This window comes from Tessaracoccus sp. ZS01, from assembly GCF_022342445.1.
Taxonomy (GTDB): domain Bacteria; phylum Actinomycetota; class Actinomycetes; order Propionibacteriales; family Propionibacteriaceae; genus Arachnia.
Map to the genome: position 1 here is coordinate 685,816 of NZ_PQFE01000001.1, position 56,307 is coordinate 742,122.

Here is a 56,307-nt window from a genome sequence, read left to right on the forward strand (position 1 = left end):
GGTTGCCATGCTCCGATCGTATACCCCCACTGGTATCCGAGGCGAATCTGTCCGCTGACGACGAAACCTCGCCCCGAGAACGCCCAAGGCGAAGACTGGAGACAATGAGGTATGCCTGAATGGTTGGCCGCCGGCACCGCCGGTCTTGTCTCGGGGGGCGCGCTCCTTCTCGATAGCGTCATCGCGTGGTTCATATCCGTCCCCTCCCGCGTCATGGCGGTGGTGATGTCGTTCGGCGCCGGGGCGCTGATTTCCGCGCTCTCGTCCGAACTCGTCCAGGAAGCGATGGACCAAGTGGAGTGGTCGCCACCATCCTCGGCTTCTTGAGTGGCGCGTTGGCCTTCGTCGGCTTGAACGTTCTGCTCGCGCGCCATGGCGCACGCCACCGCAAACGTTCGGGCAATCAACAACCAGCGGCCGATGAAGACAGCGGTGCGGGCATTGCCATCGGTGCGCTCGTCGCCGGGGTTCCTGAATCGATGGTCCTTGGGCTGAGCTTTCTCACGGGCGGTGGGCTCAGTGTCCCGATCCTCGCGGCCGTCTTCATCTCTCCGACATCCCCGAGGGACTCTCCAGCACGGCAGTGATGAAGAACGCTGGTCGGTCTCCCCGCTACGTCTTCGGAATCTGGACCGGCATCGCCTTCGCCTCAGGCCTTGCAGCCTTGGCCGGATACGTCCCCCTTGATGGCGCCAGCCCGATCACAATCGCGTTCGTCAACGCCCTGGCTGCGGGAGCGATCCTCGCGATGATCACCGACACCATGATCCCAGAAGCCTTCGAGGAAGCTTCCCTGTATTCGGGCTTGGTGGCCAGCTTGGGCTTCCTCGCCGCGTTCACGCTCCACTCCCTCGGCGGCTGAATCAGAACGTGCCTCGGACACCATGGCGCGCGGTTTCCGTGGCTGCGGTCGGGGCCACGCCCACGAACTCGGCCCTTCGCCATCACCTTCGCAGACCGCGTGCCCGCGGCCGGCACCCACCACTAGAAACGCCACTTACACCGAGAATCGGACAGTCCCCTCTCAAGGGAGCCTCCGACCGACTCCGAGACCGAGGAATCGACACCCTCCCCAGCATCAAAGCCGAACAACAGAACTAGACTCGAAACTGTCCACTCTTCGACCGCCGGAACTGACCAGAGTTCCAGTGCCGTCGACATGGCTGCCTCTTGCGTGTCCGCCGAAGCTCCAGATCTACCCGCGCGGTTCAACCAATTGCCCATGACAGCCGCCCAGCCTCGATCAAGCTTCGGCTTTCACATCCAACGGTTGCGGTCATTTGACGTCCGAGCGTTCTTGGGACAGCCGGAACACCCATCCAGACGAGCGCGGCGAAGGCAATGGCGCGAATCGATAAGCCTACGGTCCGAAACCGTTCTCTCAATCACGCTCGTCATCAAGTTCCAGCGCGACGGTGACGTATGAATGCGGAGGCAACTCAACACTCAGCCCACCTTGGCACGGCTGGATGCCGTCGAAACTGCGAGGGGATACGGCCGCAGGGGCCTCCGGCGTGTTGTGCCCGTTGAGGCTCTCCGCAGTCAGGATGCGCGCGGACCATCCTCGGACCGCGCGTCCACGAAGGTCGAGTGACAAGGATTGGGAGTCGACGTGGCTGAGGTTGGAGAGCGATAGCAGTGCCTCAGCACCGCGGATCGATGCAGATGCTGAGATGAGGGGCAACTCGGTGCCATCGCTCCGCACCGTCGGAAGCTTCGTGGGGAAGTGAACATCAAGGGCTGCGGCATCGTGGTGTCCCACGCCCATCTCGAAGACGTGGTAGGTCGGAGTCAGGACGAGGGCGCCCGACTCGGCATCTGTCAGCAGCATCGCTTGGAGGACGTTGACAGTCTGCGCGATGTTAGCCATCACCACGCGGTCCGCATGCTGATGGAAGATATCGAGATGCACACTCGCGACCAGCGCATCCCTCAAGGTGTTCTGCTGATACAGGAACCCCGGGTGTGTGCCTTCCTCAACTTCCCACCACGTGCCCCATTCATCGACCACAAGCCCAACCTGCTGACCCGGGTCATAACGGTCCATGACGGTGCTGTGTCGCTTTATCAGAACATCCATGTGCCTCGCCCTTGCCAGAGCGAGATACCACTCGTCCTCACCGAATTGCGTCGCGTGGCCAGGAGCCGACCTATCTCCGGTGCGTGTGTAGTTGTGCAGCGATATGGCTTGGAACGGCAGGTTCGAACCGTTCGAGCACGAGACGCACCCCAGCGCCTTCATCAGTTCCTCAGTCCAGGCGTAATCATCTTCGTTGGCGCCGGCGGCGATGCGATACAGATGGTTGTCACCGTGGTTGCGCAAGAATGTGGAATACTGACGCGCCAAATCGGCATAGGCTTGGGCCCTCATGTTCCCGCCACAGCCCCAAGCCTCGTTTCCGATACCCCAAAAAGGCACATCCCACGCTTCTTCTCGGCCGTTCTGTCGCCGGAGCTTGGCCATCGGGGAGTCATCGTCGCGGGTCAGGTACTCAACCCAATCGCTCATCTCCTGGACCGTTCCGGAACCGACATTGCCATTGATGTACGCATCGGATCCGAGCATCTCGCAGAGATCCATGAACTCATGTGTACCGAAGGAGTTGTCCTCGACAACGTCTCCCCAGTGCGCATTCACCATCCGCGGCCGTTCGTGCCTGACTCCGATCCCGTCGCGCCAATGATAATAATCTGCGAAGCATCCTCCCGGCCAACGAAGATTTGGAATCTTTAGGGCCCGCAGTGCATCGACCACGTCCTGGCGGATGCCGCGCGTGTTCGGGATGCTGGAATCCTCTCCTACCCAGAAACCACCGTAGATGCACCTCCCGAGGTGCTCGGCAAAGTGGCCATAGATGTGCCTCGAAATGACGGGGCCGGGAAGGTCGAGGTTGATGACGGCCTTGATCGTAGACATGATTTCCTTGAATTGTTCAATCAAACAGCATTTTGGGGAGGTTTTGTACGGATGGGATCGGGTGTGTTGCGGGAAACAGGGGGATCTAGCCCTTCACCGCCCCGCCAAGCATCCCTGAGACGACGTACTTCTGAGCGAAGAGGTAAAACGCGACTGCTGGAAGCGTGAACATGAAGCCCACCGCCATGATCGTCTGGATCGCCGTCCCCTGCTCGCCGACGAAGCCGGCCAAACCCACCGATGCCGGTTGCAGCGACTTGTCAAAGATGAACGTGACGGCGAAGACGTACTCGTTCCATGCGTGGAAGAAGGAGATCACAGCGGCTGCAGCAATCGAGGGGGCCATGATCGGGACGTTGATGCGCAACAGCGTCTGGAACGGGCTGCACCCGTCGACTCGTGCAGATTCCTCCAATTCTCGGGGCACTCCGTCAATGGCTCCTTTGAGCACCAGCGCGACGATCGGCAACACGAACGCGGTGTTCGCCAGAACCAGTCCGGTCAACGAGTCCAGCAGGTCGAAGCGGCGATACAGGGAGAACAGCGGGACCACCATGAGTGCCTCCGGCAGCATCTGCGTCATCAGCAGCAGAAGGCCCAGCAGCAGCTTCCCTCGGAACGTAAAGCGGGACAGCGCATAAGCCAGTGGAATTCCCAGCACGATCGACAGCGTTGTGGTGCCAGCCGCAACCACCGCGCTGTTGCGCAGCCACATGAGGGTCGGGCCCTCCTGGAGGGCGCGCACGAAGACGCCGAATCGGGAGAGGTCCGGCACCATGTTAGGCCGTGCGGCGAAGAGACCCGCATCGCTGGTCAATGCGGTCGTGAACATCCAGTACAGGGGGAAGACCGCCACTCCCATCACCACGATGACACCTACGATGCGTGCGTACAGACCAAGCTTGGAAGTCCTCATGAGCTGGCACCTCGTTCCGCGGCTCGGCTGACGGCACGACTTCCGACGACGACGATTAATGCCATCGCAATTCCTACCATTCCGATCGCGGCGGCGTCTCCCAGCCGCTGGGCGTCGAACGCCTTTGAGTACAGGTCAATCACCAGGGTGCGCGTGCTGCCCAATGGGCCGCCACGCGTCATCAGCCAGATCAGCTCGAAACGACGCAGAGACCATATCGTCATCAGAAGCGCGACGAGGCCGACTGTCGGTTTAACGACCTGCCAGGTGACTACACGAAACACCCACCACCGGTTGGCACGATCGAGTTGCGCCGCCTCCTTCAACTCAACAGGGACCGCCTGAAGAGCTGACAGGATGACGACGGCAACGAAGGGGAACAACTGCCACATGGTGGTGGCCAGGATCGCAGGCAGAGCAAGTTGGGGATTGTCGAGTACGCCGCTCGGCCCGACGTCCACGCCCACAGCCCTGAGGGCCCGAGTCACGATCCCGTACTGGGGATTCATCATCCAAGTGGCGATGAGGGCCGTGGCGATGCCCGGGGCTGCCCACGGGATAGTCACCACTGCTCTAGCAATTCCACGTCCTGGGAGTTTGGCGTTCAGCAGTAGGGCCACGGCAAAACCGAGACCGACCGTCCCAACGACGCAGGCCACGACATAGACCAGCGTGGTCCACAGCGTCTTCTGGAAGTCAGGGCTGCCGAAAATCCTGGCGTAGTTGTCCAGACCAACCCATGTGCCACCCGAAGGATTGAGCAAGCTCGTGCGGGTGAAACTCAGATACACCTGTTGTGCGAGTGGAATGGCTTGGAAGATGAAGATGTAGGCGGCGGCGGGCAACAAGAAGAAATACGGAGTCCACTTGCTGCCCATCGCCGCCCCTCTCCGCCTCGGTCGGATATCGGCCATCTCAGCCCACGAGCTCCTCGGCCTGCGTCTGGGCCCTGTCCATGGCTTCGGCCATGGTCTGCTCACCTTGGAGGGAGGCGATGACCTCGGTCACAACGATCTTCCGGATCTCAGCAGTGTCTGGGCCGAAACCGACCACGATGTGCGGCGCGCTCGAGTTCGTCAACTCATCGAATACGGTGAGGAACGGAGTCTCCTTGAGTTGCTCTTCGCTGCGCTCGGTGACCGTCGCCATGCTCGCCGCCCCAAGGGCCTCCTGCAGTGCGACCTGGTTCTCGTCCTGCAACATCCAGTTGACGAAGTCCATCGCCGCGTCCTTGTTCTCACTATTCGCGTTGATGACGATGGGCGCCATGATCGCGCCCTGAGCACGGACGGGGAAGGGAATCGGGGCCACGCTGAATTCCCGATCGGGATTCATGCCACGCATCGCGACCGTGTAGCCGCCGTTATTGAGCTCCATGCCCACTTTGCCCTGGGCAAACATCTTGCGGAAGGTCGCCGCGTCAGCTCCCTTCGGGATCACGTTCGCGTCGTAGAGCGCCTGATAGGCCTCCAAGCCTTCGACATTCTTGGGATTGTTGAGCGTCAAGTTCTCGCCATCAGACCACTGCCCACCAAAGCCGTAGACGTAGTTGAAGATGTCCTGCCAGACCCCAGCTTCCTCGGCCTGGGTCTGGCGGAAGGCGAGCCCGTAGACATCACCCTGCGTCAGTTCCTGCGCGAGCGTGAAGAACTCCTCGTAGGTTGTCGGCGGCTCGGGGATGAGGTCCGTGTTGTAGTAGAGGACGTAGTTGGATGTGTCATGGATCACTCCATAGCGGGTCCCGTCGACGAACATGTACTGATCCGGGCCGGGCTGCAAGCCCAATTCGTCGGCGTCGATCTTCTCATCAAGCGGCTCGAGTAGCCCTGCAGCTGCCGCTGAGGTGAACTCCGGCATGTCGAAACGGATCAGGTCGGGCCCCTCCCCGCCACCCATCTGGGTCAGCACCGTTTGGCCAAATGTTGGGAAAGGCACCGCCGCCGGCTCGATGGTGACCCAGTCCTGACTCTCGTTGTAGGCGTCAATTCGCTCTTGGAGCCGAGGTCCCAGCCCAGGATCGCCGAACGTCGATGCGGCATAGGTGATCGTGACCGGGGCCTTCTCCTCGCCAGCAGCTGAATTCCCGTCGTCCGCGGCCTCGGTGGACGAACAGGCTGTCAGCGCCAGCCCCGAAACCAGCAGAGTGGCCAACCCGCTGAGGGCGCCTCGTCGTGTAGCAATGCGAACCATCAATACTCCCTTGTAGATGGATGGTGAGAGCGTGCGCTCATGCATAAGATACTAAATAATTACTAATGTGCAAACTCATGATCGTTGGCACTACGCTGATCGCATGAGGATCTATCCCGGGCGCGGGTTGCATGGCGAAGTCGTCAGACGACTCGGCCTGAGCATCATTCGAGGCGCCTACGTGCCCGGCGATATCATCAACATCGAAGCGCTCGAGCCCGAGTTCGGTGTGAGCAAGACGGCGATCCGGGAGGCTGTGCGCGTCCTCGGGGCCAAGGGGCTCGTCGACTCCCGCCCGAGGCGCGGAACCTTCGTCCGTGAGCGGGCCGCATGGGATCTGCTAGACAGCGACATTATGCAGTGGCGCCGCGAGGCGCAGACAGATGCCGACCAACTCTTGAGTGATCTGTCCGAGCTGCGGGACACCATTGAGCCCGCCGCCGCCAAGCTAGCGGCCACACGCCACACTCCGGAAGACTTGGCTGCGCTCTGGTCAGCCTTCGAAGCCTTCGCCTCAGCAGGGGACGATGTAGCTCAACTCATCGCTGCCGATCTGGATTTCCACCGCTTGCTACTCCAGGCCACTCATAACGAACTGTTCGTACGTCTCGATGTCGTGGTGACGCACGCTCTGGAGGCCCGTAACCGTATCCAGCACCACCCTGAGGCACGCTGGATGGATCCGGTACCCGATCATCTAGCTGTACTCGAAGCTGTGGCGGCCAGAGATCCCCAGGGGGCGGAACGAGCCATGCAATACGCATTGAGGGAGTCCGACGAAGATCTGCGCTCCGGCGAGCCTCCGTTCGGCGACGCCGACCACGGGAAGGGAATGACCATTTTCCGTAATCCCGCGTGACCCCGCGCAGTCGCGCCTGTCAAGGACGACTGCGGCCTCTATGGGACGAAGAGCCGGTGGATTGGACTGAACTGTTGGCATCGCAGGGGCCAACCCTCATCACTGCACTCGTGGGCGTCGCGGGCATCATCGGCACGACCCGGAGCGCACGGCATCAAGCCAAGAGCCAGAGCGTCGAGGCACTTCGCGCCGAGCAGCGCACGACCTACGCCGAGGGGTTGGTCACCGCCTACGCCGCCGCTGACCTCCTGCCTCAGTGGGACTACGACATCATGTTGGACTGGACAACGTCCTTCGACAATGAAGCGTTGGCGGCCCACCAGCAAGAGGCCGCTAGGATCGCTGGCCGATGTGCCCTCCTGGGCGACGACGACGTCAGGTTCACATCAGCGCACCTGTTGCTTACCATGGCAGGGACGCGCCGGATCATGGCCCTGCCATTCATCGCCAACGAAGCAGGCAGCAAGGAACGCCAACTCATCACAGAAGCTGCGGACGGCTTCCGCGAGGCTGCGCAGGCCGACATCAACCGAACAGACCGCAAGCTAGCTGCGCGCTGGCGTCGGTTCCGCCACTGGTGGGCCGACAGGCACGAGCGACGCGCTCACAAGAACCTCGACCCCGGACCGACCGCCGAAGACGCCGATATCCTCGAAGCTCCCGACCGGGGCGACCCACCGTTCTAGCGCCACAACGTACCCCCGACGTACCCCGCGAAACACGAAACCCGCGTCTGGCCTAGCCAAACGCAGGTTCATTTGTGGAGCTAAGGGGATTCGAACCCCTGGCCTCTTCCATGCCATGGAAGCGCGCTACCAACTGCGCCATAGCCCCGGTGTCACTTTCGCGACTGCCGCCCTTCGGCGACTCGAAAAACTCTAGCGCATGCGCCGAGAGAACTACAAATCAGCGAGTTGACTCACGTTAGAAGCCCGCGTGGGGTGATTCGTTGACTCATCTCAAGATGCCCGCGTAGCGGCACCCTGAGAGGATGGAGTTGACGATGGCGCAGCGCAAGGCGATCACAGCGACCCAAGCGAAGGCGTGGCCGAAGGCCACCAAGGCTGAGAAGGCTGCGATCCTGGACGCGGTGGTCCAGGTCACCGGCTGGCACCGCGATCATGCCCGCAAGATGCTGCGACGCGCTGCGAGCGGCCACTTGCCCGAGCCCCGCAAGCCACGAGAGACGACACGACGCTACGACACTCAGGTCACCGAGGCGTTGGTGCGGTGCTGGGCCATGCTCGACGGGATCGCCTCGAAACGTCTCGCCGCTGCCTTGCCACGGTTGCTGACCGCGTTGGAGCGTCTCGACCGACTCGACATGACCACCCAGGTCCGCGACCAATAACTGCAGATGTCACCGGCCAAGATGGGTCGTCACCTGAAGCCGTATCGTCAAGGCCTCATCGCCGGCAAAGGCATCGCTCACACCAAACCCGGTTCCCTGTTGAAGTCCTCGATCCCGCTGAAGACATGGGCCGAGTGGAACAACACCACCCCGGGTTCATCGAGATCGACCACGTCGGCCACGAAGGCGGCGACAACAACGGCGCCTTCCACTACAGCCTCAACGGGGACTGTACGTTTTCCGGCGTAACTCCGATGTAGGAGCTACCCGATGAGGATGCAGGTTGAGCCGATCGCTGAGGCGGTCGTGATGGAGGCGGTGACGGCGACGGGAACGCCCCCGCTGGTGGACAAGGATTTGGTGGCGCAACTCGTGGGCGACGCGCAGCGGCTGGGGCTGTCGGTGGAGGGCGAGGGCGGGCTGCTGGCTCAGCTGACGAAGCTGGTCCTGGAGTCGGCCCTGGAGGGCGAGATGACCGCGCATCTTGGCTATGACAAGCACGAGCGGGTCGAGGGCAGCGAGAACGCCCGCAACGGCACCCGGTCGAAGACGGTGCTGACGAAGGCCGGCCCGGTCGAGATCGCTGCGCCTCGGGATCGGGCCGGGTCGTTTGAGCCGGTCGTGGTGGCGAAGCGGCAACGCGGCTCAGGGCGATCGAGGATGTCGTGTTGTCGCTATCGGCGCGCGGGCTGACCCATGGCGATATCGCGGCGCATCTGGCCGATGTGTATGGCTCGGAGGTGACGAAGACCACGATCTCGACGATCACCAACAAGGTCCTGGACTCGATGGGCGAGTGGCAGAACCGGCCGTTGGATCCGGTGTATCCGGTGGTGTTCATCGACGCGGTCCAGGTGAAGGTCCGCGACGGGCAGGTCGCGAACCGGCCGATCTACGTCGCGTTGGCGGTCACCGTCGAGGGGAACCGCGACATCCTCGGGTTGTGGGCCGGTGACGGCGGCGAGGGCGCGAAGTACTGCCAACAGGTGCTGACCGAGATCAAGAACCGCGGCGTCGCCGACGTCCTGATGCTGGTCTGCGACGGCCTGAAAGGGCTCCCCGAATCGGTGGGCAACGTGTGGCCGCAAACGATCGTGCAGACCTGCGTGGTCCACCTGATCCGCGGGTCGTTCCGCCACGCGCAAGGAAGGACTGGGACAAACTCGCCCGCGCGCTACGGCCATCTACACCGCCGACACCGTCGCCGCGGCCGAGGACCGGTTCCTGGAGTTCACCGAAGCATGGGGCGCCAAGTACCCGGCGATCGTGCGCTTGTGGGGGAACGCGTCGAGTTCGTCCCGTTCCTGCAGTTCGACAAAGAGATCCGCCGGATCGTGTGCACCACCAACGCAATCGAGTCGGTCAACGCCAGGATCCGCAAAGCCGTCAAGGCCCGCGGGCACTTCCCCAACGAGCAGGCCGCGCTCAAATGCGTCTACCTCACTGTGATGGCACTGGACCCCACCGGCAAGGGAAGAGCCCGTCGGACACAGCGTTGGAAGGGCGCACTCAACGCGTTCGAGATCACCTTCGACGGTCGGCTCTCAGCCGGCCGCCGACACTGAAAGTCAAACAACCATGAGTGACACCGAAAACTTGACAGACCCGGATCACGAGTTCGGTGCTGAAGCGGCCTCCACCCCCGGCGCAGAGGCCCTCTGTACGTCAACCCTCTGGCGTACCCCGAGCCTCCACATCGACACCCGTGCTAGTGGCGGGCCTTGTGGAGCTGACGCGCCAGATCAGCGATCCCGAAGGTGTCCTTGGACTTGGCGACGGCGAAGACGTCCACGCCCTCCTCACGGACAGCAGCCGCAGTGGCCTCGTCCCAGGCGAGCACCCGGACATCATCGCGGTGACCGAGCGTCTTGGCGTACACATGGGCCAGCGACGGCTGGCTGAGGAAGACCGCGTCCCACGCCCCGTCGTCCCAGCGGGTGCGCAGGGCCGGGTCGATCTCCGCGACGTCCGCCATGGTGTAGATCTCGCTGCGATCGACGGTGTAGCCCTTCGCGCGGAGCCCGGTCTCCAGCTTGGTGGAGAGCTGGTCCGCGCACAGGATGACGACGCGCTGCTCACCGTCGGCCGGCGGGAACAGCTCGACGAGCTTCTGGGAGCTGGCGGTGCCTTCGGGGCTCAGATCAACCTGGCGCCCCGAATCCTCGACGGTGCGCTGGGTGGTGGAGCCCATCGTCGCGACCTTCGTGTGCGCCGGGATGTCCCAGCCTCGTTCGCGCAACGCCCACACCGTCTGCCCTGACGGGATGACGACCCAGTCGGCGTCGCCGATGATGTTGTCTGCCGAGAGCAGGCGTGCCTCCTGGAGCTGCACGCAGTCCACGCGCAACTCGTTCTCGCGCATGGCCTGGCTGATCCGCCCCTCTTGGCGGGGCAACAGCACCCTGACGCGGTCGTCGTCCTCCGAGCTCTCGATGAAGGTGGAGTCGTCGGCGTGGTCAGCCGTCATCTTGACGGTCTCCAGCGCCTCGGCGGTGATGAACCGGTCTGCCCGGCGCGCCTTCAAGGCCTCGGCCACGTTGTGACCGGTGCGCTGCGCGTGGTACTCGGAGGTGGGCAACCCGATTTCCAGGACGGTGCGCTTGGTGCCGTCGATCGAGAAGATGCCCGCCTTCAGGCCGAGGATGCCGCGGCGGGTGGCCAGGGCTCCCACAGGGGCCAGGTAGGTGGTGTTGAGACCCGTCAGCACTGCGCGCTCGGCCTCGATGCAGATGCGGGTCTCGACGTCGTCGAGTTCGCGTACCGCCTCCAGCGTCTCCTCGTCGCTCCGGCGACACTCGAGCGCCAGCGCGCCCTGGCCGGGTGCGGTGAGGATGGGCAGGTATTCGGCCACCCGGTCCTCCACCTTGAGGGCATGCACCCCGGCGGCCGACACGACCACGGCGTCGAGGTCGCCCGGCTCGAGCCGGCGCAGGCGGTCCTGGAGGGTGCCGCCGACATCGACGAACGTGAGATCCGGGCGGAGCGCGCGCAGCTGGGCGAGGCGCCGCAACGACGTGATGCCGATGCGGGAGCGGCGCGGCAACGCAGCCAGCGGCATGCCCCTGAGCGAACACAGCGCATCGCGATGGTCGCCACGCTTCAGCACTGCGGCGAACGTGAGGTCCTCAGGGCGGTCGGACAGTGGGACGTCCTTGACGGAATGCACGACGACGTCGACCGCGCCGCTGCGCAGCGACGTGCGCAGTTCCTGGGCGAACACGCCGAGGGAGTAGCCGTCGGCCATGTGAATGGTGTCCACGTGCTCCGTGGCCACCCGTACGATGTCGACTTCATGGCCCTGCGCCCTGAGGAGCTCAGCAACCATCTCGGAGCGTGCCAGCGCCAATGCTGAACCACGCGTACCCAACCGAAGCTTCACGAAAGATCCTTCCGATGTGATTGCTGCTTAGCCTCTCATGAATCAGCAGCAGCCCGCGCCGCCAGCGGCAAGGCGTCCGTGATGCGGGCCATGGCCGCGTCGTCGTGGGCGGCCGAGAGGAACCAGGCCTCGAAAGCCGACGGCGGGAGCGCCACCCCGGCGTCCAACATGGCGTGGAAGAAGCGGGCGAAGGCCTGGGTGTCCTGGTCCTTGGCGTCTTCATAGTCGGCGACGGAACCGTCGCGGAAGAAGACGGAGAACAGGCTCCCGGCCGCCTGGATGGTGTGCGGCACCGAGGCTGCGGTGAGCGCTTCTGTCACGGCCGCCTGCAATTCCAGGGAGCGGCGGTCGACGTGGGCGTAGACGGCCTCGTCGGCGAGGCGCAGCGTGGCGAGACCCGCCGCAGTGGCCAGCGGGTTCCCGGACAGGGTGCCCGCCTGGTATACCGGACCGACGGGGGCCAGGAACTGCATGACTTCCGCGCGCCCGGCGAGCGCGGCCAGCGGCATGCCGCCACCAACGACCTTGCCGAACGTCACGATGTCCGGGGCGTAGCCCCCCTCGAGACCGAGCCAGCCACCCGGACCCACCCGGAAACCGGTCAGCACCTCGTCGACGATCAGCAGCGCACCGTGGCGGGCGGTGATCTCGCGGAGGCCCGCGTTGAAGCCCGGAGCGGGCGGAACCACGCCCATGTTGGCGGGGGCGGCCTCCGTGATGACGGCCGCGATGCGCTCCCCCGCCGTGTCGAACACCCTGGCGAGCGCCTCGAGGTCGTTGTACTCGACCACGATGGTGTCGCCTGCAGCCGCAGCCGTCACGCCGGCGGAACCAGGCAGGCCCTGGGTGGCGACGCCGGAACCGGCAGCGGCGAGGAGCGCGTCGGAGTGCCCGTGGTAGCAGCCGGCGAACTTGACGATGACGTCGCGGCCGGTGGCGCCGCGCGCCAGCCTGATGGCGGTCATGGTGGCCTCGGTGCCGGTGGAGACGAAGCGCACCTGTTCCGCCACCGGGACGCGCGCGTGGATGGCCTCAGCCAGTTCCACCTCCGCCAGTGTGGGCGCGCCGAAGGACAGGCCACGGCCGGCCGCTTCCCTGACGGCCTCGATCACCTGCGGGTGGGCATGGCCGAGCAGCGCAGGCCCCCAGGAGCAGACGAGGTCCACGTATTCACGCCCGGCGACATCGACGACATGCGGGCCGCGGGCCTCGCGGATGAAGACCGGGTCACCGCCGACTGAGCCGAACGCCCGCACGGGCGACGACACGCCGCCCGGGATGATCTCCTTCGCCCGCGCAAACAGGTTCACTTCAGCCACGTCGCCAACTCCTCCGCCCAGTAGGTGAGTACGATATCTGCACCGGCCCGCGCGATCGCGGTCACCGATTCCGTCACTGCGGCGCGGCGGTCGATCCAACCCTGCGCCGCGGCCGCCTCGATCATGGCGTACTCGCCGGACACCTGGTAGGCGGCCACGGGAACGTCCGACGCGGCGGCCACGTCGCTGAGCACGTCGAGGTAGTAGCCGGCGGGCTTCACCATCACGATGTCGGCGCCCTCGGCCAGGTCCAGCTCGGCCTCACGCAGCCCCTCGCGCCTGTTGGCCGGGTCCTGCTGGTAGGTGCGCCGGTCCCCCTGCAGGGACGAGCCGACCGCCTCGCGGAAGGGTCCGTAGAACGCCGAGGAGTACTTCGCGGCGTACGCGAGGATGGCGGTGTCCTGGAACCCCTGCCCGTCGAGGCCGGCCCGGATGTGTTCCACCTGGGCGTCCATCATCCCCGACGGCGACACCACGTGGGCCCCCGCCTCGGCCTGGGCGATGGCCATCGAGACGTAGGCCGCGAGCGTCGCGTCGTTGTCGACGGCGCCGTCCGCGGTCAGGAAACCGCAGTGCCCGTGGGTGGTGAACTCGTCGAGGCAGGTGTCGGCCATGATGACCGTGTCAGACCCGACGGCGTCGCGTACGGCCCGCAGGCCCCGCTGCAGGATGCCGTCCTCGGCCCAGCCCTGCGAGCCCTGCTCATCCTTGGCCGCGTCCTCAGGCACGCCGAACAGCATCAGCCCGCCCACTCCGGCGGCTACTGCACCCTCGGCGGCGCGCGCGATCTGGTCGATGCCGTGGCGACGCACGCCGGGCATGGAGGAGATCTGCCCGGGCACGTCCGAGACGAACATGGGCAGCACGAGCTGCGAGGGACGCACCTCGATCTCGCGTACGAGCCGGCGCATGGCTGCCGTGGTGCGGAGGCGGCGTGGTCGGAACTGGATCATCGATGTCCCTTCGGGAGGTTGGCTATGGCGTGGATGAGCCCTTCGGCGTCCTGGGTGCGGGCTTCAGCGGCCACTTCGACGCCGAGCTGGCGCAGCGCCGCGGCCGACGGCGGCCCGAATGCCACCACCTGCAGACCCTGCGGCCACCCCAGGAGTTGGTCCACGGCGCGACCCATCGAGCCCGCGAGGATCACCACGACGTCGAACAGGCACCGTTCGTACTCGCCCCGCAGCTTGCCCGGCACGTCGTCCAGGGGCTCCATGGTGTAGACCGCGAACTGGTCCACCGCGTAGCCCTTGCGTCTCACTTCCTCTGCCAGCACCGTCGACGACAGCGCGGACCCGGGGATGACGACCCGTCCGCTGCCCGCGGGCCAGGCCTCACCGAGGGCCGCGGCGCTGGAGGCACCCTGCGGTACCAGGTCCACGTCGATGCCGCGTTCGCGCGCCGCCCGCGCCGTCGCCGCACCGACAGCTGCCACGCGGGCCTGCTCGGGGATGGTCATCCCCAACTCGTCGAGCACCTCCAGCGTGGCGGGCGACGTCAGCGCCACCCAGTCGGCGTCGGTGAAGCTGCCCTCTGGGCGCAGTGTCACGCGGCGTTGGACGGGCTCGGCCACCACTTCGGCGCCCGCGGCGCGGAGGGCGCCCACCAGGTCTCCGGTGTCCGCGCGCGGCACGAAGATGCGCAGGCCGGCCAGCACGTCCTCGCCGCCCCAGAGCGACGAGTCGTCATGGAGTTCAGCCAGCCGCGACGGACGCGAGGCGGTCAGCTCCGCCACCGTCTCAGCGCCGAGCTGCATCAGTTCCTCGGCGGCGATGGCCCCGGCGTGGTCGCTCAGGGTGACCCTGGCGGTCACCGACCTGCGGCCGTCGAGCGCGAAGACGGCGGCCTCGAGTTCGCCGTCGTGCCCGTGGGCCGCGATGGGCGCGGCGCAGCCGCCTCCGAGGTTCTCCAGCACCACGCGCTCGGCCTCGACGGCGAGTCTGGTGTCAGGGTCTTCGAGGGCGGCGAGCTCTGCGGCCAACACCTCGTCGTCGGTCCGGCATTCCAGGGCCAACGCACCCTGGCCCGGGGCGGGGAGGATGGTCAGGTAGTCGGTGATGTGCTGCGTCATGCCCAGTCGCTCGAGGCCGGCGGCGGCGAGCACCACGGCGTCGAGGTCGTCTGTGTTGACGCGGGCCAACCGCGTACCCACGTTGCCGCGGATGTCGACGTAGAGCAGGTCCGGCCGCTGGGCGCGCAGCTGGGCGACGCGGCGGGGCGACCCGGTTCCCACGGAGGCCCCGGTGGGCAGCTGAGCGAACGTGAGCCCGTCCCGGGCGCACAGCGCGTCGCGGGCGTCGGCGCGCAACGGGATGGCGGCGACCCTCAGGCCCGGCACCGGCGCGGTGGGCAGGTCCTTCAGTGAGTGGACGGCGAAGTCGCAGACCCCGTCCAGCAGGGCGGTACGCAGTTCCGCCGCGAAGACCCCCAACCCACCGAGTTGGGTGAGGGAGCCGCGTTCCACGTCGCCGCCGGTGCGGATCCGCACCAGTTCAACCTCGTGCCCCCGGTCGCGCAGCGCGTCGGCGATCAATTCCGACTGCGCCACGGCGAGGGCTGATCCCCTGGTGCCCAGCTTCAGCTTCATCTCACCACTCTTGTCGTTCCCGCCACCACGGCGGCGATCCCATTGCCGTCCAGCCAGGCACCGACCAGATCGACGCCGGCCTCGAGGGCCGTCTCCACGATGAAGTCGCGGTTCGAGGCGTCGATGCGGGTGGGCATTGAGTCCCAGCCTACCGACGCGAAGCCGAGCACTTCGTGCTCCTGGATCTCCACGCCCACGAACCGAGAGGCGTCCCGGAGGGCGTCCGCACGGGTGGCCAGGATGTGTTCGGGATAGCTGAGGCGCAGCACGTGCTGCCCGGTCTCAGCCCACGGCCACTTGGCCGAGTAGTGGGTCAGCGCGCGGGCGTGGAGCGTGTCGTCGCGCTCCGCCAACAGGACGCCCGAACCGACGGGATGGGCATCGAGCGCAGGCGTGGTCACGGCGAGCAACGCCGAGCGGGCGGTGCGGACAGGAGGCACCTGGATCTCGACCCCGAGATTGCCCAGCAGCACTCCGGCGGGCGCGGCGGGGGTGGCGATGACGACGCGCTCGACGTCCAGCACCTCACCGTCATGCAGCGTCAGCAGGAAGCCCGATCCCCCGCGGCGCAGCGACGACACCGAGGCCGAGGTGCGCACGCTCCCACCGGCCGTGACGAAACGCTCCGCGATGGCGGTGATGAGGCGGAACATCCCGCCGATGGGTTGTTCGACGGCGGCGCTGCCCGGGCCGCGCACCAGCGCGACCGCCGCGAGCAGCGAACCCTCCGTGGCGAGCGCCTCCAGCAGCGTCGGGGCGAACGCCGACAGTGGCATCTTGTCCGGCGACAAGGAGTACACGCCCTGAGCGACGGGGGCCACCAGCTTGGCGAGGGCCGCCTCACCCAGGCGGGCCCGCACCAGGTCGCCCACCGTCATGGCCGTGGCTCCGACCTCGGGCCCGAGTTGCGCTTCGGCCGCGACGACGGCGAACTCAGCCGGCTCGAGGACCGCGAGCGCGGGGTCGTCGAGCGAACTGGGGATCCCCAGCACGCCCTCAGCCATGGGGAAGGTGCCACGCCGCCACCAGATGTGCGGCGTGCCCTGCGGCGCCGCCACCTCCAGACCGAGGTCCTCGCAGAGGGCCCGCACGACACCACCACGCGTGGCGTAGGCCTCCGCGCCCGCGTCGACCTCGACGGAGCCGAGCCGCAGCGGCGAGATCATGCCGCCCAGCCGTGGCGCCGCCTCGCGCAGTTCGACGGTGTGCCCGGCCTCCTGCAGCCGGAGGGCGGACAGCACTCCGGCGAGACCGCCGCCGATGACGGCGACGCGCGAGCCGCTCACAGTTCGTGGATGAGGGCCACCAGGTCGGTGAGCACCTCGGGATCAGTGGTGGGCGGCACCCCGTGGCCCAGGTTCACGACGTGCGCGGGTGCCTGGCGACCGCGCTCCACGACATCACGGGTGTGGGCCTCCAGGGCGTCCCAGCCGGCGGCGAGCATCGCGGGATCGATGTTGCCCTGCAGCGGGACCCCCGGCACGAGCCAGGCGGCCTCGTCGAGGGGCGTTCGGTAGTCGACACCCAGGGTCTCGACGCCGATCTCGGCCATGTCGGTGAGCAGGTGGCGGGTGCCGACGCCGAAGTGGATGCGGGGCACGCGACCCTCCACCGCGGCCATCACCTGGGCCGAGTGCTGCTGCACCTTCCCGGTGTAATCCGCGCGGCTGAGGGAGCCCGCCCACGAATCGAACAGCTGCACGGCACGGGCGCCGGCGTCGATCTGTACGTTCAGGAACTGGCCCGAGAGTTCCGCCGCCCAGTCGAGCAGCCTGTGCCACGCCGCCGGATCCGCGTGCATCATGGCGCGGGCCTGCAGGTGGTCACGCGAACCGCGGCCCTCCACGAGATACGCAGCCAGCGTAAAGGGGGCGCCGGCGAAGCCGATGAGCGGAGTGCCCTCACCCAGCTCTGCGACGACCAGCCGCACGGCCTCCGAGATGGCCGAGGCGTCCTCGATCCGGTGGCCGACGACCCTGTCGACGTCTGCGGCGGTGCGGATGGGGTTCTCGATCACGGGCCCGATGCCCGGCTCGATGTCGACATCGACCCCTGCCAGCACGAGGGGCGTCATGATGTCGGAGAAGAAGATGGCCGCGTCCACCTTGTGGCGGCGCACCGGCTGCAGCGTGATCTCCGCCGCCAACTCGGGTTTCAGGCAGGCCTCGAGGATGGTGGTGCCCACGCGGGCGGCCTTGTATTCGGGGAGGGAGCGGCCGGCCTGGCGCATGAACCAGACGGGGAGCTTCTCGGGACGCTGCCCGATGAGGGCTGAAAGCAGTGAACTCATGGTGAGTTCGATTCTGCCCTATCGGGCAAAGGTGGTTGAATGAGGCTCACTGTGACATTGCGTGTCTTCTCCATTCAGCACAACCGGCAGGGCCTGTCCGAGGTCGAGCGGATAGCCGCCGACATCGAGGGGATGGTCGACCGGCTCCGCAACGTGCCGGAAGTGACCGGCGCCGTGGTGCTCAGCACCTGCAACCGCGTCGAGATCATCCTCGACACCAACGGCGAGGCCACGCCGGGGCAGCTGCGAGCCGCTCTGAACGACCACTTCTCCACCCCTCCGGCCTGGGACCTGTACCTGGGTGAGGCGGCCCTCGGGCACGTCTTCCGCGTCGCCGCGGGGCTCGACTCCATGGTGGTGGGCGAGCGCGAGATCGCAGGCCAGCTGCGCCGCGCTCTCATGGATGCCCAGGACCTCGGCCACACGTCGCTGCCGCTCAACATCGCCGTCGAGGAGGCGCTGAAGACCTCCCGCCGCGTCGCTCGCGAAACCAGCCTCGAGGGTGCCGGGCGCTCCGTCGTGAGCGCCGGCCTTGACCTCGTCGATGTCGCCGACTGGCACTCCGCCCGGGTGCTGGTGGTGGGCACCGGTTCCTACGCGGGCGCCGTGGTCGCTGCTGCACGCACCCGCGGCGTCACCAACCTCATGGTCCACTCCGCCAGCGGCCGCGGGGCCCACTTCGCCGAGAGCCACGGCATCGGCCACATCGAATCGCTGCCCGACGCCCTGCCCTCCGCAGACGTCGTGGTGACGTGCCGGGGCCGCGGCGGTCACGTCGTCACCCCCGCGGACGTCACCGGCCCCGCACGGTTCCTGGACCTGTCACTCAACCGCGACGTCCATCCCGCCGTCGCCACGCTGCCCGGCGTGCACGTCGTGGACCTGGCCACCATCCAGCAGTCCGTCGGCTCCGGCATCGCGGAGGACACCCGCCGCGCCCAGTCGATCGTCAACGAAGGCCTCGCCGAGGCGCGCACCAAGCTCCGCGCCCGCGTCGTCGACCCCGCCGTGGTGGGCCTGCGCGAGGCCGTCATGGGCCTCGTGGACGACGAGGTCACCCGCCTGCCCAACCGCCCGTTGTCGCACGACGACGCGGCGCTCGCGCTGCGCCGGCTGGCCACCCGCCTGCTCCACATCCCCTCCACCCGTGCCAAGCTGGCCGCCCAACGCGGCCGCACGGATGAATACCTCAACGCCATGGCGGAGCTCTACGGCATCGGGGAAACCCCCGGTATCGACGCCGACGCCCTGGAGACAGATTCCTGCCCGGCGACCAGCCTGAGCGTGACTGATCTGGATTCAACCCTCGACAGGGAGGCCATGTGACCCTCGAGCCCTACAGCGCAGTGCTGTTCGCTTCCTACGGAGGACCGAACAAACCTGACGACGTGCTGCCGTTCATGCGCAACGCGACCGCCGGCAAGAACATCCCGGATGAACGCCTCCTGGAGGTCTCCGAGCACTACATGCTGTTCGGCGGGAAGTCCCCGATCAACGAGCTCAACGCCGCCCTCATGGAGGCGGTGCGCGCCGAACTGGCCCGCCGTGGCGTCGAGGTGCCCGTCGTCATCGGCAACCGTAACTGGACGCCCTACCTCGGCGACACCGTCGACGAGCTGATCGGCGACGGCCACACCCGCGTCCTCGCGCTGGCCACCTCCGCGTACCGCTCCTACTCCAGCTGCCGCCAGTACTGCGAGGACCTCCTGGGCGCCCGCGACGGCAAGGACATCCAGATCGACAAGATCGACCCGTTCGCTGAGACCCCCGAGTTCGTCTCCGCCAACGCCCGCGCGGTCGTCGACGGGGTGCGCACCATGCGGGCCCGCATCGGCGACGGCGAGTTGCGGGTGCTGTTCGTGACCCACTCCATCCCGCTCACGATGAACCAGGCCTCCGCCACCGGCGAGCCCGAGAGCCGCTATGACGCCCAGCACCTGAGGGTCGCCGAGGCCGTGGCCCGCGAGGCGTCCGAGTCGCTCGGCGAGACCCTCACCTGGGAGCTCACCTACTGCTCGCGCTCCGGCGCCCCGCACATCCCGTGGCTGGAGCCCGACATCAACGACCGGCTCGAAGAGGTCGCGGAAGAGGGCGTGGCCGGCGTCGTCGCGGTGCCGTTCGGCTTCATCAAGGACCACATGGAGGTGGCCTACGACCTCGACACCGAGGCCAAGCAGACCGCCGAGCGCCTCGGCCTCCCCTACGAGAGGGCCGCCACCGTCGGCACCGATGAGGGTTTCGTCGCGATGCTCGTGGACAAGTTGCTGCTCCGCGCGGCTGTGGCCAGGGGCGAAGCGGAAGACACCACCATCTGTCAGTTCTCGACGGGACGGTGCTGCCTGCCCCGTCCAGCAACCACCTGAGGAAGGCACCTGAGATGAGCAAGCACCCCGGTCGCGACGAACGCGACCAGACCGATGTCGACCTCGAGGCCATCAACCAGCAGTCGCTCTACGCCATGTATTCGGTGTTCGAGCTGGCCGCTCCCCTGCCTCTCGATGTGGACCTCACGTCGGTCGAGCAGAAGATGGCAGACCTGGGCGTCACCGTGCGCGGGTTCTACGACGTCGCCGGCTTCCGCGCCGACGCCGACCTGATGGTCTGGACCCTCTCCGAGGACCCCCAGAAGCTGCAGGCCGCCTACCACGCGCTGCGCCGCAGCGCGCTGGGCGACTACCTCTCCCCCGTGTGGTCCGTGGTGGCGGTGCACCGCCCGTCCGAGTTCAACCGCGCCCACGTGCCCAGCTGCTTCGCCGGCTTCGCCCCGCGCCCCTGGCTGACCGTCTACCCCTTCGTGCGCAGCTTCGACTGGTACTACCTCGACGAAGAGCACCGCTCCAAGATGCTCATGGAGCACGGCATCGCCGGCCGTGAATACCCCGACGTCGTCGCCTCGACGTTGTCGGCCTTCGCGCTGGGCGACTACGAGTGGATCCTCGCCTTCGAGGCGGACGAACTGCACCGGCTCACCGACGCGATGCGCCACCAGCGCGGCGTCGAGGCCCGCCTCCACGTGCGGGAGGAGACCCCGTTCTTCACCGGGCCGCGCGTCGAGTTGGCCCAGTGGATCGAGCGCCAACCGCGCGTCTGACCCGCAACTGCAGAGCACCCACGCCCACTCGGGCGTGGGTGCTCTGCTGTTCGGTCAGCCGACGTTGTGGGCCAGCAGGCGCCAGGCGCCGTGCGCGTGGCCCACTTCGGAGTGGTGCGCGTTGGTGAGGCTGCCGAGCACCCGTCCCTCGAGGCCCAGCAGCGAGTGCAGCACGCGGTTGAGGAACAGCCCGTGGGAGACGATCAGCACGGTGCCGCCGTCGTGTCGCTCCGCGATCTCCAGCAGCGCCGGTCTGCCGCGCTCCACCACCTCTGCGAGCGTCTCACCCTCGGGCGAGCGCCGGAAGTCGACGCCGTCGGCGTACTTGGCCTCATAATCCGGCATCAGCGCGTGTACCTCGGCCCAGGTGAGGCCTGCCCACGAGCCCACGTTGATCTCCATCAACCGTGGGTCGACGACGAGCTCAGCCTCGGGCCGCACGATGCGGGCCGTCTCCGCCGCACGCACGAGCGGCGAGGTGTACACAGCATCGAAGTGGAAAGGCGCCAGACGGTCCCGGGCGGCCTCGGCCTGCCGTCGACCCTTGTCGTTGACGGGGATGTCCGCATGGCCCTGGAACCGGCCCTGGGCGTTGTGGTCCGTCTCACCGTGCCGGAGCAGCACCAGACGGGTGGCGTGAGCGATCCTCACAGCTCCTCGTCTGTCTCCTCAGGCAGGTGGATGTCGAGCGGGATCTGGGGGCAGTCCTTCCAGAGCCGCTCCAGGTTGTACAGCAGCCGCTCCTCGGTGTGTTGGGCGTGCACGACGAAGTCGATGTAGTCGAGCAGCACCCAGCGGTTCTCGCGGTCACCCTCGCGGCGCACAGGCTTGCGGCCCACCTTGAGCAGGGCCTCCTCCACGCCGTCGACGATGGCGCCCACCTGGCGCTCGTTGCCTGCCGAGGCGATGAGGAACACGTCCGTGATGGACAGCTGCTCCGACACGTCGAAGGCGACGATGCTGTGGCCCTTCTTGTCGGCCGCGGCCTGGGCGGCGATCCGGACGGGCTCGAGCACGTCGTCAGCAATGGTCATCAGGAACTCCTGTCATGGGGGCCGGGTACAGCCCCCGCTTGGCGATGTACTGCACGATACCGTCCGGGACGAGGTACCAGATGGGCTGGTGGCCCCGGACGCGGTCGCGGCAGTCTGTGGACGAGATGGCCAGCGCGGGGACCTCGAGGAGCGTGACCGCACTCTCCGGGAGGTGGCTCAGGTCGTCCTTCGTCATGGGGACGCCGGGCCGGGTCACCCCGACGAAGTGGGCCAGGTCGAAGAGTTGCTCGGCGCCGCGCCACGTCAGGATCTGGCGCAACGCGTCTGCACCGGTGATGAAGAACAGGTCCGTGTTGTCGCCACGCTCAGCCCGGAGGTCGCGGAGCGTGTCGACGGTGTAGGTGTCGCCTTCGCGGTCGATGTCGACGCGCGAGACGGAGAAGCGGGGGTTCGAGGCCGTCGCGATGACCGTCATCAGGTAGCGGTCCTCGGCCAGCGAGACCCGACGGTGCCGTTTCTGCCAGGGCACACCCGTCGGCACGAATACGACCTCGTCGAGGCCGAACTGGGCGGCCACTTCCGAGGCGGCCACGAGGTGACCGTGGTGGATGGGGTCGAAGGTGCCACCCATGACGCCCAGGCGCCAGCGGCCCGGGCGCTGCAGCCGCGCCTCCCCCAGTTCGGTCGACGTCACCGGCTGTTGGGCCGACCGGATCCGAAGCCGATGAGCCAGACGACCACGCCCAGGAGGATCACGAGCACGATTGCGCCCATGACCCAACTCGGCACGAGTGGGGCTTCGGTGGCAGTCTCCAGAAGAAGGTTCATGGCAGGGGATCCTAGCAATCAGTGGTGGTGGTCAGGGGGGTTTGCTCAGGCGCGGACCTGGCCGGCGCCTTCGATGACGTACTTGGAGCTGGTCATCTCGGGCAGGCCCATGGGGCCGCGGGCGTGCAGTTTCTGGGTGGAGATGCCGATCTCGGCACCGAAGCCGAACTCCCCGCCGTCGACGAACCGGCTGGACGCGTTGACCAGGACGGCCGCTGCGTCGACCTCTGCGGCGAAGCGGTCCGCGGAGGCGCGGGAACGGGTCACGATGGTCTCGGAGTGGCCGGTGGTGTGGGCCCGGATGTGGGCCAGGGCCTCGTCGAGGGAGTCCACCACCTTCGTCGCCAGGTCCAGCGTGAGGTACTCGGCGTCGTACTCGTCAGCGGCGGCAGGCACCACGGCGTCGGAGTAGGCGCGGGTGGCGTCGTCTCCGTGCACGGTCACGCTGGCGCCGGAGAGGGCCTCCAGCGCGCGGGGCAGGAACGCGTCCGCGATGTCGCGGTGCACGAGCAGCGTCTCGGCGGCGTTGCACACACTGGGCCGTTGGGTCTTGGCGTTCAAGAGGATGCTGATCGCCTGGTCGATATCGGCGTCAGCGTCGACGAAAATGTGGCAGTTGCCGGTGCCGGTCTCGATCACGGGCACCGTGGAGCCGTCCACCACGGCCTGAATCAGGCCGGCGCCGCCGCGCGGGATGAGCACGTCCACCAGGCCGCGGGCCCGCATCAGCTCACCGGTGACCTCGCGGCCCCCCTCGATCAGATGCACCGCATCCGCAGTGACCCCGGCGTCGGTGAGGCCCTTGCGCAGCGCGGCGATGGTGACGCGGTTGGTGTTGAGGGCCGACGACGAGCCGCGCAGCAGGGCGGCGTTGCCGGACTTCAGGCAGATGCCCGCAGCGTCGGCAGTGACGTTGGGCCGCGCCTCGTAGATGATGCCCACCACCCCGAAGGGGACCCGCACCTGGCGGACGGAGACGCCGTTGGGGAGCTTCCAGCCGCGGACCACGTCGCCGACGGGGTCCGGCAGTGCCGCGAGGTCTCGGAGGCCCTGCACCATGCCGTCGATGCGCGCGGGGGTCAGCTTCAGCCGGTCGACGATGGACTCCTCGGTGCCGGTGCTGCGGGCGTTGGCGACGTCGACCTCGTTGGCCTCGAGCAGGTCCTGCTCAGCGGCCGCCAGCGCGTCAGCCATGGCCTGGAGGGCCTTGTCCTTCTGGGCGCGGTTCAGCGTGGCGAGCTCGACGGACGCCTGGCGGGCAGCGATGGCCTGATCACGAAAGTCCATGCCCGAGAGTCTAGGCCAGCCCTCCGGGGTCAGGAGGCGGCGACCACGTCCGCGGTGCGGCCTGCGCGCGCCCGCCGCACCAGGTAGACGGCCAGGTTCGCGACGCAGGAAAGCGTCATGGCCCCGGCGCAGATGATCAGCGCCCAGTCCGGCTTGAACATCCCGAAGCCGAACCACATGGCCTGCACGAGCAGCATCAGGACGAGGTAGCTGCCGGAGACGCCCTCGACATGGGGTGCGGTGAGCAGTTCGCGCAACTGCGCGAACTGACCCACCAGTTGCGGCACCAGGACGGCGAAGCCGAAGAAGACGGGCCCCAGCCACAGGTTCAGGCCGGAGAGGGCCAGGGCTGCGACGACGGGGAGCACGAGGTGGCGGGCGACGGGCTCGCCGCGGTCGCGCAGCACGAAGACCACGATGGCCAGCGAAGCCACGGTGAGGAGCACGTTCGGCACCTGCATCTGCGGCGACTGTGAGAGGAAGCCGTGGACGGCCCAGGCGGCGGTGCTACCGGTGACCAGCTGCCACAGCGTCAACGAGACGCCGGCGCTCGTGCCCGACCTGAGGATGCGGACCAGTTGCGGGATGCTGGACGACACGCCCAATGCAGCTGCGAACCAGCCGAAGACCTCAATCACGTCTGCCAGCTTAAGTCGCGCCGCCGGACTAGACCAATCGGCCTGACGGGCCCAGGGGTTCAGTCGTTCAGAATCATCACGTCGCGGTGGACCGCGGGGCGCTGCCGGGTGTGCCCGGCCTCGGTGCTGGAGTGCCCGGCCTCGGCCTGCAACTGCGCGCTCGAATAGCCGGCAAAACCTCTGCCGAGCGGCTCGTTGTCCGGGCCGATGATCTCCACCGGCTCGCCTTCTGCGAACGTGCCCTTCACCTCACGGATGCCCGCGGGCAGGAGCGACGCCTTCGAGGCGAGCAGTGCCCGCCTGGCCCCGGCGTCGATGTGCAGCCAGCCCCTGGGCTCCGCGGCGAACGCCAGCCACAGCAGTCGGCGCGGACGGCGCTTCCTGCGGGCCGGGAAGTAGGTGCCCACCTCGGCGCCGGCGAGCGCCTCCTCCAGGTCGTCGGCGTGGCCCAGCACGACGCTGACCCCGGCCTGCGTCGCGATGTCCGCCGCTTGGAGCTTCGTCTGCATGCCGCCGGTGCCCACCCGCGAGCCGAGTCGGGAGGTGTCCACCTTCAACTCCGCGATGTCCTCGACCACCGTGATCTTCTCCGCCCCGGGAGTGTCCGGGTGCGCGGTGTACAGGCCGTCGACGTCACTCAGCAGGACCAACGCGTCGGCGCGCACGAGGTGGGCGACGAGGGCGGCGAGCCTGTCGTTGTCGCCGAAGCGGATCTCGTGGGTGGCGACGGTGTCGTTTTCGTTGATGATCGGCACCACGTCGAGGCGGAAGAGCCGCGAGATGGTGTTGAGCGCGTTGCGGTAGGTCTTGGGGCGCAGCACGTCCTCGACCGTCAGCAGCAGCTGCGCCACGTTGACGCCGTGCTCCGCGAACGCATCGGAATAGTGCCGGATGAGCAGCCCCATCCCGACGGCGGCGGCAGCCTGCTGGGTTTCGAGATCCCGCGGCCGGCGGCGCAGCCCCAGGGGCGCGAGGGCGGCCGCGATGGCCCCGGAGGTGACCAGAACCACCCGGACGCCCCGGTGGTGCAGTGCGGAGAGCGAGTCCGCGAGCCGCGCGATGCGGCGGTGGTCGAGATGGCCGTCAGGCAGGGTCAGTGATGACGACCCGACCTTGACGACAACACGTTTCGCCTGGGAGACCGCTGTCCTACTCGTCATCCTCGCCCTCGGGGTCCATGCCGGTGACGGCGTAATCCACGCTCGCCTTCGCGGCATGGTACTCCGCATCGAGACGCCGACGCTTCATGACCGAGGGCCGTTCCGAATCCAGGCGGATGTCCTCGCCACGACGGCCGAGGTTCTCCGCGCCGATGTCGATCTGCGGCGCGAAGTCGAACACGACGGGGTTGTCGCCGCTGCCGATCGCCACGGCGTCGCCGGCCTCGGCGCCCATCTCCAGCAGCTTGTTCTCCACGCCGATGCGGTTGAGCCTGTCGGCGAGGTAGCCCACCGCTTCCGCATTGTTGAAGTCCGTCTGTCGGATCCAGCGCTCGGGCTTCTCGCCGCGCACGCGCCAGACGAAGCCGCCCTCGCCGTCGCCCTTCTTGGCGATGGTGAACTCCTCGATGGAGCCACGCTTGCGCGCCACCGGCTCGGGACGCAGAACCGTCTTCGGCGCGGCGGCCTCCGGCAGCGAGGCCCGGCGTGCCGCGACGATCTCCGCCATGCGGTACTTCAGTTCGTTGAGGCCCTCGCCCGTCTTGGTGGAGATCTCGAAGATGGGCATGCCGAGCTTCTCGAGCTCCGGGCGGGAGATCTCCGCCAGATCCGGGGCGTCCGGGAGGTCCATCTTGTTCAGCGCGATGAGCCGCACGCGGTCCTCGAGCCCGCCGTGGGCGGCGAGCTCGCCCTCGATGACCTCAAGGTCGGAGATCGGGTCGCGGCCCGGCTCATAGGTGCCCAGGTCGATGACGTGGACGATGGCCTGGCACCGCTCGATGTGGCGCAGGAAGTCGAAGCCGAGGCCCCGGCCCTCAGAGGCGCCTTCGATAAGGCCGGGCACGTCGGCGACGGTGTAGGTCACGTCGCCGGCCACGACGACGCCGAGGTTGGGCACCAGGGTCGTGAACGGGTAGTCGGCGATCTTGGGCCGCGCGCGCGAGATGGCGGCGATCAGCGACGACTTGCCGGCCGAGGGGAACCCGACCAGGCCGACGTCGGCCACCACCTTGAGCTCGAGCTGGACCTGGCGGTCTTCGCCCTCCTCGCCCAGCAGCGCGAAGCCGGGCGCCTTGCGCGTGGCGGTGGCGAGCGCGGCGTTGCCGAGCCCTCCCCTGCCGCCCTGGGCGACGACGAACTCGGCACCGGGCTCCGTCAGGTCTGCGAGGACCTCGCCGGTCTCCGCGTCGGTGACGATGGTCCCGCTGGGCACGTCGAGAATGATGTCGCCGGCCTTCGCGCCGTGCTGGTTGTCCCCCCTGCCCGGCTCACCGTTGTTCGCCTTGCGCAGCGACTGCCGGTGGTAGTCCACCAGCGTCGACATGGAGTCGTCCACCCGGAAGATGACAGAGCCGCCATCGCCGCCGTTGCCACCGTCGGGGCCACCGAGGGGCTTGAACTTCTCACGGTGCACAGAGGCGCAACCGTGTCCGCCGTTGCCGGCCTGCACGGTGAACTTGACGCGGTCGACGAATGAGGGAATAGCCACGATGGGCTCCAATCTGCCGGAACTGAATACCGGTTCTTCCGAAAATAGCAAGAACGGCCCCGGAGGGCCGTTCTCGAAGTGTTTTACCTGATCAGACGGTGACGATGTTGACGACGCGGCGACCGCGCTTCACACCGAACTCCACCTGGCCCTCGACAAGGGCGAACAGGGTGTCGTCGCCACCGCGGCCGACGCCGTCGCCCGGGTGGAAGTGGGTGCCGCGCTGGCGGACGATGATCTCGCCGGCTCCGACGAGCTGACCGCCGTAGCGCTTCACGCCGAGACGCTGAGCGTTCGAGTCGCGGCCGTTGTGCGTCGAGGACGCGCCCTTCTTATGTGCCATCTCTAGTCTCCTCAGGCCTTGATATCGGTGACTTTGACCTGGGTGTACCGCTGACGGTGCCCCTGGCGCTTCTTGTAACCGGTCTTGTTCTTGTACTTCATGATCCGGATCTTCGGACCCTTGGTCATACCGAGAACCTCGGCGGTGACGGACACCTTGCCGAGCTTCTTGGCGTCAGAGGTGATCTTGTCGCCGTCAACCAGCAGCAGCGGCTGCAGGGTGACGGTACCGCCGACCTCTTCGGACACCAGGTCGATGTCCAGGACGTCGCCAACAGCAACCTTGTGCTGACGTCCACCGTTGCGCACGATCGCGTACACGACTGACCTACCTTCTTGGATTTCAAATGAGTTTCTCGGGTGCCCAACCCGGAATGAACCAGGGGGCAAAGCACCGATGGACCACTCTACGCGGTCCATCCGATCCGGGTCAAACCGGCGTCGGGGGCTGCTACGTGGTGACGATCACCGGCACGATCATGGGGCGGCGACGCAGGCGTCGCGAGACCCACTGGCCCAGCGCCCGACGCGTCACCTGCTGGAGGCGCTGCGTGTCGTTGACTCCGTCGCGCATCGCGTCGCGAAGTGCCTCCTCGACCCGCGTCCTGGCCTCGTCGAACGCGCTGGCGTCCTCAGCGAGGCCCCGGAACTGGATCTCAGGGCCGGAGACGACGGTGCCGTTGTGCAGGTCCACCACGGCGATGACGGACACGAAGCCCTCCTCGCCGAGGATGCGACGGTCCATGATCGATTCCGAGATGTCGCCCACGGTGGCTCCGTCGACGAAGATGTAGCTGGCGTCGACCGAGCCGACCTTCTTCGCCACGCCGTTCTTCAGGTCGACGACGTCGCCGTCGCCGATGACGAGCACGTTGCTGCTCGGCACGCCCGTGGATTCGGCCAACTTGCCGTTGGCGATGAGGTGGCGCACCTCGCCGTGGACGGGCATCACGTTGCGGGGGCGGATGATGTTGTAGCAGTAGAGCAGTTCGCCTGCAGATGCGTGGCCGGAGACGTGCACCATCGCGTTGCCCTTGTGCACCACGTTGGCGCCGAGCTTGGCCAGGCCGTTGATCACGCGGTAGACGGAGTTCTCGTTGCCCGGGATGAGCGAGCTGGCCAGCAGCACCGTGTCCCCGGGGCCCACCTCTACGACGGGGTGGTCACGGTTGGCGATCCGGCTGAGCGCCGCGAGCGGTTCGCCCTGCGAGCCGGTGGAGACGATGACCACCTTGTCTGCGGGGTACTTGTCGATGTCCTTCATCTCGATCAGCGTGCCGGCCGGCACCTTGAGGTAGCCCAGGTCCCGCGCCGTCGACATGTTGCGCACCATCGAGCGACCGACGTAGACGACCTTGCGGCCGTGCTTGACGGCCATGTTCATCACCTGCTGGATGCGGTGGACGTGCGAGGCGAAGCTCGCCACGATCAGCTTGCCCTTCGCGCCCTCGAACACCCGCTGCATGGCGGGCTCGATGTCCTTCTCGTGGGTGGTGAAACCGGGGGTCTCTGCGTTGGTGGAGTCCACCAGGAAGAGGTCCACGCCCTCCTCCCCCAGACGCGCGAAGCCGCGCAGATCCGTGATCCGCCCGTCGAGCGGCAGCTGGTCCATCTTGAAGTCACCCGTGTGCAGGACGGTGCCGCCCTTGGTGCGGATGGCGACGGCGAGCGCGTCGGGGATGGAGTGGTTGACCGCGAGGAACTCGAATTCGTAGTTGCCGATCTCGATGATCTCCCCCTCCTCCACGGCGTCGAGTTCGAACTCGCGGATGCGGTGCTCGCGCAGCTTCGCGGCCAGGAAGGCCAGCGTCAGCTTGGAGCCGTACACGGGGATGTCGTTGCGGCGCTTGAGGAGGTACGGCACGGCGCCGATGTGATCCTCGTGTCCGTGCGTCAGCACGAGCGCCACGATGTCGTCGAGCCTGTCGGTGAGGTAGTCGAGGCCGGGGAGGATCAGGTCGACGCCCGGGTGGTCGTCCTCGGGGAACAACACCCCACAGTCGACGATCGCGATCTGGCCATCGATCTCGAAGGCCGTCATGTTGCGGCCGACGTCACCCAACCCGCCGAGAGGGATCACCCGCAAGGTGCCAGGGGCCAGTTTCGGTGGCGTCTTCACTTCAGTCATGGTCCCCAACACTACTTCACCCACCGCAGGCCCGACCACACCTGTGAATGCGCCGATGCCGGCAGCCCATAAGATGGCACGCATGTCTGCCATCGACACCGTGCGCCTCGCGCTCCCCCAGGAAGCCGTCGACATCGCCCGCATCCAGCGGCGCGCCTGGACGGACGGCGGGGTCCTGTCCGCTGCGGCCGGCGAGGTGAGCGCGGATGAAGCCACCCGGGCGTGGCACGAGGCGATCGTCAAGCCGCCGCTGGCACACCTGCGGGTGCTGGTGGCCATCGCGGAGGCCGGCGTCGTCGGATTCGCGGTCACGGGTCCCTCGGCTGACCCGGACCGGGACGTGTCGGACGGTTACATCGCTGAGTTCGTGGTGGACCCGAAGCACCGGGGCCAGGGCCACGGGTCGCGGCTGATCAACGCCGCCGTCGACACGCTGCGCAAGGACGGCTACCAGGTGGCCACCATGTGGGTGCCGTCTGCCGACGACTCCCTGCGCCAATTCCTGAACAGCTGCGGCTGGGCACCCGATGGGGCCCACCAGCGCGTCGGTGTCGGTGAGGACGAGGCAGCCGCCATCAAGCTGCTGCGGTTCCACACCGACATCTCCGACGCCGGCTGATCAGAGGCCGAGGACCTTGTCCATCTCCAGGGTGAGGCCCGGGTTGTCCATCACGTAACGGATGCCCTCGAGCACGCCCGGCATGAACGAGACCCGCTCGAACGAGTCGTGGCGGATCGTGAGCGTCTCGCCGGTCTCACCCAGCAACACCTCCTGGTGGGCCACCAGGCCCTGCAGGCGCACGCCGTGGATGTGGATGCCGTCGACCACGGCGCCACGCGCCCCGGCGTCGTGCACGGTGGCGTCAGGAACCGGGCCGAGGCCCGCCTCTGCGCGGGCGCGGGCGATGCGGTGCGCCGTCGTCGTGGCGGTGCCCGACGGGGCGTCGGCCTTGTTCGGGTGGTGCAGCTCGACGATCTCCACCGACGGGTAGAACGGCGCGGCGATCGCGGCGAACTTCATCATCAGCACGGCGCCGATGGAGAAGTTGGAGGCGATCAGCACGCCCACTCCGGGGTGCGCCTCGGCCAGCGCCCGCACCTCGGCCACCCGCTCCTGGGTGAAACCGGTGGTGCCGATGACCATGTTGATGTCGCGCTCCAGGCACCAACGGATGTTGTCCATGACCGCGTCGGGGTGGGTGAAGTCGACGACGACCTCCGCCCGGCCCACCTGGCTGCGGTCTTCATTGATGTCGACGCCGCCTGACGTCGCCATGTCGTCCGCACGATTGACCGCACGCACGACCTCGCTACCCATTTTTCCGCTGACGCCGAAAATTCCGACTCGGATCTCTCGCATGATGACCTCTCACTCAGGGGCTGTCAGGACCATCCAAGCAGAGGATTTGTCCGCGCCACCAACCGGCCGACCGATGGACGACGAAGGGGCGGGCCCGTTACCGGACCCGCCCCCGTCAATCAGAGTGGTTACTGATCAGTTCTCTTCGCCGGCTGCTTCCTCGGCCTCGTTGTCTTCGACAACGGGAACCAGGGACAGCTTGCCGCGATCGTCGATCTCGGAGATCTCGACCTGCAACTTCTGGCCGACCGACAGCACGTCTTCGACGTCCTCGACGCGCTTGCCACCGGCAAGGGCGCGCAGCTTCGAGATGTGCAGCAGGCCGTCCTTGCCCGGCATCAGGGACACGAACGCGCCGAACGAGGTGAGCTTCACGACGGTGCCGAGGTAGCGCTCACCCTTCTCCGGCAGGTGCGGGTTGGCGATCTGGTTGATGTGGGCAACCGCGGCCTCAGCCGCTTCGCCCGTCGTCGCGCCCACGTACACGGTGCCGTCATCTTCGATTGCGATGTTGGCGCCGGTCTCCTCCTGGATCTGGTTGATGATCTTGCCCTTGGGGCCGATGACCTCACCGATCTTGTCCACGGGGATACGCAGCGAGATGATCCGCGGTGCGTAGGGGCTCATCTCGTCCGGCACGTCGATGGCTTCGCTCATGACGTCGAGGAGCGTGTGACGGGCGTCACGGGCCTGCAGGAGGGCCTTCTGCAGCTCGATGGCGGGGATGCCGTTGAGCTTGGTGTCGAGCTGGAGCGCGGTGACGAAGTCACGCGTGCCGGCCACCTTGAAGTCCATGTCGCCGAGCGCGTCTTCCGCACCCAGGATGTCGGTCAGCGCGACGTACTTGGTCTCGCCGTCGACCTCTTCGCTCATCAGGCCCATCGCGATACCGGCGACGGGGGCCTTGAGGGGCACGCCGGCGTTCAGCAGCGACAGGGTGGAGGCGCAGACGGAACCCATCGACGTGGAGCCGTTGGAGCCGAGGGCTTCCGACACCTGACGGATGGCGTAGGGGAACTCGGAGCGGGTGGGCAGCACCGGGATGAGCGCACGCTCAGCCAGGGCGCCGTGGCCGATCTCGCGACGCTTGGGCGAACCCACGCGCCCGGTCTCGCCGGTGGAGTACGGCGGGAAGTTGTAGTTGTGCATGTAGCGCTTGGTCGACTCGGGCGAAAGCGTGTCGATCTTCTGCACCATGTCCAGCATGTTCAGCGTGGAGACACCCAGGATCTGGGTCTCGCCGCGCTGGAACAGCGCCGAGCCGTGCACGCGCGGGATGACCTCGACCTCGGCCGACAGCGTACGGATGTCGCTGGGGCCACGGCCGTCGATACGGACGTGCTCCGTGAGGGTGCGGTGGCGCACGACGCTCTTGGTGAGCGCCTTGAGTGCCGCGGAGACCTCGTTCATGCGGTCCGCGAAACGCTCGGAGAGCTGCTCCTGCACGTCCTGACGGATGGCGTGGGTGGCGTCGTCGCGCTCCTGCTTGCCGGCGATCTGCATGGCCTCGGCCACGCGGTCCTTGGCGAGCTCCTCGACGGCGGCGTACACGTCTTCCTCGTGGTCACGGAAGACCGGGAAGTCGTAGGTTTCCTTGGGCATCTTCGCCGCGAGCTCGGACTGGGCGTCGCACAGTGCCTTGATGAACGGCTTGGCCGCTTCGAGGCCCTGACCGACGATCTCCTCGTTCGGGGCGGTCTTGCCCGCACGCACGAGTTCCCAGGTCGCCTCAGTGCCACCGGCCTCGACCATCATGATGGCCACGTCGCCGTCGGCCAGCACGCGGCCGGCCACGACCATCTGGAAGGCGGACTTGTTGACCTGCTCGACGGTGGGGAATGCCACCCACTGGTCGTCGATGAGCGCGACGCGGACGCCACCGATGGGGCCGGAGAACGGCAGGCCCGCGATCTGGGTGGACATCGACGCTGCGTTGATGGCCACGACGTCGTACATGACGTCGGGGTTGAGGGACAGCACGGTCACGACGACCTGGACCTCGTTGCGCAGCCCCTTGACGAAGGCGGGGCGCAGCGGCCGGTCGATCAGGCGACAGGCCAGGATGGCGCCCTCACCGGGGCGTCCTTCGCGGCGGAAGAACGAACCGGGGATGCGGCCGGCTGCGTACATGCGCTCCTCGACGTCCACCGTGAGGGGGAAGAAGTCGATGGCGTCGCGGGGGGTCTTCTGTGCGGTGGTCGCCGAAAGCAACATGGTGTCGCCGTCGAGGTAGACGGCGGCCGATCCATCGGCCTGCTGGGCCAGATAACCGGCCTCGAAACGAACTGTGTGCTTGCCGAAAGAACCGTTGTCAATCACGGCCTCAGCAAATTCAATGCCTGGTCCTTCCACGGACAGGCTCCTTTCATGTGAGCTGCCGCCCCGCCCTCGTGGCGGGATCTGCCCGCCGCGCCTGCCGGTCTTCGATCGAGGCCCGCGGGGGTAGAACACCCGAGAGCCACTACCGAGGACCAGACGGACACCTGGCTGGGCGGCAACTTGTTTTTCATTGTTATGAAGTTGTCACCGGACAGCTTAGCCGTCAGGCACGAGATAGGCGGATTCGGCGCGGCTGCGACGGGCCCTTGAAACAATGAGGCATGTCAACTGAGTTGCCGGCCACCCTCGTCGAGGCGGCCATTTCCACCGCGCGCCAGTGGGCGGATGAGGCCCGCCACCACCCCGAACCCCGAGCCGCCACCCTGCTGGGCGATGCGCTGAAGGACCCGGGCGGTCTGCGCTTCACCCTGGACTTCGTCGACGGCGTGCTGCGGCCCGAGGACAGCGCAGTCGCCGCCGGCAACCTGGCGGCGCTGGCCCGGCGCCCGGTCCGCTTCCTTCCACCCCCGCTGCGGCTCGGCCTGCGGGCGGTCGCCCCCGTGGCCCGCCCCGCGCTCGCAATGGTGCGACGCGCGTTCACCGCCGTGGTGGGTGACCTCGTCGTGGACTTCGGCCGGTCCCTCGGGCCGGCCCTGGATCGGCTGCGTAAGGGCGGCGCGGATCTCAACGTGAACCTGCTGGGCGAGGCCGTGTTGGGCGAGCGCCACGCAGCCAGCCGGCTCCACCGCACGATGGAACTGGTCGAGCGCGACGACGTGGACTACGTCTCCATCAAGGTGTCGTCGGTGCTCGGCCCGCACGCGCCCTTCTCCCACCGCGCCACCGTCGACGAGGCCGTGGACCGGCTGCGCCCGCTCTTCGCCCTGGCGAAGGAGCACGACACGTTCGTGAACCTCGACATGGAGGAGTACCGGGACCTCCACCTGACGCTCGACGTCTTCCGCGCGCTGCTGTCCGAGCCCGAACTGCGCGGTGTCCGCGCGGGGGTGGCGGTGCAGACCTACCTCAGGGAGTCACTGCTGCTGCTCGGCGAGCTCGACGAGTTCGCCCGCGACCACGTCGCCGCGGGGGGTCACCCGGTGAAGGTCCGGCTCGTCAAGGGGGCCAACCTCGCCATGGAGCGGGTCAACGTCGAGGTGCGGGGCTGGGACAACCCCATCTGGGGTTCGAAGGAGGAGACCGACGCGAGCTACCTCCGCGCGCTGGACTTCTGCCTGACGCCCGAGCGAAGCGCGTACCTCCACACGGGGGCCGCCAGCCACAACGTCTACACCCTCGCCGCGGCCTGGGAGATCGCCAGGGCACGCGGCGTCACCGACGCGTTGGACATCGAGATGCTGTCCGGCATGGCCACCCCGCTGCAGCGGGTGCTGTTGAGCGACGTCGGCAGGCTGCGGCTCTACGTCCCGGTGGTGCCACGCGCCGAGTACGACTCCGCCATCGCCTATCTGGTACGCCGGCTCGAAGAGAACGCGGCGCCTGAGAACTTCATGTCGGGCGCCGTCGGCCTCGGCCACGACGCGGGCTTCCTCGACGTGGAGGAACGGCGCTTCCGCGCCGCGCTCGGGCACCTCGACGACCCCGTCCCCCAGCGCTGGGCGGGCCAGGACCGGTCGGCACCGGCGCGCGGCTTCACCAACGCGCAGGACACCAACCCGGCCCTGCTGGAGAACCAGCGCTGGGCCGCCGAGCTGCACGACCGGCTGCCCGCCCCTTCGCTGGGTCTCAGCACCCTCCAGCACCACACGATCACCGAGGCCGCCGAGGTCGACGCGCTGCTGGAACGTGGCAGGAAGGCCGGGAAGGCCTGGTTCCAGACGCCGCCGGTCGAGAGGGTGGCCGCACTCCGCCGGTTGGCCGGCGAACTGGAGTCCCTGCGCGGCGACCTCATCACCGTGGCCGGCGACGAGGTGGGCAAGCTCATCGACCAGGCAGACGTGGAGGTCTCCGAGGCCGTCGACTTCGCCAACTACTACGCGTCGCTGGCCCAGGAATCCGTGCCCGGTACCGAACACGTCCCGCCCCGCCTCACGACGGTGGCCCCGCCCTGGAACTTCCCCATCGCGATCCCGCTGGGCGGTGTCGCGGCCGCGCTGGCCGCAGGCTCGGCCGTCGTCCTCAAGCCCGCTCCTCCGTCGCGGCGGACGGCAGCGCTGCTCGCCGAGGCCTGCTGGCGCGCAGGCCTCCCCGATGACCTGGTGCAGTTGGCCATCGTCGACGACGGGCCCGTCAGCAAGCTCCTCATCACCGATCCACGGGTCGACCTCGTGGTGCTCACCGGCGCCGCCGAGACGGCACAGTTGTTCCGCTCCTGGCGCCCCGCCCTCCCCCTGCTGGCCGAGACGTCCGGCAAGAACGCCATCATCATCACACCGTCGGCCGACCTGGATCTGGCCGCGGCAGACCTCGCGAACTCCGCCTTCGGACATGCGGGGCAGAAGTGCTCGGCGGCGTCCCTGGGCATCCTCGTGGGCTCAGTGGCGCGCTCCAGGCGTTTCCGGAGCCAACTGCTCGACGCGGTGCGGTCCCTGAAGGTGGCCTGGCCCAGCGCTCCCGCAGCGCAGATGGGGCCGCTCACCGAACCCCCCGGTGAGAAACTCCTGCGGGGCCTCACGCGACTGGAGCCCGGCCAGCGGTGGCTGCTCGAACCCAAGCGGCTGGACACCCGCCTGTGGCGCCCGGGCATCCGCGCCGGCGTGCTGCCCGGCAGCGAGTACCACCAGGTGGAGTACTTCGGCCCCATCCTGGGGCTGATGGCCGCCAAGGACCTCGACGAGGCCATCGCGTGGCAGAACGGGACCGATTTCGGCCTGACAGCCGGTCTGCACAGCCTGGACCCGGACGAGATCGCGCGGTGGGTGGAGCGGGTGCAGGCCGGCAACGCCTACGTGAACCGCTCGATCACCGGCGCGGTCGTGCGTCGCCAGCCGTTCGGCGGCTGGAAACGCTCGGCGGTGGGTGCGGGCGGCAAGGCGGGTGGCCCGAACTACCTCACGGGCTTCGGCACCCACCGGGCGGTCGCCGTCGACCACCGCCCCACCGACACCACGGTGTCCACCCCTCCCCTGGCACGGCTGCTCCGCGGGGCGGAGACTGTCAACGGGGTCGACATGGCCCGGCTGACAGCCGCTGTCGCCTCCGACGAGGAGGCGGCCCGCACGATCTTCGGGGTGCCGCACGACCCGTCGGCGCTCACCGTCGAGATCAACGTGCTGCGCTACCGCCCCACGCCTGTCACGGTGCGCGTGGAGACCGCCGATGCGACGGCGGTGCTCCGGGAGGCCTCGGCCGCCCTGGCCGCCGGGGCACCGGCCCGCTTCTCCTTCGCCACGGCGCCGGAGGAGACCCTGGCGAGGGTGCTCTCAGAGGCCGGCCTCGAGTTCGAGACCCAGGCTCCGGACGACTTCGACCGGGCGGTGCGCGGGCGGGTCCGCTTCCTCGGTGACCGCGACCTGCTCACGGCGGTGCGTGGATCCATCGACGTCAGCGTCTTCGACGGCGACCCGATGCTCCCCGGACGGCTCGCCCTCCTCCCCTACGTGCGGGAGCAGGCGGTGTCCATCACCCACCACCGGTTCGGGCACCCCACCCACGTCGTCGACAAGGTGCGCCTCTGACGCGGAAAAAGCAGAAGGGCCGCCAAGCGGATAGCTTGGCGGCCCTTCTGGTGAAATCAGCGACGCAGGCCGAGGCGTGCGATCAGCGCACGGTAGTGCTCGACGTCCTGCTTGGCCACGTAGTTCAGCAGACGGCGGCGCTGGCCGACCATCAGCATGAGGCCACGACGGCTGTGGTGATCACCCTTGTGGAGCTTGAGGTGCTCGGTGAGGTGAGCGATCCGCTTCGTCAGCAGAGCGATCTGCACGTCGGGCGAACCGGTGTCGCCAGGCGTGGTCGCGTACTCTTCGATGATGTTCTTCTTCGTTTCGGCGTCCATATGGGACTCCTTCCGGTTCGCTGCACGGCGCCCCAGCTGCGGGTGCGTTCGGGGCTCTTACTAGGCCGTGGCCGATCTACGGCAACCGAGCTACCTTAGCACCGCTCCACCGTGGGACACTAATTGTGCGTCCCCCCGCTAACGCAGTCAGGCCCGGTGCGCCGCACGCTGTCGCGCTAGGGTGGGGGCACCAGACCACGTTCGCAGAGGAGCCCTCATGGCCATCACCGTACGCCGCGTTGAAGCCGCTGACCTGGAGTACCTGCGTGAGCATCAGGCCCGGCCTGACCTCGGTCTCGTGGATGAACTCTTCGAGGCGCAGGAGGCCGGCAACCTGCTCTTCGCCGTCGCCGTGGAGGAGGACAGGCTGCTCGGTACCGCCGTCCTGGATCTCACGTCCGAGGAGATCGCCCCTGAACTGCGCAACATGTGGGTCTACCCGCATGCCCGCAGGCGCGGCGCCGGACGGGCGCTGAGCGAGTGGCTCGAGGACCAGGCCCGGAAAGCCGGCCACGACGCGGTGTATCTCGCGGTGGACCCCAACAACGAGAAGGCCGTGCCCCTCTATGTGTCGCTCGAGTACCACCCCACGGGGGAACACCTGTTCGTGGAGGAACACACCGAGCAGCAGGTGGAGGAAGGCACCGAGGCCAGCACGCACTACGCCGTCTACAAGAAGTCGTTGACGATGCGCTGAGGCCGACCCCCCTGTGGGGCCACTTCTCCCCTCAAATAGTGTGGCAGCCATCAGCGCACTCCGACGGAGGGCGTCCGGTGCCAGGTTGACGACAACGGATTGGTTGGCAGGGGATATGGCTCGCCCGAAGGTGCACGACGAGGCACTCGCTGAGGTCCTTCTGGAGAAGGCGACCCGGATCGTCGGGCTTGAGGGCCCAGCCGCACTGAGCCTGCGTCGCATCACCCAGTCGGCCGGCACCTCGACGTCAGCCATCTACTCGCTCTACGGCTCCCGTGACGCGCTGCTGGACGCCGTGTATGAGCGCGCGATCGAGAGCTTCGTCGCCTCCACCGTCGTCCGGGCCACCGACGACCCACTGGCAGACCTGCTGAGCATGGGATGCGCCTACCGGGAATGGGCGCTCGCCAACCCCCAGATGTACCCGGTGATGTTCGGCCGACGACACGGTGATTCCCCGGACGGTATCCGGGAGCGTACCCGCCACGCGGTCGAGCCCCTGCGTGACTGCGTGCAGCGGTGCCTCGAGGCGGATCTGTTCACCGGTGGCGGCGAGGAGATCATCGTCCAGCTGTGGTCCTCCGTGCACGGGTTCGTCACGCTGGAACTCGACGGGCTCCTGGCCCACTCCCTGATGGGGGACGACGTGGATCTGGATGCGGCGTACGAGACGCTGATGCGCGCCTCGATCTGTTACTGGGGCGGTTGAGCCAGCGCTCGACGGGTGGCCTCCACGTCGGCGCCCATCTGCTTGACGAGCGCGTCGATGCCCTCGAAACGCACCTGCCCCCGCAGCCGTGCCACGAAATCGACGGCGATCTCAGAGCCGTACAGCTCGAGGTCCGTGCGGTCCAGCACATAGCTCTCCACCCGGTGGTCTGACCCGTCGAAGGTGGGATTCGTGCCCACCGAGATGGCCGCCGGCATGGGCTCCGCCCCCGGTTCGTCCAGGACGGTGACCCAGCCCGCGTACACACCGTCGGCAGGCACTGCCATGTCGTGCGGGACGGTCAGGTTCGCGGTGGGGAACCCCAGTTCGCGCCCCCGTTGGTCGCCGACGACCACCACGCCGCGGAACCGGAACGGCCGGCCCAGGTGCTGCGCCGCGGCGGCGACGTCGCCCTCCGCAAGATGCGAGCGGATGCTGGTGGAACACGACACCTCGTCGTCGATGGAGGACAGCGGCAGCGGACGAACCTCGAAGCGGCCCTCCCCCAGCTTGGCCAGCGTCTCCACATTGCCCGCGGCCCTGTGCCCGAAGCGGAAATTGGCGCCGACGACGATCCGTACCGGGTGGAGCGGTGCGAGGAAGCGTTCGACGAACTCCGAGGGCGACAGGTTGGCAACCTCATCGTTGAACTGGATGACCCGCACCTCGTGGGCCCCGGCGTGCTTCAGCAGTTCGATGCGGGAGCGCAGGTCGCTCAACAGTTTGGGGGCCTTGTCGGGCCGCAGCACCGTGACGGGGTGGGGCCAGAACGTCACGACGATGAGCGGGTGGTCGGCGTCGCGGACGGCTTCGGCGAGCACCTGTTGGTGCCCCGTGTGCACGCCGTCGAAGTTGCCGATCACCACCACGGATTCAGTCACGGAAGTCTCCACACTGGGTAAATCTGGCACGCTCAGACCAACACCGCAACAGGCCTGGAGCCATCCTCGTCGGGCTGGTACAGCGCAAGGAGTTCCCCGGACGGGGAGATGACGCCGGTGGGATTGGCCGGCACGGGACGACGCAGGGGGCGCCCGTAACGCACGTCGGTGGCCTCGTCTTCAGTCAGGTCGATCACGGGGAAGCTGAGCCGGGCTGCGTCCGCCATGCTCATCAGGGCGGGAGGCTCGTCGCCGAGCGTCACCGCATCGTCGAGCGAATAACCGCCGATGCGGGTGCGGCGCAGCGCCGTGAGGTGGCCGCCGACCCCCAGGGCCTCCCCCAGGTCTCGGGCGATGGCGCGGATATAGGTGCCCGACGAACACTCCACGTCGATGTCGACGTCGAGGAAGGCGCCCACCGGCCGCACCGCCGACAGGTCGAGGCGGGAGACGGTGACCGGCCTGGCAGGCAGGTCCACAGCCTCTCCCGCGCGGACTCGGGCATAGGAACGTTTGCCGTCCACCTTGATGGCGGAGACGGCGCTGGGGCGCTGGAGGATGGCCCCACGGAGCGGGGCGAGGGCTTCCTCGAGTTGCGGGGTGCTGACGGTCGAGGCGTCCGCGACCTCCGTGAGGTCGCCGTCGGCGTCATCGGTGTGCGACGACTGCCCCAGCCTCACTGTGGCCAGGTAGCGCTTGTCGTGCAGGGCCAGATGGCCCAGCAGGCGGGTGGCGCGGTTGACCCCGAGGATGAGCACGCCGGTGGCCATGGGATCCAGAGTGCCGGCGTGGCCGATCTTGCGGGTACCCAGAAGACGGCGCAACCGGCTGACCACCTGGTGCGAGGTGAGCCCCGACTCTTTGTCGATGATCACCAGGCCCGAGGGGACGGCCGGTTGCGCGTTACTCACTCTTCTTCGTTGTCTTCGTCGTCCCGCGGCTTCCGGTAGGGGTCCGCCTCACCGGCGAACTCCTTCCCGGCCGCCGCAGCAGCTGCTGCGGCGTCGTGGGCCTGGACCTGGGCGAGCAGGTCCTCGATGTGCCGCGCCGTTTCCGGCGTGGCGTCGAGGACGAACTCCAGCGTGGGCGTGAACTTCATGCCCAGCTGCTGACCCATCGTGGAGCGGAGCATGCCCTTGGCAGACTCCAGCGCCGCGGCGCTCCCCGCACGGTCCGCCTCGTCGCCGAGGACGGTGTAGAAGGCGGTGGCCTCCCGGTTATCGCCGGTCAGCCGCACCTCCGTGATCGTCACGAACCCCAGACGGGGGTCCTTGACGCGGCGGTCGATGGTCGAGGCCAGGATGACCTTGATCTGATCCGCGAGCTTCGCGTTACGGGGTCCGACCATCAGTCACGCTCCACTTCGACCATTTCGAAGGTCTCGATGACGTCACCGATCTTGATGTCGCTGTACGTCAACGTGATACCGCACTCGAAGCCTTCGCGGACCTCGGTGGCATCGTCCTTCTCACGCCGCAGCGAGGCCACGGTCGTCTCGGAGACGACCACGCCGTCACGCAACAGGCGCGCCTTGGCGTTGCGCTTGATGGTGCCGTCGAGGACCATGCAGCCCGCGATGTTGCCGAACTTGGACGAGCGGAAGACCTCGCGGATCTCCGCCTGGCCACGCACTTCTTCCTTGTAGATCGGCTTGAGCATGCCCTTGAGCGCTGCTTCGATCTCGTCGATGGCCGAGTAGATCACCGAGTAGAAGCGGATGTCGACGTTCTCGCGGTCTGCCATCTGGGCCGCGTGCGGCGTGGGCCGCACGTTGAAGCCGATGATGACTGCCTTGGACGCGGCGGCCAGCGACACGTTGGTCTCGGTGATGGCACCGACACCGCGGTCGATGACTCGCAGCGACACCTCTTCGCCGACCTCGATGCCGCTGAGCGCGTCTTCCAGCGCTTCGACGGAACCTGCACCGTCGCCCTTGAGGATGAGCAGCAGTTCCTGCGTCTCGCCCCTCTCGAGCTGCTCGAACAGTTGGTCCAGCGTCTTGCGACGGCCGGACTTGGCCTGCTGGGCGGCACGCATGCGGGCCTCACGCTTGTCAGCGATCTGGCGGGCCATGCGGTCGTCGTCGACAACCAGGAAGTTGTCGCCGGCGCCGGGCACCGACGTCAGGCCGAGCACCTGGACGGGCATCGACGGCGGGGCTTCGGTCATCGTCTCGCCCTGGTCATTGATCAGGGCGCGGACGCGGCCGTGGGCCGAGCCGGCCACGATCGAGTCGCCGATGCGGAGCGTGCCGCGGTGCACCAGGACGGTGGCCACGGGACCGCGACCCTTGTCGAGGTGCGCTTCGATGGCCACGCCCTGCGCCGGCATGTCCGGGTTGGCCCGGAGGTCCAGCGCGGCGTCTGCCGTCAGCACGATGGCCTCCAGCAGTTCCGGCAGGCCCTGCATGGTGGCCGCGGAGACGTCGACGAACTGGGTGTCGCCGCCGTACTCCTCAGGCACCAGGCCGAACTCGGAGAGCTGGCCACGCACACGTACGGGGTCCGCCGACTCCTTGTCGATCTTGTTGACCGCGACCACGATCGGGACGTCCGCAGCCTGGGCGTGGTTCAACGCCTCGATGGTCTGCGGCATCACGCCGTCGTCAGCAGCCACGACGAGCACCGCGATGTCCGTGGACTTCGCGCCGCGGGCACGCATGGCGGTGAACGCCTCGTGGCCCGGGGTGTCGATGAACGTGATCTTGCGATCAGCGCCGTCGACGCCGGTCTCGACCTGGTAGGCGCCGATGGCCTGGGTGATGCCACCCGCTTCGCCGGCGACGACATTGGAATGCCGCAGCGCGTCCAGCAGGCGCGTCTTACCGTGGTCCACGTGGCCCATGACGGTCACGACCGGCGGGCGGGCCGCCAGGTCGTCCTCGTCGCCGAGATCCTCACCGAACTCGAGATCGAAGCTCTCAAGCAGTTCGCGGTCCTCGTCCTCGGGCGAGACGACCTCGATGTTGTAATCGAGCTCAGCGCCCAACACCTCGAGGGTGTCATCTGCGACCGACTGCGTTGCGGTGACCATCTCGCCCAGGTGGAACAGCACCTGTACGAGCGACGCCGCGTCCACGCCAATCTTCTCGGCGAGGTCCGTCAGTGACGCGCCACGGCGCAGGCGAACGGTCTGGCCGTCACCCTTCCGGACGCGCACGCCGCCAATTGCCGGCGCCTCCATCTGATCGAACTCTTGCCTACGCTGCTTCCTGGACTTGCGACGGCGACCTGCGCCACCACCGCCACGACCGAAGGCACCCTGTGTGCCGCCGCGGCCACGGCCTGCGCCGCCGCCACGGCCACCACCGGGGCCACCACCGGGGCCACCGCCCATGGGGCCTGAACCGAAGGCGGGAGCACCGCCGGCGCCACCGGGACGACCCGGAGCACCAGCGCCGGGACGTCCACGACCGCCGCCGGGGCCACCGGCCGGGCGACCGCGGCCGCCTGTGCGGCCGAGCGCCGGGTTGGCCTGCTTGGGCATCATCGCGGGATTCGGCCGCGGTACGCCGGGCAGACCGCCCGTGCCACCGGGACGCGGGACGCCCGACGGGAGACCGCCGGTGCCGCCCGGACGGGGCGCGCCACCCTCACGACGCGGAGCGCCGTCAGGACGGGGGCCGCGACGCTGCTGGGTGCCCATGCCCTGGGACGGGGCGAAGGGGTTGTTCCCCGGACGGGGTGCGCCGGGCTTGCGCGGGCCGGGCGAAGGAGCCTGGGGACGCGGGCCGGGAGCACCTGGCTTGGGAGCCGGGCCCGAAGGACGGGCGGACGGCGCCGCCGGAGCGGCCGGGCGCTTGGGAGCAGCGGGAGCGGGCGCCGCGGGTGCGGCCGGTGCTGAAGGTGCTGCCGGAGCGGAAGGCGCCGCGGGTGCAGCAGGCCTGGGAGCCGCTGCGGGCGGCTTGGGGCCCGGGCGCGGGCCGGCCTGGGGCCGTGCGGACGCCTGGGGCGCCTCGTCGACGGCGGGGGCCGACGTGTCAGGTGCGCCAGGGGTGGCCACCGGGGTGTCAAGGTGTGTCTCGACGACAGGGGCCGGAGCCGCTGCCTTCGGTGCGGGACGGGACTGCTTGGGTTGCGCAGGCGCATCGCTCTTGGCGGTGAATGCTTCCCGGACGCGGCGCACGACTGGTGCTTCCAACGTCGAGGACGGGCCACGGACGTATTCTCCGTTTTCACCCAGCCAGGACAACAGTTCCTTACTGGTCTTACCTATTTCCTTGGCGATCTCGTGGACGCGAGGCTTTGCCACTACTCTCCTTCAAGCGGCCCGACCTCCAAGGCGCGGACCTAGTTGTGTTTGGTCATCGTTGGGTTCTCATCGAGTGGTCATGAGCTTCCAGCCCACCTTCTGGTTGTAGCCCTTCCGGGCGTTTGAACGATGTGGCCGCGCACAGCGCAGGCCGCCCACCATCATAACCTGCCTGACCGTCAGCTTCCACTCCGGAGGATTACGGAGCGCGCGGCAGGGTCAAGTTCGGCCCCCGGCCCGAACGCGCGACGGATGGCGTGGCGCCGCTCGGCGAGCTCCAGACAGTGGGAATGGACGTAGGCCCCCCGACCGGGAAGGCGGGGCGAGGTGCCGTCGACGACGGTGACGCCCTGCCTGACGAGCCGGACCAACGTCGTCTGATCGTCGACGGCGCGGCACCCGATGCAGGTGCGTTGAGGATTCACCCCGCCAGACTAGCCAAGTTCGCAGCGGCCACCCAGCCGCGGCACAGGCACCCCACAGGAGCGCTCACGAAGCTGGGGGCATCGGGCAGCACCGCCCGACCCACCGGAAGGAAGCCTCCCATGAACAAGATCATCGCCGGAGTGTCCGCAGCAGCGATGGCTGCGGGACTCGGCCTCGGCGCAGCCACGCTGGCCAACGCTGAGACGACTGCGCCCAGCCCCTCTCCCAGCACCTCTGCCACCGAGAGCACCCAACCATCGCGGCAGGCGCAGGGGTGGGGCATGGCGGGGCGCGGCAGGCTCGGCGGAGAGCACCGCAGCGGCATGCCGGGCATGGATGTGTCGGCGCTCGCAGAGAAGCTCGGGGTTGACGAGTCCGATCTCACGGAAGCGATGGCCACAGCCAGGGACGCAGCCCGGCCGGCCGAACCCGCCACCATGCCGGACACGCAGGAAGAGCGCGATGCGCTGCGCGCCGAACACCAGGCCGCGTTCGCGAAGGCGCTGGCCGAAGAACTGGGCTTGGAGGAGGCGAGCGTCACCGAAGCCCTCACCGAGTTGCGCGAGGAACGCCAGGCCGTGCAGGCCGCCGAGGACAAGGAGGTGTTGGACAAGGCCGTCACCGACGGCGAGCTGACGCAGTCCGAGGCCGACGCCGTCCAGAAAGCCATCGACGCCGGGATCGTCGGGGTCCATGGTCACGGCGGCCCCCGTCGCTGACCCGATGCCCGGGTGCGCCGGAGGTCACTCCTCCGGCGCGTACCAGCGTTCGACGTCGAGGTACCAGCCCACGGCCAACTCACGGCCGCGCTCCATCCAGTCGGCATCGGTCCCGGTCACCAGATCGGTGAGCTCCCCCGGGTCCTCGGCGACGTTGAATACCTCGTCGCGGCGATCCCCGAAGTGGTGGATCAGCTTGCGGTCGCCGTCGAGGACCGCAGTGCAGCGCCCCCGGACCCAGCAACTCACGATGACCGGCCCCTGCGGCTCCCCGCTGTACAACGAGGGCCGGTACTCGACGTCACTGACCAGGTCGAAGCCGAGCGCGTCGACGGCGGTGGGCATCAGGGCGAGCTGGTTGGCCGGCCCTTCGATCAGTTCCGGCGCCCGACGGGGGTCGTGCACCAGCATGGGCACCCGGATGCCCTCTTCGTAGATGGTGTTGTCGTGCTGGTAGAGCTGGTGCTCGCCGAAGCCTTCACCGTGGTCACCGGAGATCACGAACACCGTGTCCTCGTAGAGGCCCAGTTCCTTGAAGAGGTCGATCACGTGGCCGACGAAGCGGTCCTGCAGGTGCACGGCGTTGAGGTACTTGTTCATCAGCGGGCGGTCCACGAAGTCGATCAGTTCGTAGCCCGGGACGTTGTAGTCGTGGTGCGCGGTCACCGTCAGCATGCCCAGCATGAACGGCCCGTCCTGCCTCTTGAGCCAGCGGCGTACCGGCTCCAGCATGATGTCGTCCTCGTAGCCGAAGTAGTTGGCCTTGCTGAAGCCGGTCTTGTCCATGCCGTCCACCGGGGTGAACTTCTGGAAGCCCAGGTTCGCAGCGGTGCCGCGGCGCCGCTCGAAGTGTTCCGTGGCCGATTGGAAGAAGGCGGTGCTGTAGCCCTCATCTGCCAGGAGTTCAGGCAGACAGCGCTGCGGCAGCCCGTTCTCGTCGGCCTCGGTGTTGCGATTGTCCGGCGGCGGCGCCATCCCGCAGTGGATGGAGACCAGCGACTTCGAGGTGTGGGGCAGCACGGTGTAGCCCCGCTCCGGACGCACACTCTGCTCAGCGAGGGCGTCGAGCACCGGGGTCACCGGCTGGCGCGTCTCCGGCAGGGCGGAGGTGGCCCGCTGGGACTCGAGGGTGATGACCACCACGTTGCGGTGCCGCTCCCCCGGACGCGGCACCAAGCGCGTGCTCTCAGGATCAGCCAGTGGCGCCCCTGAGGCGAAGGCCTCCGGATAGGCGGCCGCCTCCTTGATGGGAGAGACGGCCAACTGCACAGCCGGGGACAGCGCGAACGAGGCGGACGCGGTGGGCGCCGTCCACGTGGCGGCGATGAGCAGCAGCACCGCGCCAGCCAGGCCCACGCGTCGGGTGACGGGGCCGGCCTCGCCCGTGAACAGGCGCGCGAACACCTTCCCCAGGAGGAGCGGGGCGACCAGGGACCACAGGACGACGCCGACCAGGAGGCCGATGAACGTGGCGTCGACCTGCGAACCGAGGAGCCCGGAGAGCGCTTCGGCCTCGCGGATCGCCAGCGCGATCTGGGCCGGGGTCAACGGATTGCCGGTGCGCAGCGCATAGGAATGGTTCACGACCATGAAGACGCCGATGGCTGCGGTGAGCACCTGGGCCAACACAACCGCGGCGGAGCGCAGCCTGGGCCGGCGGAGGTACAGGAGGGTGACGGCCCACAGCACACACCAGAAGAGGCCGAAGGCGACGTCGGAGGACAGTTTCGTGGCCCTCTCCGCGAGCCCCGCGCTGGGGTAGAACCGGTCGATCCGGACCACCTTCAGCCAGACCCCGAGCACCGCGAACGGCGCCATGAGAACGGCCAACCGTCCCCATGGCCAGCGTTCGGCAGGTGAACGAGAGGTGGACTCAGAGTTAACAGTCATGGAGCGAGCAATGCTACTTGCCTGCAGGTGTCACTCCAAAGCGCCGTTCACGGCGCCATTCTCAGTACCGGAAGATGGCCCGCACCGGGGGCGCCGCCGAGTCCTCGCTCACTGCCAGGGAACCGGAATTGCGCAGCGTGTGCGCGATCACGGCATCCACTTCGTCGACGACCAGGTGGGGCTGCCCGTCCGGCGCCGCGCTCGGCCGGCGGAGCAGCAGAGTGTCGACCCTGCCCTCCTCCGCCGCGGTGGCGATGCTGGCCAGATCCTCCGAGGCCCTGCCCGTGCCCACCAGTTCGTTGTAGCGGTCAGCCAACTGGGCGTCGTCCTCGCGCAACGCGCGCTCCGCGATGGGCCAGGCCCGTGCGTGCAGTTCCTGGGCGCTCAACCTGTCCGGGTTGCCGGTCACCATCTCGTCGACGATGTTCCTGCGCCCGCTGATGGAGCGGAAGGTGGCGCCGTGTTCCGCGACGCCGGCCAGGACCAGCGGACGGGTGGCACCCCGGCCCAGCACCTCGTCCACGGCGGTGGCGATGTCGCGGAAGAGCCGCTCAAGGTCCACAGCGGCCACGTCCCTGTCCCCGCCGTGCCCGTGGAAGTTGGCCATGTCGCCGCCGCGGCTCTGCGCCGAGCTCTGCAACTGGACCTGGTGATCGCGGCCGATGAAGACCTCGTCCACCGCCGTCGGCGTGTCCTCACCGAGGGACAGTTCCCCGATCGCGTTGCGCGTTCCCTCGAACAGTCGCACACGGTTGGCGGACAGTGCCAGCACGTCGAACGAACCGCCCACCGCTGACAGCACACCCACGAGGGGTGCGAGCCTGGGGTGGTCGCCCACACAGACCTCCTCGCGCAACGCCAGCGGCAACCGGAAGGTGCGCAGCGCCCCCGGTGCGGCGTACACGGCCAGACCGTCCGACTGGTGGAGCCAGAACTCACGGTCTGCGACGAGCTCGCGCAGGGCGGGCAGCACCTCGGCCAGCCCGTCTCTGGCAGCGAGCTCGCCCTCAGCCAGCTTCAGCATGTTCTCGTACTGGGATCTGGCGGCGAGTGTCTCGCGGCCGGTGCGCTGCGTGGGAAGCAGGATGCTGACCCACGGCCCTTCGGTGATGGTCGCCTGGGCGAGGAACTCCTCGTCGACGATGTCGAGGTTGGGCAGTGTCCGTTCGGTCATGGGCCTTACCTTTCGTTGGGGTCCGGTTCCGTAGACGATCAACCCTACCCAGCAGGCACGACGCTGTGAACAGATCGTGGATGAATCACGATCAGGGCTTGCAGCCCCAGGGCTGGAGGCCGCGCTGGTCGTACAGACGGTTGGCCACGGTGATCTGCTCCTCGCGGGTGGCCTGGTGCGGGTAGGCCGCGAAGTCCGTGCCGCCGACGCTGCGCCAGGTCTGCAGGTTGAACTGCAGGCCGCCGTAGTAACCGTTGCCGGTGTTGATGTTCCAGCGGTTGGTCGACTCGCAGCGCGCGATGGTGTCCCACATGGAGGAGCGGCGCAGGTCGAGGCCGGAGCCTCCCGAGGAGGCCGGCTCGGAGCTGTCAGCGGGGGCAGCGTCGGGTTCCGGTGCCGGAGGGGGCGGCACCTTGGTGCCGACGGTGGTCACCTGGTTCACCGGCTTCTTGAGCACCTCGGTGGAGACGAGCGCGGACGACTTCAGCACGCCGTCCTCGTAGACGTTGGTGTAGGTCTCGAGGTTTTCACCGACCACACCCTTGGTGGTGACTTCCTTCTCGCCCTTGAGCATCTTGCTGGATTCGCTGGTGGTCTTCTCGAACGCCACCGCGACCTTCTTGGTGGACGGCTTGACGTCGACCCTGACGAATACGACGCCCATGCCGTCTTCGAGGGCGGTTTCCGGGCTGGGGGTCACCTTGTCGTCGGCGTCCGGGGTGACGCCCACCTCGGCCAACGCGTCGGCGACGGTGCCGGCGAGGCGCACGGGCTTGGCAGCCCCGGCGACGGTGACCGTCAGGTCGCGGGCGGTGAGGATGTCGACGGAGAGGCCCTCGCGGCCGATGGCCGCGGAACGGGAGGCGGAGAGCTTGGAATCGGCGGCGTCGAGGCGCAGCATCTTCAGGGCATCTCCGACGTTCTTCGCGGTGGTCCAGACCTCGCGCTGTTCGCCGTCGATGGTGACGTCGAGCGGGCGCGCGTAGGCGATGCTGATCTCGAGGCCGTCGACGACGGTGGTCTCCAGCGCCGGCAGGACGACGTCGTGGGGCCCGGGCTCGATGCCCTCGAGTTCGAGGACCTGCGCGACGGTGTTCTCGCGGACCGCGATGGTCTTGGCCACGCCGTCGACCACCATGGTGACGTCGTCCTTGTCCAGCGCGCTGGCAACGCCCACGCCGCCGACGAGTGCCAAGGCGCTGACGCCTGCGATGACCGGGGTCCAGATCTTCTTCGCCATCTGTTCGAACAGTCCTCTGATCGGGGATCGCTGGTTCCCAGCGAGAACAGATTAACCCCTGCCTGAGAGGATTCCAAAAGAACTCTGAGAATCTCTCAGCCAGGGGTCGCGTCTGTCCCCTCAATGGGGAGGGGTGAAGGTGTCAGGCTGTGACGTCCGGCTGGATGTCGATGCGCCAGCCGGTGAGGCGGGCCGCGAGGCGTGCGTTCTGGCCCTCGCGGCCGATGGCCAGCGACAACTGGTAATCCGGCACGATCGCCCGGCAGGCCCTGGCCTGCTCGTCGACCACCGTCACCGACAGCACCTTCGCGGGCGAGAGAGCGGCGGCCACGAACTCCGTGGGGTCCTCGGAGTAGTCGACGATGTCGATCTTCTCCTCCCCCAGTTCGTTCGTCACTGCACGGACCCGCTGGCCCATGGGGCCGATGAACGCGCCCTTGGCAGACACGTTGGGGTCCAGCGACCGCACGGCGATCTTGGTGCGGTGGCCGGCTTCGCGGGCGACCTCGCAGATCTCGACGACGCCCTGCCCCAGTTCCGGGACCTCGAGCGCGAACAACTTGCGGACCAGGTGCGGGTGGGTGCGCGAGACGATCACCTGCGGGCCGCGGAGTTCGCGTCGGACGCTCACCACATAGACGCGCAACCTGCGGCCGTGGCTGTAGTCCTCACCGGGAACCTGCTCGGCCAGCGGCATGAGCGCCTCGAACTTGTCCTGGTCGCCCTTGCTGATCAGCACGCGCACGGCCTTGGAGTCGCGGTCCTGCTGCACGATGCCGACGATGACATCACCCTCGGTGGCGGAGAAGTGGCCGAACTTCTGCTCGTCCTCCGCCTCGCGGATCCGCTGGAAGATCACCTGCCGCGCAGTGGCGGCGGCGATCCGGCCGAAGTCCTCCGGGGCGTCGTCGAAGTAGCCGATGATCTCGTCGTCGTCGTTGAATTCGGGGGCCAGCACGGCGGCCTTGCCCGTCTTCCGGTTGATCTCGACCTTCACGCCGCGCAGTGCGTTGGGGGTCTTGCTGTACGCGTTGAGGAGCGCGTCCTCGAGCGTCTTGAGCAGATACTCGCGATCGATCCCGCGCTCGCGCTCAATGAGTGTCAGTGAAGCCAGATCGACATCCATGTCAGTTCTCCTCGTCCTCGTCGCCGTCCACCGGGCGGTTCATTTCCACCTGGACGACTGCCTTGTTGATGTCAGTGAGAGCCACCGTGCGCTCGGAGCCGTCGACGTCGAGCGTGACGCCCTCCTCATCGGCGCCGACGATACGGCCGACGATCTCGCCGTCCGCCAGCCAGAGCTGCACCAGGCGGCCGGTGTTGCGGCGGAAGTGCTTGGCCTCGGTCAGCGGCTTGCTCACGCCGCGCGAAGACACCTCGAGGGTGAACGGGTGGTCCCCCACCACCGGGCTCTCGTCCAGCGCGTCCGAGATGGCGCGCGACGCGGAGGCGATGTCGTCGAGGAGCGGGCCGCGACCCTGGGGGCCTTCGCCATCCACCGTGAGCCGGAGCACGGAGCGCTTGCCCATACGGGTGACATCGAGGCTGTCGAGCTCCAACCCGTGCTGCACGAGGATTGGCTCGATGACAGCCACCAACTTGGCTTCTTGCATGTGGGTGCTCCGTATCCGGTTGTACGCCTGATTGTGAGGCCCCAGCATACCCACGCACTACGCTGGCCGCATGTCCGTCTCCCGTCGCTCCGCGCTTGCGCTGCTCACCCTCGGAATCACGGGATGCACCACGAGTCCGCTGATTCTCGGTGGGCCGGACACCCGCACCGCTGCGCTGCCCGAGCCGTCGCCTGAGCCGGCGCGCTCCCCGGAGGCCACCCTGGCGCACCAGTCGGTGGCGGATCTGCGCGCACTCGTCGCGGCGCTGGCCGACTCCCCGCACTGGGAGGCCCAGCCCTGGGCCGTCGCTGCGCTCGCGCAGTGCGACGCCCACGTGGCCCGCCTCGCTGTGCCGGACCCGCTGTCGGACATCGACCTGGAGCCCTTCGAGGTGGCTGCTGCGCCCGTCACTGCCCCGAGCGCTCCCGGGGTCGCGACCAACCGGCTCGAGGCCGCCGTCTCCCGTGCCGGGGATGCGCTCGAGGACATGGCGACCCGGGCCGGGGACGGGGACCTCAGGTTGTGTTACGCCTCGATGGCCACCGCGGTGCTCGGCCTGCGCAACCAGGAGGTCGCGCCGGTGGAGGGCGAGGCCGCCGTGCGGCGTCTGCAGGCGACCACCGTCGAGGCGTCACTGCCCATCCTGTTGGGCCATGTGTGGGCGCTGATCTACGGGCTGGGTGTGGGCCTGGGCAGGATCAGCCAGGACAATGCCCTCCACGCCACGGGGCTGGTCCGCCTCAACCGGGCACGTGAACTACGCAACACCCTTCGCGACAGGCTCGGCACCGAAGCCCCCGAACAACCGGCGGCGTTCGACCTGCCCACGACGATGGACAGCCTCGAGACCATCCGCGCCGGCTGGGGGTTGCTGGAGACGCAGGTCCTGAACGGATTCGCACGCCTGGTCGCGGCGGATCCCGATCCGCAGTGGCGCGCCGGCATGCGCGGCCAGGTGGCGCCGGTGCAGGAAACCGGCACGGCGCTCACCTGGTGGCCGGGGTGGTTGGCCTAGAGGACGGCCAACACCTCCTCGACGATGTCAGCGACGGGGACCTCGCGCTTCTCGCCCGTGGCGCGGATGCGCAACTCGACGACCCCGTTGGCCAGGCCGCGGCCGACGACCACGATGATGGGCATGCCCAGGATCTCCGCGTCCGCGAACTTCACGCCGGGGCTGGCCTTGCGGTCGTCGAAGAGCACCTCGACCCGCTTGCCGTCGAGCGCCTCTGCGATGCGCTCAGCCTCCGCGAAGACCTCGGCGTCCTTGCCGGTGGCGATCACGTGCACCTGGAACGGCGCCAGGCCCAGCGGCCAGCTGAGACCCTTGTCGTCGCTGGTGGCTTCCGCGACGGCGGCCACCGCGCGGGACACGCCCACCCCGTAGGAGCCCATGGTGACGGTGACGAGCTTGCCGTTCTGGTCCAGCACCTTGAGGCCGAGGGCCTCGGCGTACTTGCGGCCGAGCTGGAAGATGTGGCCCATCTCGATGCCACGGGCCAGCGTCAGCGGGCCGGAGCCGTCGGGCGCCGGGTCGCCCTCGCGGACGTCACCGACGTCGAGGATGCCGTCAGCGGTGAAGTCACGCCCGGCCGTGACACCGGTGAGGTGCTGGTCCTTGACGTTGGCGCCCGTGACCCAGTGCGTGCCGGTGACGACCCGCGGGTCCACGAGGTACTCGATCTTGGTGGAGGACTCCTTGCCCAGGACCCACCCCCCGTCGATGGACACCGGCGACATGAACCCGACGACGAGCTCCGGGTAGTTCTTGAAGTCGTCCTCGGTGAAGGGTTCCGCAGCGGCGGGCTCCAGCGCAGCCTCGAGACGCTTGGCATCGACCTCGCGGTCGCCCGGGAGGCCCACGGCCAGGGGCCGCTTCTTACCGTCGGGGTCCGTGACCATGAACAGCACGTTCTTCAGCGTGTCGGCGCCCGTCCAGGTGCGCTCCGGAAGGTCACGGTTGAGCAGCTCGACGACAGCGTTGATGCTGCCGGCGCCAGGCGTGTCGAAGACGGCCATGGCGGGCGCGTCGGAGACGGGCAGCTTCGCGGGGGGCGCGACGCGCACGGCCTCGACGTTCGCCGCGTAACCCCCGGGCGAGCGCACGAAGGTGTCCTCACCGTTGGCGGCCACGGCCAGGAACTCCTCCGAGCGCGAGCCGCCCATGGCGCCGGCCATGGCCGACACGATCACGAACTCGAGGCCGAGCCGCTCGAAGATGCGCTGGTACGCCTGTCGGTGCAGCTGGTAGCTGGCCTCCAGCCCCTCGTCGTCCACGTCGAAGGAGTAGGAGTCCTTCATGATGAACTCGCGACCGCGCAGCAGGCCGGCGCGGGGCCGTGCCTCGTCGCGGTACTTGGTCTGGATCTGGTAGAGCGAGAGCGGCAGGTCCTTGTACGAGCTGTACAGGTCCTTGACCAGCAGCGTGAACATCTCCTCGTGCGTGGGCCCGAGCAGCATGTCGGTGCCCTTGCGGTCCTGGAGGCGGAACAGGTTGTCGCCGTAGTCCGTCCAGCGGCCCGTCGACTCGTAGGGTTCACGCGGCAGCAGCGCCGGGAAGTGCACCTCCTGCGCGCCGATGGCGTTCATCTCCTCGCGGATGATGGCCTCCACCTTGCCCAACACCTTCAAGCCCAGCGGCAGCCAGGAGTAGATGCCGGGTGCCGCTCGACGGATGTACCCGGCGCGGACCAGCCACCGGTGGCTGGGCACCTCCGCGTCAGCCGGGTCCTCACGGAGGGTGCGAACGAACAGGGAGGAGAGCTTTGAAATCACGGGCTGAGTCTACCCATCAGGACAGACATCGAAATTCAGCCCCACAATGACTCCCGGAACGGGCACGATGGGCGCGTGAGCACCCTCTCGGCCGGGCAGCCCCCGAGCACCGTCCCCCGCCTCATCGTGGGCAGCGCCCTGATGCTCTTCATGGAACTGGCGCTGATCCGCTGGCTCGGCTCCAACGTCGTGCACCTCTCGTACTTCTCCAACTTCGTGCTGCTGGGCTCCTTCCTGGGCATCGGCGCCGGCTTCCTGATCGCCCGCAAGCGCTGGTCCATCGTGCCGTGGACGCCGGTGTTGCTGGCGCTGCTCGTGTTCTTCGTGTGGGCCTTCCCGGTGACCATCGACCGCACCGGCGACGCCATCATCTACTTCACCTCCCTGTCTGCCCAGGGTCCTCCGGCATGGCTGGCGCTCCCGGTGATCTTCCTCTTCGTCGCCGCCATCCTCGCCGGACCGGGCGAGGTGGTGGGCCGGTGTTTCGCCGAGTTGGAGAACCTCAACGCCTACCGGTGGGACCTCATCGGTTCCATCATAGGCATCTCGCTGTTCACCCTCCTGTCATTCCTGAGGGCGCCGTCGGTGGTGTGGGGTGTGCTGGTCGTGGCGGCCCTGATCTGGCTGGCCTGGGGACGCCACCGCCTGGTGGCGATCGTGGCGGGTGTGGCCATCGTCGGTTCCCTGCTCGCCGAGACCGTCACGCCCGGGGTGACCTGGTCCCCCTACTACAAGGTGACCCAGCGCGACATCGGTCGTTCCTCCGACGGCAACGCACTCCACCTCATCACGGTCAACGGCATCCCCCACCAGGTCATGGGTTCGGCCGAGTACAAGCTCAACGAGGCCGAGCGGTTGTACCGCACCCCGTACGAGCGGATGGCGGCGGAGAAGCCCGGCCGGGTCCTGATCGTGGGCGCCGGCTCCGGCTCCGACGTGGCGATCGCCCTCAAGCAGGGGGCGGAGCACGTGGACGCCGTGGACATCGACCCGCGGATCATGGAGATCGGGGCCGAGCTCAACCCGGACCGCCCGTACTCCGACGCACGGGTCCGCCGCATCGTCAACGACGGCCGGGCCTTCCTGGAGACCACCTCGGAGAAGTACGACCTGATCCTCTTCGCCCTGCCGGACAGCCTCGCACTCGTCAGCGGCGCCTCACAGATCCGCCTGGAATCCTTCCTCTTCACAGAGGAGGCGCTCGCCTCAGCCAGGGAGCGGCTCACCGACGACGGGGTCTTCTCGATGTACAACTACTACCGCGAGGACTGGCTGATCGACCGCCTCGGCGGCATCGCCCAGGAGTCGTTCGGGCATGCCCCGTGCGTCGACCTCCTGGGTGGCGGGCAGGCCGTGGTGACCGTCGCGAAGAACCCCGATGCGCAGGTCTGCGGCACCGACAACCACGTGCTGCCCGCAGACCGCATCGCGCCGCCCACGGACAACGCACCGTTCCTCTACTACCGGGGCGACGGCATCCCTGCGACGTACCTGTGGGTGCTGGCCGGCATTCTGCTGGCCTCCGCGGTCACCGTCCGCGCCCTGGGTGGGCCGTTGCGGCACATGCGTCCCTATGCGGACCTCTTCTTCATGGGCGTGGCGTTCATGCTGCTGGAGACCAAGTACATCGCCTCGTTCGCGCTGTTGTTCGGCACCACCTGGCTGGTCAACGCGCTGGTGTTCGGCGGTGTGCTGCTCGTCGTGCTGCTGGCCGTCGAGACCACCCGACGGTGGCGCACCCCTCCCCTCGCCTGGCTCTTCGCGGGGATCGGGGTCGCCATCGCGCTGGCCTACGTGGTCAAGCCGGAATGGTTGCTGGGCCTGCCCTACGTGCCGCGGTTGATCGTGGCCGTCGCGCTGGCCTTCGTGCCGATCTTCCTGGCCAACGTCGCCTTCGCCAAACGCTTCGCGGCCGCCGACAACGGCCGTGCGGCGTTCGGGCTGAACCTGCTGGGGGCCCTCGTGGGTGGCTGCCTGGAGTACGCCGCGCTACTGACCGGGTACAGCAACCTGCTGATCCTGGTCCTCGTCATCTACCTGGTGGCATTCGCGCTGGCCCCGAGACAGGACGGGCGGATCGTGGCTCAGTAGTGCACCGTCGCCAGCGCCCCCACCTCGACGAAGCCGAGGTGCTCGTAGCTGCGGATGGCTGCGGTGTTGAAGTCGTTGACGTACAGGCTGATCAGCGGGTACTGGTCCATGATCAGGTGGCACATCCCGGCCAGCGCCGGCACGCTGATCCCCCGGCCGCGCAGGTGCGGAGCCACCCACACCCCCTGGAGCTGCGCCTGCCCGGCGAGCTTCGGGCCGAGATCGGCCTTGAAGATCACCGTGCCCTTGCCGTCGACGATGCCGTAGGCGTCGCCCTGCCTGAGGCGGTCGCGCACGAAGCCCTCGTAGCCGCCGCCGTACTTGAACGGCGAGCTGCCGATCTCGTCGGTGTACATGTGCACCGAGGCCTCGAGATAGCTCGGGTAGTCGTCGAGGGTCAGTTTGCGCACTCGCCTGTCCGGCGGGACCTCGGGCAGG

56 protein-coding genes, 1 tRNA gene and 1 pseudogene (2 of these 58 cut by a window edge) are annotated in these 56,307 nt (G+C 68.0%); 18 read left to right on the plus strand and 40 right to left on the minus strand.

The genetic code is table 11. The features are described from left to right. Positions 1–9, minus strand: the beginning of a protein-coding gene (trxA, locus tag C3E87_RS03290; protein ID WP_076059177.1) for a thioredoxin. 369 nt of this gene lie to the left of the window's left edge; only the first 9 of its 378 coding nucleotides appear in the window; the start codon lies at positions 7–9; its stop codon lies off the left edge, out of view. Positions 10–111: 102 nt separating this feature from the next. Between trxA and C3E87_RS03295 the strand changes: the two genes are divergently transcribed. From C3E87_RS03295 to C3E87_RS03305, 3 genes are read left to right on the plus strand one after another with little or no spacing between them, the layout of a single operon-like run. Continuing rightward, positions 112–327, plus strand: a complete 216-nt coding sequence (locus C3E87_RS03295) for a hypothetical protein (protein WP_233120673.1) — start codon at positions 112–114, stop codon at positions 325–327. After that, positions 300–587: a hypothetical protein gene (locus C3E87_RS03300; RefSeq protein WP_233120674.1), complete on the plus strand. Its 288-nt coding sequence runs from the start codon at positions 300–302 to the stop codon at positions 585–587. The genes C3E87_RS03295 and C3E87_RS03300 overlap by 28 nt, the downstream gene beginning before the upstream one ends. Further along, on the plus strand, positions 587–862 hold the full coding sequence (locus C3E87_RS03305; protein ID WP_233120675.1) for a hypothetical protein: 276 nt from the start codon (positions 587–589) through the stop codon (positions 860–862). The genes C3E87_RS03300 and C3E87_RS03305 overlap by 1 nt, the downstream gene beginning before the upstream one ends. 519 nt (positions 863–1,381) lie before the next feature. On the opposite strand, the gene C3E87_RS03310 is transcribed toward C3E87_RS03305, so the two are convergent. The 4 genes from C3E87_RS03310 to C3E87_RS03325 all read right to left on the minus strand — a co-directional run bounded on the left by C3E87_RS03310 (position 1,382) and on the right by C3E87_RS03325 (position 6,068). Continuing rightward, positions 1,382–2,917, minus strand: coding sequence for an alpha-N-arabinofuranosidase (locus tag C3E87_RS03310; protein WP_076059179.1), 1,536 nt, complete (start codon positions 2,915–2,917; stop codon positions 1,382–1,384). Positions 2,918–3,002: 85 nt separating this feature from the next. Then, positions 3,003–3,833, minus strand: coding sequence for a carbohydrate ABC transporter permease (locus C3E87_RS03315; RefSeq protein ID WP_076059183.1), 831 nt, complete (start codon positions 3,831–3,833; stop codon positions 3,003–3,005). Further along, complete coding sequence (locus C3E87_RS03320; protein ID WP_198928183.1) at positions 3,830–4,711, minus strand: carbohydrate ABC transporter permease; 882 nt, start codon at positions 4,709–4,711, stop codon at positions 3,830–3,832. The genes C3E87_RS03315 and C3E87_RS03320 overlap by 4 nt, the downstream gene beginning before the upstream one ends. A gap of 37 nt (positions 4,712–4,748) precedes the next feature. Beyond that, positions 4,749–6,068: an ABC transporter substrate-binding protein gene (locus C3E87_RS03325; protein WP_083665355.1), complete on the minus strand. Its 1,320-nt coding sequence runs from the start codon at positions 6,066–6,068 to the stop codon at positions 4,749–4,751. Between the two features lie 58 nt (positions 6,069–6,126). On the opposite strand from C3E87_RS03325, the gene C3E87_RS03330 reads away from it, so the two are divergent. Beyond that, complete coding sequence (locus tag C3E87_RS03330; RefSeq protein WP_076059190.1) at positions 6,127–6,882, plus strand: FadR/GntR family transcriptional regulator; 756 nt, start codon at positions 6,127–6,129, stop codon at positions 6,880–6,882. Between the two features lie 56 nt (positions 6,883–6,938). Further along, positions 6,939–7,568 carry a hypothetical protein gene (locus C3E87_RS03335; RefSeq protein ID WP_076059193.1) on the plus strand — a complete coding sequence of 210 codons (630 nt, stop codon included), beginning with the start codon at positions 6,939–6,941 and terminating at the stop codon, positions 7,566–7,568. Between the two features lie 75 nt (positions 7,569–7,643). On the opposite strand, the gene C3E87_RS03340 is transcribed toward C3E87_RS03335, so the two are convergent. Continuing rightward, positions 7,644–7,716 (minus strand) — tRNA-Ala (locus C3E87_RS03340). A gap of 157 nt (positions 7,717–7,873) precedes the next feature. Here C3E87_RS03340 and C3E87_RS03345 point away from each other — a divergent pair. After that, the gene (locus C3E87_RS03345; RefSeq protein WP_233120676.1) at positions 7,874–8,233 is read left to right on the plus strand and encodes a hypothetical protein; all 360 of its coding nucleotides are present in this window, start codon (positions 7,874–7,876) and stop codon (positions 8,231–8,233) included. Between the two features lie 77 nt (positions 8,234–8,310). On the opposite strand, the gene C3E87_RS14550 is transcribed toward C3E87_RS03345, so the two are convergent. Beyond that, a complete protein-coding gene (locus C3E87_RS14550; RefSeq protein ID WP_255362891.1) occupies positions 8,311–8,445 on the minus strand; it encodes a hypothetical protein in 135 nt (44 codons plus the stop codon). A gap of 58 nt (positions 8,446–8,503) precedes the next feature. On the opposite strand from C3E87_RS14550, the gene C3E87_RS14555 reads away from it, so the two are divergent. Both C3E87_RS14555 and C3E87_RS03350 read left to right on the plus strand, forming a co-directional pair. After that, positions 8,504–8,926: a transposase gene (locus C3E87_RS14555; protein WP_255362892.1), complete on the plus strand. Its 423-nt coding sequence runs from the start codon at positions 8,504–8,506 to the stop codon at positions 8,924–8,926. Then, complete coding sequence (locus C3E87_RS03350; protein WP_255362893.1) at positions 8,899–9,798, plus strand: IS256 family transposase; 900 nt, start codon at positions 8,899–8,901, stop codon at positions 9,796–9,798. The genes C3E87_RS14555 and C3E87_RS03350 overlap by 28 nt, the downstream gene beginning before the upstream one ends. Positions 9,799–9,941: 143 nt before the next feature. On the opposite strand, the gene hemC (C3E87_RS03355) is transcribed toward C3E87_RS03350, so the two are convergent. The 7 genes and pseudogenes from hemC (C3E87_RS03355) to hemE all read right to left on the minus strand — a co-directional run bounded on the left by hemC (C3E87_RS03355) (position 9,942) and on the right by hemE (position 17,808). Beyond that, positions 9,942–11,612 carry a hydroxymethylbilane synthase gene (hemC, locus tag C3E87_RS03355; protein WP_076059195.1) on the minus strand — a complete coding sequence of 557 codons (1,671 nt, stop codon included), beginning with the start codon at positions 11,610–11,612 and terminating at the stop codon, positions 9,942–9,944. Between the two features lie 35 nt (positions 11,613–11,647). Next, entirely contained in the window at positions 11,648–12,931 is a 1,284-nt protein-coding gene (hemL, locus tag C3E87_RS03360; RefSeq protein ID WP_076059198.1) for a glutamate-1-semialdehyde 2,1-aminomutase, read from the minus strand. Further along, on the minus strand, positions 12,919–13,842 hold the full coding sequence (gene hemB / locus C3E87_RS03365; protein WP_369819253.1) for a porphobilinogen synthase: 924 nt from the start codon (positions 13,840–13,842) through the stop codon (positions 12,919–12,921). The genes hemL and hemB overlap by 13 nt, the downstream gene beginning before the upstream one ends. Before the next feature lie 38 nt (positions 13,843–13,880). After that, positions 13,881–14,588 (minus strand): uroporphyrinogen-III synthase, encoded by a 708-nt coding sequence (locus tag C3E87_RS14820; protein WP_369819254.1) that lies wholly within the window; start codon positions 14,586–14,588, stop codon positions 13,881–13,883. A 45-nt stretch (positions 14,589–14,633) separates the two neighbouring features. Then, positions 14,634–15,518 (minus strand): annotated as a pseudogene (hemC, locus tag C3E87_RS14825) (hydroxymethylbilane synthase); the annotation flags it as partial. Then, positions 15,515–16,804, minus strand: a complete 1,290-nt coding sequence (locus tag C3E87_RS03375; protein ID WP_076059205.1) for an NAD(P)/FAD-dependent oxidoreductase — start codon at positions 16,802–16,804, stop codon at positions 15,515–15,517. The pseudogene hemC (C3E87_RS14825) and the gene C3E87_RS03375, both read right to left, overlap by 4 nt. Continuing rightward, entirely contained in the window at positions 16,801–17,808 is a 1,008-nt protein-coding gene (hemE, locus tag C3E87_RS03380; RefSeq protein ID WP_076059208.1) for a uroporphyrinogen decarboxylase, read from the minus strand. Before hemE ends, C3E87_RS03375 begins: the two co-directional genes overlap by 4 nt. Before the next feature lie 39 nt (positions 17,809–17,847). Between hemE and C3E87_RS03385 the strand changes: the two genes are divergently transcribed. Genes C3E87_RS03385 through hemQ form a run of 3 tightly spaced genes read left to right on the plus strand, consistent with a single transcriptional unit; the run spans position 17,848 to position 20,899 of the window. After that, on the plus strand, positions 17,848–19,134 hold the full coding sequence (locus tag C3E87_RS03385; protein ID WP_076059211.1) for a glutamyl-tRNA reductase: 1,287 nt from the start codon (positions 17,848–17,850) through the stop codon (positions 19,132–19,134). Next, entirely contained in the window at positions 19,131–20,171 is a 1,041-nt protein-coding gene (locus C3E87_RS03390; RefSeq protein ID WP_076059214.1) for a ferrochelatase, read from the plus strand. Before C3E87_RS03385 ends, C3E87_RS03390 begins: the two co-directional genes overlap by 4 nt. 14 nt (positions 20,172–20,185) lie before the next feature. Continuing rightward, positions 20,186–20,899 carry a hydrogen peroxide-dependent heme synthase gene (hemQ, locus tag C3E87_RS03395; protein WP_083665356.1) on the plus strand — a complete coding sequence of 238 codons (714 nt, stop codon included), beginning with the start codon at positions 20,186–20,188 and terminating at the stop codon, positions 20,897–20,899. Between the two features lie 54 nt (positions 20,900–20,953). On the opposite strand, the gene C3E87_RS03400 is transcribed toward hemQ, so the two are convergent. The 11 genes from C3E87_RS03400 to C3E87_RS03450 all read right to left on the minus strand — a co-directional run bounded on the left by C3E87_RS03400 (position 20,954) and on the right by C3E87_RS03450 (position 29,766). Continuing rightward, entirely contained in the window at positions 20,954–21,550 is a 597-nt protein-coding gene (locus C3E87_RS03400; protein WP_083665357.1) for a histidine phosphatase family protein, read from the minus strand. Further along, positions 21,547–21,933 (minus strand): ribosome silencing factor, encoded by a 387-nt coding sequence (gene rsfS, locus C3E87_RS03405; protein WP_076059217.1) that lies wholly within the window; start codon positions 21,931–21,933, stop codon positions 21,547–21,549. The genes C3E87_RS03400 and rsfS overlap by 4 nt, the downstream gene beginning before the upstream one ends. Then, complete coding sequence (gene nadD / locus C3E87_RS03410; RefSeq protein ID WP_076059220.1) at positions 21,920–22,588, minus strand: nicotinate-nucleotide adenylyltransferase; 669 nt, start codon at positions 22,586–22,588, stop codon at positions 21,920–21,922. The genes rsfS and nadD overlap by 14 nt, the downstream gene beginning before the upstream one ends. Further along, entirely contained in the window at positions 22,585–22,722 is a 138-nt protein-coding gene (locus C3E87_RS03415; RefSeq protein WP_158069036.1) for a hypothetical protein, read from the minus strand. Before C3E87_RS03415 ends, nadD begins: the two co-directional genes overlap by 4 nt. A 45-nt stretch (positions 22,723–22,767) precedes the next feature. Continuing rightward, complete coding sequence (locus C3E87_RS03420) at positions 22,768–24,009, minus strand: glutamate-5-semialdehyde dehydrogenase (protein ID WP_076059222.1); 1,242 nt, start codon at positions 24,007–24,009, stop codon at positions 22,768–22,770. A gap of 29 nt (positions 24,010–24,038) precedes the next feature. Next, a complete protein-coding gene (locus tag C3E87_RS03425) occupies positions 24,039–24,647 on the minus strand; it encodes a SemiSWEET family sugar transporter (protein WP_076059224.1) in 609 nt (202 codons plus the stop codon). A 59-nt stretch (positions 24,648–24,706) separates the two neighbouring features. After that, on the minus strand, positions 24,707–25,807 hold the full coding sequence (gene proB / locus C3E87_RS03430; RefSeq protein ID WP_076059227.1) for a glutamate 5-kinase: 1,101 nt from the start codon (positions 25,805–25,807) through the stop codon (positions 24,707–24,709). Continuing rightward, positions 25,797–27,296, minus strand: coding sequence for a GTPase ObgE (gene obgE / locus C3E87_RS03435; RefSeq protein WP_076059229.1), 1,500 nt, complete (start codon positions 27,294–27,296; stop codon positions 25,797–25,799). Before obgE ends, proB begins: the two co-directional genes overlap by 11 nt. A gap of 91 nt (positions 27,297–27,387) precedes the next feature. Beyond that, entirely contained in the window at positions 27,388–27,639 is a 252-nt protein-coding gene (gene rpmA / locus C3E87_RS03440) for a 50S ribosomal protein L27 (RefSeq protein WP_076059232.1), read from the minus strand. Between the two features lie 11 nt (positions 27,640–27,650). Next, positions 27,651–27,959 carry a 50S ribosomal protein L21 gene (rplU, locus tag C3E87_RS03445; protein WP_076059234.1) on the minus strand — a complete coding sequence of 103 codons (309 nt, stop codon included), beginning with the start codon at positions 27,957–27,959 and terminating at the stop codon, positions 27,651–27,653. Between the two features lie 130 nt (positions 27,960–28,089). Next, a complete protein-coding gene (locus C3E87_RS03450) occupies positions 28,090–29,766 on the minus strand; it encodes a ribonuclease J (protein WP_076059237.1) in 1,677 nt (558 codons plus the stop codon). Positions 29,767–29,848: 82 nt separating this feature from the next. On the opposite strand from C3E87_RS03450, the gene C3E87_RS03455 reads away from it, so the two are divergent. Next, positions 29,849–30,385 carry a GNAT family N-acetyltransferase gene (locus C3E87_RS03455; protein ID WP_083665382.1) on the plus strand — a complete coding sequence of 179 codons (537 nt, stop codon included), beginning with the start codon at positions 29,849–29,851 and terminating at the stop codon, positions 30,383–30,385. Here C3E87_RS03455 and dapB read toward each other — a convergent pair whose 3' ends face one another. Then, complete coding sequence (gene dapB / locus C3E87_RS03460) at positions 30,386–31,126, minus strand: 4-hydroxy-tetrahydrodipicolinate reductase (protein WP_076059239.1); 741 nt, start codon at positions 31,124–31,126, stop codon at positions 30,386–30,388. It abuts the gene before it with no gap. Between the two features lie 135 nt (positions 31,127–31,261). Further along, complete coding sequence (locus C3E87_RS03465; RefSeq protein ID WP_076059241.1) at positions 31,262–33,478, minus strand: polyribonucleotide nucleotidyltransferase; 2,217 nt, start codon at positions 33,476–33,478, stop codon at positions 31,262–31,264. Positions 33,479–33,726: 248 nt separating this feature from the next. Here C3E87_RS03465 and C3E87_RS03470 point away from each other — a divergent pair, with 248 nt between their 5' ends. Beyond that, a complete protein-coding gene (locus C3E87_RS03470) occupies positions 33,727–37,083 on the plus strand; it encodes a bifunctional proline dehydrogenase/L-glutamate gamma-semialdehyde dehydrogenase (protein WP_076059243.1) in 3,357 nt (1,118 codons plus the stop codon). A 56-nt stretch (positions 37,084–37,139) separates the two neighbouring features. On the opposite strand, the gene rpsO is transcribed toward C3E87_RS03470, so the two are convergent. Then, the gene (rpsO, locus tag C3E87_RS03475; protein ID WP_076059245.1) at positions 37,140–37,403 is read right to left on the minus strand and encodes a 30S ribosomal protein S15; all 264 of its coding nucleotides are present in this window, start codon (positions 37,401–37,403) and stop codon (positions 37,140–37,142) included. A 217-nt stretch (positions 37,404–37,620) separates the two neighbouring features. On the opposite strand from rpsO, the gene C3E87_RS03480 reads away from it, so the two are divergent. Both C3E87_RS03480 and C3E87_RS03485 read left to right on the plus strand, forming a co-directional pair. Beyond that, the gene (locus tag C3E87_RS03480; protein WP_076059247.1) at positions 37,621–38,100 is read left to right on the plus strand and encodes a GNAT family N-acetyltransferase; all 480 of its coding nucleotides are present in this window, start codon (positions 37,621–37,623) and stop codon (positions 38,098–38,100) included. Positions 38,101–38,215: 115 nt separating this feature from the next. Beyond that, complete coding sequence (locus C3E87_RS03485) at positions 38,216–38,809, plus strand: TetR/AcrR family transcriptional regulator (protein WP_076059250.1); 594 nt, start codon at positions 38,216–38,218, stop codon at positions 38,807–38,809. Here the strand turns inward: C3E87_RS03485 and C3E87_RS03490 are convergent. The 5 genes from C3E87_RS03490 to C3E87_RS03510 form a co-directional block, all read right to left on the minus strand. Then, the gene (locus tag C3E87_RS03490) at positions 38,794–39,690 is read right to left on the minus strand and encodes a bifunctional riboflavin kinase/FAD synthetase (protein WP_143570868.1); all 897 of its coding nucleotides are present in this window, start codon (positions 39,688–39,690) and stop codon (positions 38,794–38,796) included. The genes C3E87_RS03485 and C3E87_RS03490 overlap by 16 nt on opposite strands. Before the next feature lie 32 nt (positions 39,691–39,722). Continuing rightward, the gene (gene truB / locus C3E87_RS03495; RefSeq protein WP_076059254.1) at positions 39,723–40,601 is read right to left on the minus strand and encodes a tRNA pseudouridine(55) synthase TruB; all 879 of its coding nucleotides are present in this window, start codon (positions 40,599–40,601) and stop codon (positions 39,723–39,725) included. Further along, the gene (rbfA, locus tag C3E87_RS03500) at positions 40,598–41,038 is read right to left on the minus strand and encodes a 30S ribosome-binding factor RbfA (RefSeq protein WP_076059256.1); all 441 of its coding nucleotides are present in this window, start codon (positions 41,036–41,038) and stop codon (positions 40,598–40,600) included. Before rbfA ends, truB begins: the two co-directional genes overlap by 4 nt. After that, a complete protein-coding gene (gene infB / locus C3E87_RS03505; protein WP_076059258.1) occupies positions 41,038–43,941 on the minus strand; it encodes a translation initiation factor IF-2 in 2,904 nt (967 codons plus the stop codon). Before infB ends, rbfA begins: the two co-directional genes overlap by 1 nt. Before the next feature lie 179 nt (positions 43,942–44,120). Then, positions 44,121–44,366, minus strand: a complete 246-nt coding sequence (locus C3E87_RS03510; protein WP_076059261.1) for a YlxR family protein — start codon at positions 44,364–44,366, stop codon at positions 44,121–44,123. Between the two features lie 120 nt (positions 44,367–44,486). Between C3E87_RS03510 and C3E87_RS03515 the strand changes: the two genes are divergently transcribed. Further along, entirely contained in the window at positions 44,487–45,086 is a 600-nt protein-coding gene (locus C3E87_RS03515; RefSeq protein WP_076059263.1) for a hypothetical protein, read from the plus strand. 24 nt (positions 45,087–45,110) lie between these two features. Here C3E87_RS03515 and C3E87_RS03520 read toward each other — a convergent pair whose 3' ends face one another. The 5 genes from C3E87_RS03520 to rimP form a co-directional block, all read right to left on the minus strand. Beyond that, on the minus strand, positions 45,111–46,976 hold the full coding sequence (locus tag C3E87_RS03520; protein ID WP_083665360.1) for an LTA synthase family protein: 1,866 nt from the start codon (positions 46,974–46,976) through the stop codon (positions 45,111–45,113). A gap of 61 nt (positions 46,977–47,037) precedes the next feature. After that, positions 47,038–48,150 (minus strand): hypothetical protein, encoded by a 1,113-nt coding sequence (locus C3E87_RS03525; protein WP_076059267.1) that lies wholly within the window; start codon positions 48,148–48,150, stop codon positions 47,038–47,040. Between the two features lie 91 nt (positions 48,151–48,241). After that, entirely contained in the window at positions 48,242–49,390 is a 1,149-nt protein-coding gene (locus C3E87_RS03530) for a resuscitation-promoting factor (RefSeq protein WP_076059269.1), read from the minus strand. Positions 49,391–49,532: 142 nt separating this feature from the next. After that, positions 49,533–50,516: a transcription termination factor NusA gene (gene nusA / locus C3E87_RS03535; RefSeq protein ID WP_076059271.1), complete on the minus strand. Its 984-nt coding sequence runs from the start codon at positions 50,514–50,516 to the stop codon at positions 49,533–49,535. Position 50,517: 1 nt separating this feature from the next. Further along, positions 50,518–51,003, minus strand: a complete 486-nt coding sequence (rimP, locus tag C3E87_RS03540; protein ID WP_076059273.1) for a ribosome maturation factor RimP — start codon at positions 51,001–51,003, stop codon at positions 50,518–50,520. Between the two features lie 70 nt (positions 51,004–51,073). Between rimP and C3E87_RS03545 the strand changes: the two genes are divergently transcribed. Continuing rightward, complete coding sequence (locus tag C3E87_RS03545) at positions 51,074–52,018, plus strand: hypothetical protein (protein ID WP_076059275.1); 945 nt, start codon at positions 51,074–51,076, stop codon at positions 52,016–52,018. On the opposite strand, the gene C3E87_RS03550 is transcribed toward C3E87_RS03545, so the two are convergent. Further along, positions 52,015–53,778, minus strand: coding sequence for a proline--tRNA ligase (locus C3E87_RS03550; RefSeq protein ID WP_076059277.1), 1,764 nt, complete (start codon positions 53,776–53,778; stop codon positions 52,015–52,017). The two genes, C3E87_RS03545 and C3E87_RS03550, sit on opposite strands and share 4 nt — an antisense overlap. A gap of 75 nt (positions 53,779–53,853) precedes the next feature. On the opposite strand from C3E87_RS03550, the gene C3E87_RS14830 reads away from it, so the two are divergent. Continuing rightward, positions 53,854–55,869, plus strand: coding sequence for a spermidine synthase (locus tag C3E87_RS14830; RefSeq protein ID WP_198928184.1), 2,016 nt, complete (start codon positions 53,854–53,856; stop codon positions 55,867–55,869). Here C3E87_RS14830 and C3E87_RS03560 read toward each other — a convergent pair. Then, positions 55,863–56,307, minus strand: the 3' portion of a protein-coding gene (locus C3E87_RS03560) for a GNAT family N-acetyltransferase (RefSeq protein ID WP_076059282.1). The gene runs 392 nt beyond the window's last position; 445 of the gene's 837 nt are visible here — the last part of the coding sequence; the start codon falls outside the window, past its right edge — the gene reads right to left on this strand; it ends in the stop codon at positions 55,863–55,865. The two genes, C3E87_RS14830 and C3E87_RS03560, sit on opposite strands and share 7 nt — an antisense overlap.

Excerpts from the sequence above, each read along its gene's own strand:
- C3E87_RS03320 (WP_198928183.1), bottom strand. The coding sequence starts at position 4,711 with ATGGGCAGCAAGTGGACTCCGTATTTCTTCTTGTTGCCCGCCGCCGCC.
- C3E87_RS03305 (WP_233120675.1), top strand. The coding sequence starts at position 587 with ATGAAGAACGCTGGTCGGTCTCCCCGCTACGTCTTCGGAATCTGGACC.
- hemE (WP_076059208.1), bottom strand. The coding sequence starts at position 17,808 with ATGAGTTCACTGCTTTCAGCCCTCATCGGGCAGCGTCCCGAGAAGCTC.
- C3E87_RS03295 (WP_233120673.1), top strand. The coding sequence starts at position 112 with ATGCCTGAATGGTTGGCCGCCGGCACCGCCGGTCTTGTCTCGGGGGGC.
- rbfA (WP_076059256.1), bottom strand. The coding sequence starts at position 41,038 with ATGGTCGGACCCCGTAACGCGAAGCTCGCGGATCAGATCAAGGTCATC.
- proB (WP_076059227.1), bottom strand. The coding sequence starts at position 25,807 with ATGACGAGTAGGACAGCGGTCTCCCAGGCGAAACGTGTTGTCGTCAAG.
- C3E87_RS03315 (WP_076059183.1), bottom strand. The coding sequence starts at position 3,833 with ATGAGGACTTCCAAGCTTGGTCTGTACGCACGCATCGTAGGTGTCATC.
- hemB (WP_369819253.1), bottom strand. The coding sequence starts at position 13,842 with ATGCGCCGGCTCGTACGCGAGATCGAGGTGCGTCCCTCGCAGCTCGTG.
- rimP (WP_076059273.1), bottom strand. The coding sequence starts at position 51,003 with ATGCAAGAAGCCAAGTTGGTGGCTGTCATCGAGCCAATCCTCGTGCAG.
- C3E87_RS03455 (WP_083665382.1), top strand. The coding sequence starts at position 29,849 with ATGTCTGCCATCGACACCGTGCGCCTCGCGCTCCCCCAGGAAGCCGTC.
- C3E87_RS03450 (WP_076059237.1), bottom strand. The coding sequence starts at position 29,766 with ATGACTGAAGTGAAGACGCCACCGAAACTGGCCCCTGGCACCTTGCGG.
- rpmA (WP_076059232.1), bottom strand. The coding sequence starts at position 27,639 with ATGGCACATAAGAAGGGCGCGTCCTCGACGCACAACGGCCGCGACTCG.
- C3E87_RS03385 (WP_076059211.1), top strand. The coding sequence starts at position 17,848 with ATGAGGCTCACTGTGACATTGCGTGTCTTCTCCATTCAGCACAACCGG.
- C3E87_RS14555 (WP_255362892.1), top strand. The coding sequence starts at position 8,504 with ATGAGGATGCAGGTTGAGCCGATCGCTGAGGCGGTCGTGATGGAGGCG.
- C3E87_RS03480 (WP_076059247.1), top strand. The coding sequence starts at position 37,621 with ATGGCCATCACCGTACGCCGCGTTGAAGCCGCTGACCTGGAGTACCTG.
- C3E87_RS03325 (WP_083665355.1), bottom strand. The coding sequence starts at position 6,068 with ATGCATGAGCGCACGCTCTCACCATCCATCTACAAGGGAGTATTGATG.
- C3E87_RS03345 (WP_233120676.1), top strand. The coding sequence starts at position 7,874 with ATGGAGTTGACGATGGCGCAGCGCAAGGCGATCACAGCGACCCAAGCG.
- nusA (WP_076059271.1), bottom strand. The coding sequence starts at position 50,516 with ATGGATGTCGATCTGGCTTCACTGACACTCATTGAGCGCGAGCGCGGG.
- rsfS (WP_076059217.1), bottom strand. The coding sequence starts at position 21,933 with ATGACCATTGCTGACGACGTGCTCGAGCCCGTCCGGATCGCCGCCCAG.
- C3E87_RS03530 (WP_076059269.1), bottom strand. The coding sequence starts at position 49,390 with ATGGCGAAGAAGATCTGGACCCCGGTCATCGCAGGCGTCAGCGCCTTG.
- C3E87_RS03520 (WP_083665360.1), bottom strand. The coding sequence starts at position 46,976 with ATGACTGTTAACTCTGAGTCCACCTCTCGTTCACCTGCCGAACGCTGG.
- C3E87_RS03420 (WP_076059222.1), bottom strand. The coding sequence starts at position 24,009 with ATGGACTTTCGTGATCAGGCCATCGCTGCCCGCCAGGCGTCCGTCGAG.
- C3E87_RS03485 (WP_076059250.1), top strand. The coding sequence starts at position 38,216 with ATGGCTCGCCCGAAGGTGCACGACGAGGCACTCGCTGAGGTCCTTCTG.
- rpsO (WP_076059245.1), bottom strand. The coding sequence starts at position 37,403 with ATGGACGCCGAAACGAAGAAGAACATCATCGAAGAGTACGCGACCACG.
- C3E87_RS03415 (WP_158069036.1), bottom strand. The coding sequence starts at position 22,722 with ATGAACCTTCTTCTGGAGACTGCCACCGAAGCCCCACTCGTGCCGAGT.
- hemQ (WP_083665356.1), top strand. The coding sequence starts at position 20,186 with ATGAGCAAGCACCCCGGTCGCGACGAACGCGACCAGACCGATGTCGAC.
- C3E87_RS03470 (WP_076059243.1), top strand. The coding sequence starts at position 33,727 with ATGTCAACTGAGTTGCCGGCCACCCTCGTCGAGGCGGCCATTTCCACC.
- C3E87_RS03515 (WP_076059263.1), top strand. The coding sequence starts at position 44,487 with ATGAACAAGATCATCGCCGGAGTGTCCGCAGCAGCGATGGCTGCGGGA.
- dapB (WP_076059239.1), bottom strand. The coding sequence starts at position 31,126 with ATGCGAGAGATCCGAGTCGGAATTTTCGGCGTCAGCGGAAAAATGGGT.
- C3E87_RS03525 (WP_076059267.1), bottom strand. The coding sequence starts at position 48,150 with ATGACCGAACGGACACTGCCCAACCTCGACATCGTCGACGAGGAGTTC.
- C3E87_RS03310 (WP_076059179.1), bottom strand. The coding sequence starts at position 2,917 with ATGTCTACGATCAAGGCCGTCATCAACCTCGACCTTCCCGGCCCCGTC.
- C3E87_RS03330 (WP_076059190.1), top strand. The coding sequence starts at position 6,127 with ATGAGGATCTATCCCGGGCGCGGGTTGCATGGCGAAGTCGTCAGACGA.
- C3E87_RS03545 (WP_076059275.1), top strand. The coding sequence starts at position 51,074 with ATGTCCGTCTCCCGTCGCTCCGCGCTTGCGCTGCTCACCCTCGGAATC.